General features: G+C 46.5%; 30 protein-coding genes. 14 read left to right on the top strand and 16 right to left on the bottom strand.

What is annotated here, in order from left to right; translation table 11 throughout:
- Positions 1-733 precede the first annotated feature (733 nt).
- Positions 734-952: a hypothetical protein gene (locus tag QUB33_RS20735; RefSeq protein ID WP_333151292.1), complete on the bottom strand. Its 219-nt coding sequence runs from the start codon at positions 950-952 to the stop codon at positions 734-736.
- A gap of 161 nt (positions 953-1,113) precedes the next feature.
- Here QUB33_RS20735 and egtC point away from each other — a divergent pair, with 161 nt between their 5' ends.
- The 3 genes from egtC (at position 1,114) to egtD (ending at position 4,572) form a co-directional block, all read left to right on the top strand.
- The gene (gene egtC / locus QUB33_RS20730; RefSeq protein WP_333353541.1) at positions 1,114-1,902 is read left to right on the top strand and encodes an ergothioneine biosynthesis protein EgtC; all 789 of its coding nucleotides are present in this window, start codon (positions 1,114-1,116) and stop codon (positions 1,900-1,902) included.
- Positions 1,874-3,145, top strand: coding sequence for an ergothioneine biosynthesis protein EgtB (gene egtB / locus QUB33_RS20725; RefSeq protein ID WP_333353537.1), 1,272 nt, complete (start codon positions 1,874-1,876; stop codon positions 3,143-3,145). Before egtC ends, egtB begins: the two co-directional genes overlap by 29 nt.
- A 380-nt stretch (positions 3,146-3,525) precedes the next feature.
- Positions 3,526-4,572, top strand: a complete 1,047-nt coding sequence (egtD, locus tag QUB33_RS20720; protein WP_333353533.1) for an L-histidine N(alpha)-methyltransferase — start codon at positions 3,526-3,528, stop codon at positions 4,570-4,572.
- 438 nt (positions 4,573-5,010) lie between these two features.
- On the opposite strand, the gene QUB33_RS20715 is transcribed toward egtD, so the two are convergent.
- The 3 genes from QUB33_RS20715 to QUB33_RS20705 form a co-directional block, all read right to left on the bottom strand.
- Entirely contained in the window at positions 5,011-6,210 is a 1,200-nt protein-coding gene (locus QUB33_RS20715; protein ID WP_333353530.1) for an SGNH/GDSL hydrolase family protein, read from the bottom strand.
- A gap of 298 nt (positions 6,211-6,508) precedes the next feature.
- Positions 6,509-7,120 (bottom strand): hypothetical protein, encoded by a 612-nt coding sequence (locus QUB33_RS20710; RefSeq protein WP_333066699.1) that lies wholly within the window; start codon positions 7,118-7,120, stop codon positions 6,509-6,511.
- A 409-nt stretch (positions 7,121-7,529) separates the two neighbouring features.
- Positions 7,530-7,853 carry an RNA-binding protein gene (locus tag QUB33_RS20705; protein WP_333353526.1) on the bottom strand — a complete coding sequence of 108 codons (324 nt, stop codon included), beginning with the start codon at positions 7,851-7,853 and terminating at the stop codon, positions 7,530-7,532.
- Between the two features lie 1,403 nt (positions 7,854-9,256).
- Here QUB33_RS20705 and QUB33_RS20700 point away from each other — a divergent pair.
- The 3 genes from QUB33_RS20700 (at position 9,257) to QUB33_RS20690 (ending at position 12,345) form a co-directional block, all read left to right on the top strand.
- The gene (locus QUB33_RS20700; protein WP_333353522.1) at positions 9,257-10,066 is read left to right on the top strand and encodes an SDR family NAD(P)-dependent oxidoreductase; all 810 of its coding nucleotides are present in this window, start codon (positions 9,257-9,259) and stop codon (positions 10,064-10,066) included.
- 219 nt (positions 10,067-10,285) lie between these two features.
- A complete protein-coding gene (locus tag QUB33_RS20695) occupies positions 10,286-11,122 on the top strand; it encodes an MBL fold metallo-hydrolase (RefSeq protein WP_333353519.1) in 837 nt (278 codons plus the stop codon).
- Positions 11,123-11,280: 158 nt separating this feature from the next.
- On the top strand, positions 11,281-12,345 hold the full coding sequence (locus QUB33_RS20690; protein ID WP_333353516.1) for an aldo/keto reductase: 1,065 nt from the start codon (positions 11,281-11,283) through the stop codon (positions 12,343-12,345).
- A gap of 232 nt (positions 12,346-12,577) precedes the next feature.
- On the opposite strand, the gene QUB33_RS20685 is transcribed toward QUB33_RS20690, so the two are convergent.
- Positions 12,578-14,260 (bottom strand): tetratricopeptide repeat protein, encoded by a 1,683-nt coding sequence (locus tag QUB33_RS20685; RefSeq protein WP_333353513.1) that lies wholly within the window; start codon positions 14,258-14,260, stop codon positions 12,578-12,580.
- Between the two features lie 248 nt (positions 14,261-14,508).
- On the opposite strand from QUB33_RS20685, the gene QUB33_RS20680 reads away from it, so the two are divergent.
- On the top strand, positions 14,509-16,245 hold the full coding sequence (locus QUB33_RS20680; RefSeq protein WP_333353510.1) for a pseudouridine synthase: 1,737 nt from the start codon (positions 14,509-14,511) through the stop codon (positions 16,243-16,245).
- 169 nt (positions 16,246-16,414) lie between these two features.
- Here QUB33_RS20680 and QUB33_RS20675 read toward each other — a convergent pair whose 3' ends face one another.
- The gene (locus QUB33_RS20675; protein WP_333353507.1) at positions 16,415-18,877 is read right to left on the bottom strand and encodes an ATP-dependent helicase; all 2,463 of its coding nucleotides are present in this window, start codon (positions 18,875-18,877) and stop codon (positions 16,415-16,417) included.
- A 457-nt stretch (positions 18,878-19,334) separates the two neighbouring features.
- Between QUB33_RS20675 and QUB33_RS20670 the strand changes: the two genes are divergently transcribed.
- Positions 19,335-20,345, top strand: a complete 1,011-nt coding sequence (locus tag QUB33_RS20670; protein ID WP_333353504.1) for a DUF4349 domain-containing protein — start codon at positions 19,335-19,337, stop codon at positions 20,343-20,345.
- 86 nt (positions 20,346-20,431) lie between these two features.
- Here the strand turns inward: QUB33_RS20670 and QUB33_RS20665 are convergent, their stop codons facing one another.
- The gene (locus QUB33_RS20665; protein ID WP_333353501.1) at positions 20,432-21,526 is read right to left on the bottom strand and encodes a RuBisCO accumulation factor 1; all 1,095 of its coding nucleotides are present in this window, start codon (positions 21,524-21,526) and stop codon (positions 20,432-20,434) included.
- Between the two features lie 156 nt (positions 21,527-21,682).
- On the opposite strand from QUB33_RS20665, the gene QUB33_RS20660 reads away from it, so the two are divergent.
- From QUB33_RS20660 to QUB33_RS20640, 5 genes are all read left to right on the top strand, one after another.
- Positions 21,683-22,627: a response regulator gene (locus tag QUB33_RS20660; RefSeq protein ID WP_333353498.1), complete on the top strand. Its 945-nt coding sequence runs from the start codon at positions 21,683-21,685 to the stop codon at positions 22,625-22,627.
- A 221-nt stretch (positions 22,628-22,848) separates the two neighbouring features.
- Positions 22,849-23,556 carry a bifunctional demethylmenaquinone methyltransferase/2-methoxy-6-polyprenyl-1,4-benzoquinol methylase UbiE gene (gene ubiE, locus QUB33_RS20655; protein ID WP_333353494.1) on the top strand — a complete coding sequence of 236 codons (708 nt, stop codon included), beginning with the start codon at positions 22,849-22,851 and terminating at the stop codon, positions 23,554-23,556.
- A gap of 85 nt (positions 23,557-23,641) precedes the next feature.
- Positions 23,642-24,874 (top strand): DUF445 family protein, encoded by a 1,233-nt coding sequence (locus QUB33_RS20650; protein WP_333353491.1) that lies wholly within the window; start codon positions 23,642-23,644, stop codon positions 24,872-24,874.
- Positions 24,875-25,043: 169 nt separating this feature from the next.
- On the top strand, positions 25,044-25,352 hold the full coding sequence (locus QUB33_RS20645; RefSeq protein WP_333217431.1) for a DUF3493 domain-containing protein: 309 nt from the start codon (positions 25,044-25,046) through the stop codon (positions 25,350-25,352).
- Between the two features lie 614 nt (positions 25,353-25,966).
- Positions 25,967-26,542 carry an alpha/beta hydrolase gene (locus QUB33_RS20640; RefSeq protein ID WP_333353488.1) on the top strand — a complete coding sequence of 192 codons (576 nt, stop codon included), beginning with the start codon at positions 25,967-25,969 and terminating at the stop codon, positions 26,540-26,542.
- Positions 26,543-27,174: 632 nt separating this feature from the next.
- Here the strand turns inward: QUB33_RS20640 and QUB33_RS20635 are convergent.
- The 9 genes from QUB33_RS20635 to QUB33_RS20595 form a co-directional block, all read right to left on the bottom strand.
- Positions 27,175-27,399: a hypothetical protein gene (locus tag QUB33_RS20635; RefSeq protein WP_333353484.1), complete on the bottom strand. Its 225-nt coding sequence runs from the start codon at positions 27,397-27,399 to the stop codon at positions 27,175-27,177.
- A 241-nt stretch (positions 27,400-27,640) separates the two neighbouring features.
- Positions 27,641-28,381 (bottom strand): low-complexity tail membrane protein, encoded by a 741-nt coding sequence (locus QUB33_RS20630; RefSeq protein ID WP_333353481.1) that lies wholly within the window; start codon positions 28,379-28,381, stop codon positions 27,641-27,643.
- Between the two features lie 405 nt (positions 28,382-28,786).
- The gene (gene infB, locus QUB33_RS20625; RefSeq protein WP_333353478.1) at positions 28,787-31,957 is read right to left on the bottom strand and encodes a translation initiation factor IF-2; all 3,171 of its coding nucleotides are present in this window, start codon (positions 31,955-31,957) and stop codon (positions 28,787-28,789) included.
- Between the two features lie 382 nt (positions 31,958-32,339).
- Complete coding sequence (locus QUB33_RS20620; protein ID WP_190738806.1) at positions 32,340-32,654, bottom strand: YlxR family protein; 315 nt, start codon at positions 32,652-32,654, stop codon at positions 32,340-32,342.
- Positions 32,655-32,748: 94 nt separating this feature from the next.
- Positions 32,749-34,035 (bottom strand): transcription termination factor NusA, encoded by a 1,287-nt coding sequence (gene nusA, locus QUB33_RS20615; RefSeq protein ID WP_333353475.1) that lies wholly within the window; start codon positions 34,033-34,035, stop codon positions 32,749-32,751.
- A 277-nt stretch (positions 34,036-34,312) separates the two neighbouring features.
- The gene (gene rimP, locus QUB33_RS20610; protein ID WP_333353472.1) at positions 34,313-34,780 is read right to left on the bottom strand and encodes a ribosome maturation factor RimP; all 468 of its coding nucleotides are present in this window, start codon (positions 34,778-34,780) and stop codon (positions 34,313-34,315) included.
- A 490-nt stretch (positions 34,781-35,270) separates the two neighbouring features.
- Complete coding sequence (locus QUB33_RS20605) at positions 35,271-35,420, bottom strand: thiamine S protein (RefSeq protein ID WP_333353469.1); 150 nt, start codon at positions 35,418-35,420, stop codon at positions 35,271-35,273.
- 71 nt (positions 35,421-35,491) lie between these two features.
- Entirely contained in the window at positions 35,492-36,883 is a 1,392-nt protein-coding gene (locus tag QUB33_RS20600) for a response regulator (protein ID WP_333353466.1), read from the bottom strand.
- Entirely contained in the window at positions 36,880-39,705 is a 2,826-nt protein-coding gene (locus QUB33_RS20595; protein WP_333353462.1) for an ATP-binding protein, read from the bottom strand. The genes QUB33_RS20600 and QUB33_RS20595 overlap by 4 nt, the downstream gene beginning before the upstream one ends.
- A 410-nt stretch (positions 39,706-40,115) precedes the next feature.
- Here QUB33_RS20595 and QUB33_RS20590 point away from each other — a divergent pair, with 410 nt between their 5' ends.
- A complete protein-coding gene (locus QUB33_RS20590) occupies positions 40,116-40,283 on the top strand; it encodes a hypothetical protein (RefSeq protein ID WP_333353459.1) in 168 nt (55 codons plus the stop codon).
- The last annotated feature ends 127 nt before the right edge of the window (positions 40,284-40,410 follow it).

The following is a 40,410-nucleotide window of genomic DNA, read 5'->3' as shown; positions in this document are numbered from 1 at the left end:
TTTTTCCTCTTCCATATTTTCTTTTAGTAACTCAGCCATAGCTGAGTCAATTTATGCTGCTTAGTCTAAACACCAGTCTTAACTATCTCAAGAAAAACTTCAATGGGTAAAAATAAAACGAACGAACCTGTGAAAATATTTTTCACAACGACTTTATCTAACAATAAATAAAGTTATAATATAAGTTAGTTTAATACGTAAAAGGATACAATTATATTTGAGGCTATTATGCTCCTCAAACCTACCATAACTAGGGAAAAATGCTTGGGTAGTGAGGGAGAATGGTCATAAAAATAGACAAAACAAGTAAAGAAAGTAATCAATAAAAAGGGCGAAACTAATATACTTCTCGCCCCCTTTGTCCGATTTATCACAAACCTGAGAATTGATGGTCAAAACTTAAATATATTTTCATTTTTATTTGCACAACAAATTATTAATAATTAGGAAAGGCAATAGAGTTTGCATTCCGTCAACTTTCTAAGGTCAACTTTCTAAGCAAGATATTTGGAACTGGTTTACACACTGCTGTTATTGTACTTTATCTATCTGAGAAAGGCTATACGGGAATCGAAAGTGTCTGTGCAGACTTTCTAGCGGGCACTGAGAAATTAAGTCTAGCCAAGTGGGGAAATCCCGTAAGGGAAAAACGCGAAAAGCCAAACTGTGAAGTTTGGAAGCCCACGCCATAACTGTAATCAGTTTGGCGTTGGGAGGGTGTTACTGCTTTTCCTTAGTCGATCGAGATTGACTGAGGCCCCGTGCTTTTACCGTTGGTGGGTTCGGCTGGGGGAGTAGTGTAGGAAGTTGAACCAGCTTGCTCGTCGATCCAGCTTTTAACGGGATCTTCGTGAAGGTTGAGTCGAAGCAGGCCAGATAAAAATCCGCCCGCGAAGGCGATCGGCTGTTCGATCAATTCTTTCGCCATTGGGATGAGTTCGTCGAAGAACATTCAAGAGTCTCCTTGTGTTGCAGGGGTTCTACCTTAACTGTATCGTTTGTACTGCGATGCTGGCAGCGGGCTACAAAAAACCTTCCAGCACTGAAGATGGGCGATCGGGCAATTTTTCGGCTAATGACTTACAATGCTAATCACATTGCTGCAAAAATTTTATGTGCCGTTTGCTTGGCTACCTCGGGGAGCCGATTTTACTCGATGCTATTCTGTACAAGCCGGAACATTCCCTAATTGTGCAGAGTTACGAGCCCCGCGAAATGACTTCTGGCGTACTCAATGCTGACGGTTTTGGTCTTGGTTGGTATCACCCGCACTTAGATACTGATCCGTTTACATATAAAAATGTACAGCCAATTTGGAGCGACATTAACCTTCCGAGTATCAGTCGATACGTTGAATCTGGATGCGCGATCGGATACGTTCGCAGTGCAACTTCAGGACAAGCTGTAGATTTGAGCAACTGTCAGCCGTTTCAGAACGATCGCCTGCTGTTCGTACACAACGGCTTCGTGAAGAATTTTCGGCAAACTCTTTACAGACCAATTCGCGATCGGCTTAGCGATACCATTTATCAATCAATTAACGGCACTACAGATTCAGAGCATATCTTCGGTTTGTTTGTCAATGAATTGACAGCCGCCAATGTGACTCTAGAAGCTGCTTTGCAAAACACGCTGAAAACTGTGGCAGAGCTAGCAAACTTTCACCAAGTAGAATTTTCAGCTAATATCATTATCAGTGACGGACACCAGCTTGTTGCCTCTCGCTTTGCTTCCCAAAAAACCCCTCCTTCCCTCTATTGGCTGCGGGACGATTTAAATTTCCCGGATTCTGTCATCATTGCTTCTGAACCTTTATTTGCAGGCAATTGGCACGAGTGCCCAGTCCAGAGCATTATCAGTACCGGAGTAGACCGTGATATCCAATTCTATCCAATCTTGTAGAGAGGCAATTTATCGCGATTTGCAGCAGTGTCGCCGCGGCACTTTCAAGCTATTTACAGACATCGACTACGATACTTTTTGCCGCCAAGCTCATCCTGATTTCAGTCCAGTTGGCTGGCACTTAGGTCACATTGCTTATACTGAGGATTTGTGGCTTTTGCAGCGGTGTGCGGGGTTGAAGCCAGTCTTTCCTGAGTATCACCAACTGTTTGCTGCTGATATTTTGCCGAAAAAACAACGGGTTTTTTTGCCGACGTTACCTGAAGTTGAATTATATCTGGACGCGGTGAGAAAAAAGGTGTTAGATTATTTGGAAGTAGCGCCGATCGACGAGCAAGAACGTCTCTGGCGGTTTATTATTCAGCACGAAAGCCAGCACTGCGAAACAGTTGCTTTCGTGTTGCAAATGCAAAAGAAGAAGGAAGAAGGAAGAGGGAATGAGGAAGGAAGATTAATTTCCAATTACCGATTACCAATTGCAGATTACCAATTACAAATTACGGAGTCCCAGGCGATTGAAATTCCAGGCGGAGAATTTTACATGGGAAGCGATGCTGCTGAGGCTTTGGATAACGAGCGATCGCGCCACCTGTGTTATTTAGAAGCATACTCGATCGATCGCTATCCCGTCACTTGCCGTCAATACCGAGATTTCATGGAATCCGGCGGCTATCAAAACCCTGATTGGTGGTCAGCGGACGGCTGGAAATGGCTGCAAGGCGAAGCCGTCTCTCAACCGCTTTATTGGTCCGAAAATCCAGCTTTCAACAACCATCCAGTCTGCGGCGTGAGTTGGTACGAAGCCGAAGCTTACTGCAACTTTGTTGGCAAGCGTTTGCCATCGGAAGCCGAATGGGAAAAAGCTGCGAGTTGGAATGCCACAAATCAAACATATCGCATCTATCCTTGGGGAGAAGAACCGCCAAACGGCAGCCTGTGCAATCACGGCAATAATATTGCCAATACCTCGCCAGTTGATGCCTTTCCCAAAGGAGCAAGTGCGATCGGCTGCTGCGATATGTTGGGCAATGTTTGGGAGTGGACTGCTTCAACCTTTGACGCCTATCCGGGATTTGAAAGTTATCCTTACAGGGGCTATTCTCAAGTTTATTTTGATGGAGAACACCGGGTTTTGAAAGGGGGGAGTTGGGCGACTTTTCCGCAAGCACTGCGATCGACATTTCGGAATTGGTACTATCCGGGCGTGCGGCAAATTATTGCTGGTTTTCGCTGCGCTAAGTAGTTCGCTAGGTAATTATAACTACTGTCAAATTTGTTCATATTAAGGAATTTAGTCATGCGACTTTTCAGATTAACAAATTCCTTAATACTTGCTTTACAAAGCTTATGTGACGAACCTCAGATAAATGGCTGGAGAGGGAATTGGCGAAAAAATTTGTTTGCGAAATGCCCAACTTTTTTCCATGTAACCAGCTCAAAGAAAACAAGTTTGGTTAAGTATTCAATAATTTTTGTGGAGAAATTTTAAGTTTTAATTGTGGATGCGATCGCCATCCGGTGAGACAATACAGAACCCACATCGGCAGGAAAAATCTGACTTGAGCGCGATATTTGGCAACGCAACTGCGTGCTATACCGATATGTGCATCTAAAAATTACTTTATGAAATCCCCAAGACTGTCCGACACAACAAACTCAGCCTTAACGAAGGAAAACCGGCTGCACTTAGAGCGACTGGTGAGCGCTGCAGCACTGACACCCGCAGAAATCAATGCTGGCAGCGATGTAGTTAGCGGGTTGACTCAAACCCCCAAATCCCTGCCTCCAAAGTATTTCTACGACGATCGCGGCTCGAAGCTGTTTGAGTTGATTTGCCAGTTGCCGGAATACTACTTGACACGCACTGAGACGGCTATTTTGCAGGGGTGCGCGGGGGCGATCGCAAATTTAACTGGCCCCTGCGAAATCGTCGAACTCGGCAGCGGCAGTTCCACAAAAACTCGGATTCTCCTTGATGCTTACAGTCAACTGGAGTATCCCCTGCATTATTTGCCGATCGACATCAGTCCTACTATCCTAGAAAGCAGCGCTTGTCAACTGTTGGCAGATTATCCGTCGCTCCAGATTCACGGACTTGTCAGCACATACGAATTAGCCTTAGCTAAAATTGCACCGTCGCCCTTGCCAACCCGAATGATTTGCTTTCTCGGCAGTACCCTCGGCAATCTCAACGCTCAAGAATGCGATTTGTTCTTTTCGCAAATTGTCGGTGCATTGCAGCCGGGAGAGTATTTTTTGCTGGGAATTGACTTGGACAAATCTAAGGATATTTTAGAGCCTGCATACGATGACAGTCAAGGAGTAACGGCAGCATTTAACTTGAATATGCTGCGGCATTTAAATCGCAAATATGAGGGAAATTTTGATTTAGCACAGTTCGAGCATTGGGCTTTTTACAATCAAGAGGAATGTCAAATAGAAATGCACTTAAAAAGTAAAAAAACGCAAACAGTGCAGTTGCGTTCTCTCAATTTAACGGTTGAATTTGCAGCGGGAGAAACTATCCGCAGCGAAATATCGCGCAAGTTTAATCTCAATACTGTACAAAAAGAACTGTCGCAGCGTGGTTTAATGCCAGTGCAGGTTTGGACAGATCCAAATCAGTGGTTTGGCTTGATGCTTTGCCAAATTTCTGATGTTAATAAATGAGTTCTTCAGATATTACCCACAGTCAGGACACGGCAGTACCCATTGGTGTCAACTTAAGACTGAAACCCTTGATAAATATCGGTTTTACGTGAGTCTAGATCCCCCTAAATCCCCCTTAAGAAGCTATGCTTTATAAACATCTTTCTTAACATTTGGAGAGCGATCACTCTTACGCTATCAAACCCCCATTCCTCCCTCACTAGTTCTCAATAAGCTTGACCTTTTATCAACAAACATAAGGGTCAAATTGTCAAGGCTGGTGGGAAAATGAATCAGAAAAGCCTTGTTACACAAGGCTTTCCTGATTGTTAAGAAAGATGTGGGTAACGCATAGCTTAAGAAGGGGGGGCTAGGGCGGCTCGAACCCTAATAGTCAAACAGCAGAGCGGTATTACGTTTGACGTTAAGTTGACAGGAATGGGGAGAATCATATTAATTTTACTTCACTAGGACGTTATTTTTTTTTGAACCCGAAGACTCTGCTTGGAACTTATCGCATAAGTGTTGTGCAATAAGTTGACCAACTTGCTCATGGCCTTGACGATTCCAATGACCTTCACAGGGTAGAGCATTGGGAAAGCCATGTACACAAGTTTTATTTTTTTCTGCATACTCTCGCAATCGCGGGACTGTATCCAATGTTGTAATATTGAGCCGATCACCCAGGGATTTGATTCTCTGATTAGGATAATACAAGTCCTTAATGCCAGATTGTTTCATATAGCCTTGACGAGCTATAGGATCGGGATGGACTTGAGCTCCCGTACTGACAACCAAAACCATAAAATCTGCCTTTTTTGCCTTAACTTCCTGATTCATTAGTGTAATTAATCCTTCTGTCACCTGCCAAGCCTCTTTCCATACTGGATCAATCGGTTCTTGAAAGTTCTTAGAAAATCGATTGTTTTCGGTGGCATCAAGCAGACGTTTCTTATTATCTAAATCCACTTGTCTGACTAACCGCAAAATGCGTGAATTATTGACAAACCAAGTGGGAAGATAATCTACTGCGGAAAAATTCACATATTCATGTTCTTCCGGTGACATTTTAACCCATGACATATCTGGGACTAATTCACCATTTTTATAGACGAAAAAGGGCCGACGTTTATAAAAATCAAGTTTTTTTGAATTATTAATAATATCGTTGCCCGGCAAAAAAGCTAAGAGGACTAAATCGGGAGAATATTTCCAGACTTTCTGGCGCAGAGTCATTAGTTCTTGAGCCGTCCCATAACCCTGAACCCCAAAATTAATTACTTCAACTTTGCGATCGCCTAAAGCAGTACATTTTTTATTGAGTTGCTTTCTCATTTTCCACCAAAAAGTATTTTCCATCGGCACTTGTAAAGCTTCGGCAAAGGAATCTCCCAGCACCGCGATCCGAAAAGTTTTTGGTGGTTTCTCCTTGGTATGTTCACGATCGCGTAAACCATCTTTATTCGCTTGGATGAAGGAGCGCTCCCCTTCACCGCGCCACTCGAAAGACGCGCCCGGATTCAATGACCAAGCTCCAGCGGGATCGTCTAATCTGTAAATCTCAAAAGAGACAGGCTCACGGGGCTTTTTCAGACCTTTAATTCCCCCCAGATGAAGAGCTAATTCTCCCAGGAAAACACCCGCCATAATTCCCCCCAAAATTAGGCTGAGTTGTTGCCCCCATAAACTTAGTTTTCTCATGTTAGTTTTCTCTTGGCTAGAAATCGGGTCTAAATCGCGGCAAATATCTCAAAAAGACAATCCCTACAATAATTGGTGTTTGGATCGCGCTCATAAAAAGCCCAAACCGCTTCCAACCATAATAAATCGGCTTCAGGGATAACAGCGCGATCGTGTCTCTGTTCAAAAACTGTCCGAAGTATTGCTAGGAGTAACTTTACCAAAGTATGTGGCGATTTAGTTTGACTCTTAGCAAATACCAATTTCCCATTCCCAATTAACAAATCGGCCGCTGTCCGGGTTTGACGGCGTGAATGTACTCGCTGCCCGAGGTCGGCCATCCCCGCTTATAATAAGCTTCCTCCGGCTTCCCCCAGCCCAACTGCAACAAAATTTCTAGAAAATCCAACTTTTCCCACTTCGAGAGACTGGCCCATTCTGTGCGCTGGGCTATAGCCTCTACATCAACCGGCTCGATCGAGCGAAAATCCTTCCCGCTGTTAATGCTTAAATACAAATCCATCCCGGCAGTTACCTGCTGCCAGAATTCCAACATAGCAATCTTAGCTGCCTTCAACGTGATCAAATCAACCGGTAGAGCTATTAATTCGTCATCCACTGCCGGATAGCGTAGAGTATTGCCTTTAACCGCGATTTCCCGCCAGACAATCCCAGAAACTTGATGTTCCCGCTGGTATTCGTGCACGGCAGCCTTAAAATTTTGATAAGCAGTGAACTTCTGAACTCCCTCAGATTTGAGAAAGCGGTCAATCACGGGGTTGCCTGTAGCAGGAGTTTCAGTCAAATTGAGGCGCCGCCCATGCAAGCAGGCTTGGCGCTCTTCTTCGAGGATTTTAATGAGTTCCGCCGTGCTGTAGACCTTGGACATCTTTATTGAGGCAAAATCAAGATATTGGCTGATATTCGGCTGGTTTTCTCGACTAATCTTCGGTAAAGATAGTTTTGCTGTTCTAGGCAATATTCAGTTTTGCCGTTATTCTAACTTTTCTTGCTGCTTAATTCTAGTTTGATAGTTTACAGGAGTCGAGCCGCGAAATCCCGACAGCCTCTTAAAAAAAGCAGTTAAGAGGGTATCGAATCACGAACTAGAGTGGGAACTGCACAGCCGACGTACCTCCCGGGATTTTTCGCCAAAAACAAAGCCCCCTCCAAGGAGGGGGCAAAACTGATTTAGAGGTTTGGGAGTTTTATTTCATGGGTCGATCGAACAACCCGAAAAAGAAGCAGCATTCGCACCTGCGCTCAACTACCACAACTCAAATTTTCAGTCTCAAAGCTTAGTAGCGTCCGCGTGAAGAGCGATCGCTGTCGCCCCAGCCACCGCCGCCGCCCGAGGGGCGTCTGTTGTTGTTGTTGTTTTCGCGAGGTTTGGCTTTGTTGACTTTCAAGTCGCGGCCCATCCATTCAGCACCGTCTAGAGCTGCGATGGCTGCTGCTTCTTCTGCCTCGCTTGCCATTTCCACAAAAGCAAAACCCCGCATCCTGCCTGTTTCCCGGTCCATTGGCACTTGGACGCGGCTTACAGTACCGTACTCGGCAAATACTTCGTTGAGGTCCTCTTGTGTTACCTCATATGAAAGATTACCCACGTAAATCGACATAAAATCTCCAGAATCATTAGGGTGCAGAGATTTAGATTCGGAGAGACGCTTGTAAATAAACACCAACAAACTACGCCACCGAATTTAATTCTTGGAAAACCACTATAACATGAAGCCACCAGAATCAGCAATTGGCTGTCATAATTTTCAATTTTCGGTGCCGTCGGGCAATCCCCAACAGAAAGTATTCGTGATAAGTGACATCTTACACTCTTGGCGTCATCCGCTTGGTTTCTTGCTGCGCGATCGGCCTGATATCAGAGATTTTTCGTCGCTGTTACCAGGTTGATTGAGTCTGATTGAGAACAGTGCCTGAGATTCAGTTATCACTGACATCACGCACTGTTCTCCCTGGACAAGCCTCCTGCCCGTTCCACCAGAGATAAATGTTTTTAGCCCAGGATTAATCTTCCGAGTCAATGTCCCATCTTCCATCTTCCGTCTCTCATCGCATCCAATTTAGCCCGCGATAATGGCGGTTCCCAAATAATTCTCAAAAGAGTTATTAGTCATATCTACGCGCATTTTATACATATAGACATCAAAGTTCACCCGAGATAGAGCGACTCGGCCAGAATTGCCCTTTTGAATTGCGGGTCTTCGTGCATACTGAGGAAAATAAATTGTAATTTTTATTCACAATAGATTCAGTTTTAGCTTATGAAATATCCCACTTGCGGCTCTCAATATATTGTAAAAACTTGTCGCACTTACAAAGACAAACAAAAATGAATTTTCGAGATTGGGGAAGACAATAGGTGAGGGCTTCGAGACACGAACTGATTTTTAATCAAACAAGATAGTTGATTATCGTGAGCGGCTTATAGAAATTATCTTTGGTTGTATCTGTAAGCTACTTAATTTTGTAGCGACGCAAGTTTTTTAATGACAACCCAATGTTTGAAATGTCCACCTGCCAAATTTATATATCCTAATTGTTGGGCGCTTGGATGATATTGTTTAACAATATTTCACTATATTTATATGTTCATCTCTTAGACTTTCTAGATTGTCTGGGTTTGCATCAAGGCACTAATAGGATCTTTGGTTGAACAAAAACTAAGAAATATTAGTTATTTTTTGCTTCATTCGGCAATAATAAAATCCTAGTTATTTATCTAAAAATTTCCTTTTATTCATTTTTTAAGGCTTTCTGTATTTTCTATATTTGCTATTTCTCATAGATGATTATATGCTGGCATTTTTACACTAATTGCATGAATTTGGTTGGCGATTATACCGTATTTAAATGTCTAACAGCTTATGTCCTAGGAAAGATGCGATCGCACTCCTACCTCCCTAGCATTATATAAAGTTGAAAGCCCACAGTCCACAAAGATTGTCTAGTACAGAGAGAAGCAAGCCTAGACAAACGAGCGTGAAGCAGTTACAGAGGATTTTAAATGGTTATAAACAGTTCGTTGACCCGGCCCTTGGCTGTCGTGACGGGTGCCTCTAACGGTATCGGCTACGAACTCGCCAAACAGTTCGCTCAAAACGGATTCGATCTCCTAGTCACCGCCACCGGAGCGAGCATCAATGAAGCGGCTCAAGCCTTTGAGGGACTCGGTGCCAAAGTCGAGACAGTGCAGGCAGACCTCGCTACCTACGACGGTGTTGAGACGCTCTACAACCAGATAAAAGCGACTAATCGGCCAGTGGATGCGATCGCAATTAATGCCGGTGTCGGCGTCGGGGGCGACTTTGCCCGCGAGACAGACTTGAAGGACGAACTAAATCTGATTAACCTCAACGTTGTCTCGTCTGTGCATTTGGCTAAACGGGTAGTTAAGGATATGGTCGATCGCGGCCAAGGACGGATTCTATTCACTTCCTCCATTGCCGCCCTAATGCCGGGGCCGTTCGAGGCAGTCTACGCGGCATCTAAAGCATTTATACACTCCTTCTCAGAAGGGCTGCGTAACGAGTTAAAGGACACAGGCGTCACCGTTACCGCGCTGATGCCAGGGCCGACGGATACCAACTTCTTCCATCGCGCGGGAATGGACGACACGAAGGTGGGCGCAGACAAGAAAGACGACGCGGCCGAAGTTGCCAAGCAGGGCTTCGAGGCGCTGATGGCGGGTAAGGACGACATTATCGCCGGTTCACTCAAGACAAAGATTCTGGCCAGCGCGAGTAAGGTTTTGCCTGATACCGTCAATGCCGAACTGCACCGCCAGCTTACTGAACCGGGTTCTGCTAACAAATAATTCGCGTCGGTCTTACTATTTTTATGTGCCGATTTAAAGAAAGTAAACATCGCAGATAATGGCAAGATTGCAGCCGATAAAAGCGTGTTTACTTCTCCCAGTAGTGACGATTTAGCGAAGTTTTCTCAGGCGTTCATCGATGCCATTATGCAGCATCGGCCTTGGATGGGGACTGAGGAATAAATAGTTATCGCCTAAGTAATTTAGTACAGCACATTTATGCAAATTCATCATCTCAATTGTGGCTGTATGTGTCCCATTGGAGGGGCACTTTTCGATGGCTTCAGTCGCGGCCTGACGGCTCACCTCGTCTGCCACTGTCTGCTCGTTGAAACGAATCAGGGACTGGTTCTGATTGATACCGGCTTCGGATTGCGGGATATCCAGTCCCCTTACTCTCGGCTCAGCCCGTTTTTCGTCCACTTTAATAATATCCAGTTCGATCGCAAGTACACGGCAATCCATCAAATTGAACAGCTCGGATTTTCACCAAGCGATGTGCGCCATATTGTACTCACCCACCTCGATTTTGATCATGCCGGTGGTCTAGAGGATTTCCCTGAAGCCACAGTACACGTTATGCAGGCTGAAATCGATGCGGCACAGGATCGGCACGGTTTCATCACAAAAAGGCGCTATCGTCCGGGGCAGTGGGATGAAGTCAAACGCTGGAAATACTATTCGGCGGGTGGCGAACCTTGGTTCGGTTTTGAAGCTGTCCGCGACCTCGACGGGTTGCCGCCGGAGATTTTGCTAATCCCGTTGGTGGGGCACACGCGCGGTCATGCTGGCATTGCCATTGATACACCCGATGGCTGGCTCCTGCACGCAGGCGATGCCTATTTCTACCGACACGAGATGGATGCCGCTAACCGACGCTGCACACCCGCTTTGCGCGCCTACCAATGGATGATGGAGGTCGATCGCAAGGCTCGGTTGCTCAATCAAGGCCGACTGCACTCCTTATCGGCGCAGCACAGTAAAGATGTGCGCGTGTTTTGCAGTCACGATGCTATTGAGTTAAAAGCCTTCGCTGGCCGGTCTAGGAACTCTTAAAACTAGAAATTTCATCATTACTATTGATTAGGCAAAGTAGGCAGTCGGGGAAGTTGCAGCCCGACTGCGCTCTGGATTTTGAGACATCTTAAATTCAAAACTCTTTAGTGCAACGAAGCGGTGAGTGAGTCCTAGTAGTTTCTTTGCAGGAGGCATTTATGAATATCAGCAGACGCAAGTTGTTAAAGGTAACTTCTGCTTCTGGTTTGGTTGCAGCAGGGCTGGCTGCTTCAGAAGGGTTGTTGAAACCCGTGTTAGCTCAAGATGAACAGACTCAAGTATACGCTGAAAGTGCAGTTGCCCAAGGTCAAACCCAAAGTGGCGAGATGAGTTACAGGACACTGGGACGCACAGGAGAGCGAGTGTCTGCAATTGGTTTGGGGGGACACCATATCGGACGGCTTCGAGAGGAGCAAGAAAGTATTAAGCTCATTCGCAGTGCGATCGACCGCGGCATCAATTTCATGGACAATTCCTGGGACTATCACAACGGACGCAGCCACCGCTGGATGGGTGCAGCGCTCAAGGATGGCTACCGGCAAAAGGTGTTTCTGATGACCAAGATTGACGGCCGCACCAAGGGCGCGGCGATGATGCAGATTGATGAATCGCTGAAGGCGTTGCAGACTGATCGCATTGACCTGATGCAGCATCACGAACTTATTCGGATGGAAGACCCCGATCGCATTTTTGCTCCCGGCGGGGCTATGGAGGCGGTAGTGGAAGCGCAGAAGGCGGGCAAGATTCGCTACATCGGGTTTACAGGACACAAAGACCCTTTGGTTCACCTGCGAGTGATGGAAATTGCCGCTCAAAACAATTTCCGTTTTGACGCGGTACAGATGCCGCTGAACGTGATGGACGCTCATTTTAGAAGTTTTGAGCAACAAGTTCTGCCGGTGCTGGTGAAGAACCAAATAGGTGTATTGGGGATGAAATCTATGGGCGACCCTTACGTTCTTAGAAGCAATACAGTAAGCCCGATCGAATGTCTCCACTATGCGATGAATCTGCCTACTTCAGTCGTGATTACTGGCATTGATAGTATGCAACTCCTCGATCAAGCGTTTGAGGCCGCTCGCACGTTTAAGCCGATGGATCAAGCACAAGTTGCAGCAATGCTGAATCGCACTCGCGAGGCGGCAGCAAAAGGGCAATACGAACTGTATAAAACTACCAACCAATTTGATAGTACCGCCATGAACCCATCCTGGCTAGGATAAGCCGTTTTGTATTATTCATAAGCAAATCTAAGATGAGGGCGAAATTATTTCTTTAGAGAACCCACAAAGGCTAGAGGAGAGGTTGTCTCCGGCTCTTTTGAATTGTTTCTAGGGAGCAGACAGAAGAGGGAAGTTTTTTTAGTTTTAAGTTAAATAGCTCAAACTTTACGCCAGCGCAGTATTACGAGGAACAAAGCAATTTCAAAAATTAAAACTATTTGTCAATTTCCCCTTACCACTTTCCTGACATCGCGCCCTTAAGCCTCAATTCTTCTCGACTGACTAGAGCTTCGTAGTAATCGGGTTTGATTTCGAGGGCGACTCCGTAAGAACTAATAGCATCTTGAGTTCGCTGCAATTTTTGCAAAACGTCGCCCCGTTGCGCCCAAGCTTCCCAGTTGTCTGGCTTGAGTTGAATCACTTGGTCAAAAGCGACGAGTGCTTGAGAATAATTTTGCATTTCCCCTAGGATCAGACCTCGCTGTACCCAGCCTTGATAGTTATCCGGCCAGACAGTAATTGCTCGCTCGTATGATGCTAGAGCTTGTTCGTACTGCTGCAATTTTGACAAAGCGTTGCCGCGTTGCAACCAAGCTTCAAAATTGTCTGGCACGATTTTTAGTACGCGGTTGTAAGCTGCGACGGCTTCTTCGTAACGCTGCAATTTTTCCAGCGCTGCGCCTTGCTGCAACCCTACTTTTGATGTAATTTCTGCTTCTGAAGTCAGAGAGATTACTTTATCAAAACAGGCGATCGCTTCTTCGTATTGCTGTAATTTTTCCAGAGCTTCGCCTCGCAAGTTCCAAGCTTCTAGAAAATTACCTTCAATTTGTAGGGCATTGCTGTAAGCGATAATTGCCTCTTTGTAGCGTTCCAATCCTGCCAGGGCGATGCCTCTACCCAGCCAAGCTTCGGGAAAATTCGGATTAATTTGAACGGCTTGGTCAAAAGCTGCGATCGCCCCTTCAAAATCTCTCGATTCTGACAGTGTTTGACCGCGCCCGATCCATGCTTCGGGATAAAAAGAATTAATTTGAATTGCCCGATCGAAACAAGCAATTGCTGCGTCTGCCCGCTGGTGTTTGAGGGCCATTCCTTTATAAAACCAAGCTTCGCAGTCGTTGGGCTGCATTTGCAGTACGCGATCGTAAGCTGTCACGGCTTCTGCATATTTGTGCAATTTTGCCGAAGCAATGCCCCGATTGAACCAAGCCAGACTATTTTGTGGTTGCAGTTGAATGGCGCGATCGTATGAAGTTACAGCTTCAGCGTAGCGTTCGGCTTTCATCAAAGCCAAACCTCGGTTCAGCCAAGCTTCCCAATTAGTGGGGACGAGTTTCAGCGCGCGCTCGAAAGCGGCCACGGCTTCAGGATAGCGCTCCGCTTGAACCAACACGTTGCCTTGCCGATACCACATGGCGGGCAAATTCGGATGAAGTTGGGTTGCTTTTTTGTAACAGGTTGCGGCTGCATCCCACTGCTGCAATTCCTCTAAAACTCGGCCTCGCTGATACCAAGCTTCGTGCTTTTCTGAATTGATTTGAATTGCGGTGTCGAAAGCCGCGAGCGCTTCTGAGTGATTTTGCAAACTTAACAGCCCTGTCCCGCGCAGCATCCAAGCCCAGTATTCTTCGGGATTAATTGCTGTAGCTCGATCGGCGCAGGCTACGGTTTCTGCGTAGGAGTGCAGTTGCTTGTAAGCTTTGCCCAGATTCAGCCACGCCCGGGCCCAGTCCGGCTTAATTTGAACCGCTTTTCCATAGCAAATGACTGCCGCTTCGTACCTTCCTGCGGCGTACAATCTATTGCCCCGATCGTAATCTGGAAATGCTGCAAAAATTCTTAAAATCGGCGGCAGCAGCGCTGGCTGGGGGTTTGAGGAGTTTTCTGTAGCCGAAGTCGAGAGGTCTGGCATACGCCTTTCACATAAAAAATTTAGTGGGATAACAAGCTTGCGGTCTTATATATTAACTTATGCTTTTCTTAATCTCGCTGCTGTTTGGAAACAAATTTAGCATATCAGGCTTGGTGCGACACATCATTTTTACTTAATTCCAGTAGGTATAAAATTATGCACCCTTCCCACTTTCGGTACACCGCTGTAACATACGGTCAGGACACAAGCACATAATGTCCTAATTCAGGTTTCAAACCAAATTTAAGATGCTAGAGTTGCACGCGCTTTTAGATTTCACGGACTGTCATTGGGAGTCGATCGACTCGCACCCCAATTATTGGTACGAAGGCCTTTGTCCTCAAAGTGGCGAGCTGCTGAGACTGCCGCGTACTCGAATGTCCGAGGATCTCGCCCGGGGTTTGATGCAGTACCTTGCTGCTGACGATTCCTACGATCGCGAAGGGAAGATGTACGGCATATTACTGGTGGAGATGCCTTCGGGGGAACAGGGGATACTCAAAGCATTTTCCGGGCTGCTGAACGGTTGCAGCATTCTTGAGGGCTGGGTGCCACCGATTCCGGGACGAGAGCGAGTTGCTTTTGAGGAAGCCCGCACGTTAACTCAATTGGAGGCGATGAAACAGGAACTTATTGCACTGAATCAACTCCCGCAGCGACAAGAGTATGAAGCCTTATTTCGGGAGTTTGAAGTGCAAATGCAAGTTTTGAGCGATCGGCACCGCAATTGCAAGCAGCAGCGAGATGAAAAACGCCAGTTACTGTGTCAAACTCTCGCAGCAGAAACACTAGAAATTGCCCTGGAACAACTGAATCAAGAAAGCCGTTTGGAGAAAATTGAACGCAGGCAATTAAAACGGCAGCGGGATGAAACATTGCAGCCGCTAAAACAATTAATTGAAGCTGCGGATCGGCGGATGCGGGCGCTGAAACAGCAGCGAAAAGAACTTTCCCGCGAACTTCAGACGCAAATGCACGCAGCTTACACTCTGGTGAACTTTTTGGGAAAATCGCGATCGCTCTCCTCATTGATGCCAACCAATTCTATTCCCACTGGCACCGGCGACTGTTGCGCGCCAAAATTGCTCCACTACGCGGCAGTACAAAATCTGAAACCGCTGGCAATGGCTGAGTTTTGGTGGGGGCCGCCATCGGGGGATAAGATACAGGGAGAATTTTATGGTGCTTGTGGCGATCGGTGTCAGCCGTTGATGGGTTTTTTGCTGTCAGGATTGGCTCAAAATCCGATTGTTTCTAATATAAATGAGGGTTTGACGGGCGGGCTAGAAGCCCAACCCCTACTCCCCACAAGCAATAATATTTCTTGTGGAACGGGCATCTTGCCCGTTACGCAAATGCTACCGATTATCTATGAAGACAAATGGTTGATTGCGGTCAATAAACCTTCTGGCTTGCTGTCAGTTCCAGGTCGTTATTTTGAAAATCAAGATAGTGTTTTCAGTCGTTTGCGTAACTTGTTACCGGATAGTTTAAATTTGATAGTTGTGCATCGTTTAGATGGGGAAACATCGGGGATTTTGCTATTGGCCCGGGACAAAGAAACTAGCAGTCAACTCAGGCAGCAATTTGCAAAAAAGCAGGTTCACAAAGTTTATGAAGCGGTGCTTTCGGGTACTGTAAAAATTGAGGCGGGGACGATCGATCTCCCACTTAGGGGCGATCCAGAAAATCGGCCTTACCAGCAAGTCAATTGGGAGTGCGGAAAACCCAGTGTTACTCGCTTTCAGGTAATGGCGAGGGAGGGAAATTGCGATCGGGTCGAGTTTTTGCCGCTGACGGGACGCACGCATCAATTGAGGGTTCATGCAGCGGATGTTCGAGGGTTAGGGATACCGATTTTGGGCGATCGACTTTACGGATGTCGGGCTGCCGCGAAGCGGCTACACTTGCACGCGCGGGAACTTTCCTTTAAGCATCCGCAGTTGGGAGAAAGGTTATACCTACAGGCAGAAACACCATTTTGAGCTAAGGGCGGCAACGAGAGATAGTCTAGCAGTAGGAATTACAGATAGAGGCAGCAAATATTTATTGTTGAGTAATCGGAGCAACAAAAGGAGTAACTTCAGCTTAAGTTATCACCCATAATTAGAGCCGGGGAACGAGCTACTTATTACTGATTACTTCTTATTTATTTTATAGAGCCTTACTCGGAAATCTCTGTTTCAAAACAGGCATTACCGGACAAGGTTTTTGCTCCTGCAAATTCTCCGGTTTGTTCCAAGTAAAAGGCCCTTTTTTCTCCGCCGCCATCCACAGCAAGCTTTTTGCTCTGGTCATCGCCACATACAGCAGTCGAAACTCTTCTGCTGTTTTCAAATAACCTGCTTGTTCCCAGGCTTCGCCTAGATTTGGTAAAGGATATTTTTCGTGCAAACTTGCTCGAATTTGTGCTCTCGCTACCTCTGCTAAAGTGAAATCTCCTAAAAATCGGGCTTGCGGCAAAACACGCAAATTTCCGGGGATGGTTTGTTCGTGCAGAAACGGCAAAAATACGCAATCCCAATCCAATCCTTTAGCTTTGTGCATGGTAATAATTGTGAGTTGACCTTTGCTGGTATAGCGTTCTTCTATTTTGTCGTCTGCATCCACAGGTTCAAATCTTTCGGAACTGACAATTTCGCTCAGTACATCCAAAATATTACGCATTGAATTGTTGCCGGCTGTTTGGATTGCTACTCGTTCTGCTAATTTGTCGGCGGTGGCTAATTCTGTTTGGTCGTATTGCAGCGCTAAGGCTAAGAATGAAATGATTTGGTAGGGTGGCAGTTCTAAACTAGCTTGCAGCAAACCGCAGCAAAAATAGCGGCATTTGCGAATGGGGTCTGACTGCTGCGGGTCTAGCGGGCCTGGGTAAAGGAATTGCTCGGGGCTAGTCGCAAAAGCATTGTAGTCTTGTTTGGGGATCAGTTGCCGATCGCTCAAAATCTTTAAGGCTGCTTTCAGGTAGTCTGGAGAGTGCGGGCGATCGAGGAATTGCAGCAGTGTTAAGATTTCCCAAGGTACTTGAGAATGTCTGTCCCGCTCTCCCACATCCTCAATTTTAATGCCGTATTTCCGCAAATCAAAGCTTAATCCGTGTTTTTGAGGATTTTCCAGCACTTCTTTGATAAACTTACCTTGTTTATTTTCCCGCACCAAAATAGCCATCGATTTCAGATTTTCTAACGGCAATTTGGCGCTATTTTCCCCCTCCCTCGCTTCCCCGCCTGAATCGATATCTTTGCCATCCCTGCCCCATTCAAAATCGGCAGGTAAAAATTCCTCTACCAACTCAATTACCCGCTTGCCAATTAACTCAATTGTATGGTAAATATCGCGGGGAGTATGCAATTCTAAGCCGCGACCAATGGGAGCCGGATTGGCATTCTGCTGCGGGTCATTGCTGGGTACTGGCTTAATAGTTTGGTCGCGAAAAGGCTGTTCTGTTCCCGCTAATTTCGAGCTATTTACCCATTGCAACATAAAGTTAGCTGCATCGATAATCACCTGGGTGCTGCGACCTGCGCCGTCCATTGTCGCTAACTTATTCTCTACTTCGCACCGATCGCAAAATTGGTTAAAATAAATCGGGTCGGCAGGAGTGAAAGTAGAATTAATCGCTTGATTTGGGTCGCCAACTCTGATAAAATTGGGAGGTAAAGTAGGATGATCGGGATCGATCGCCAATGTTTCCAAAAGCCGAGTCTGCAAAGGTGTAGAATCCTGCGCTTCGTCCTCAAAAACAGCAAATACTTGCTTTTGCTCGATCGCCCTCGCCCTCGGATTGTCCAACACCCGCAAAGCGGCTAAAATCATCTCGTCGTAATCGATGAATTCCCGACTCCTCAACAAAGCCTGATATTTTTGATATAAACCCCCAGCTACTGCTAAAATCTCATAACCGTCCCCAGTATCAAGAGCGTTCATTTCTAACAACTGTTCGGGAAATAAACCAGAAGATTTCGCCTCGTGAATCACAGTTTTCGCTACCTGGGGCAAAATTTCCGTCCGCAAAACCGATTGTCGCCGCAGCCTCTCCGTTTCCTCTCCGTCGAATTGCTGTCCTTCCAGCAAAACTTGGTATCGGCGGGAATTTTCGGCAATCCAAAGTTCTACACAGGTACGAATTAATCGGTGACTTTGAGTGGGAGTAACTAAAGTTGAATTTTCTAAATTTAAACCCGACAAATCGGGATGGCGCATCGCAATATTCAAAGCTAAACCGTGCAAAGTATGCACCGCAAAACCGCCTTGCGATAAAGACAATTCTGTCAATCTTTCCCGAATTTTAGCTTTAATATTAGCAGCAGCCGATCGCGTAAATGTCACGACAATTAACTGGCGGCGGCTGTGAAGCCCGTTGCGGGCGATCGCAATTGCCGACGCAGCAGCCATTCCCGTAGACTTCCCGGCCCCCGGAACCGCCGAAACAGCAAGGGGGCCGCCTTGCCAATCCGCCATGTCCTGCTGGCCCGCACGCAAGCTTTCGCGAATTTTAAGGCAAGCTTGTTCTCGCAAAACTGCGGCAAACCCAGATTCTGAAAGCGCTGAGGCTACATCCGGGCGATCGATCTGGGTTGTCGATCGCATAAAATCAGTATCAAATTCATCTGTCATGCGATTTTAGATTTTAGATTTTAGATTTTAGATTACAAAAATATTTGTGGGGTTCAGCCTTTTCAAACGGTATCAGAAACTGAGTTGTTTTAGTGGCGATCGCGTATGGCCAGAACCCAAACCGTCAATCGATTTTAGATCTTAGATTTTAGATTAAAGAATTGAATAAAACGACCCCGCGGAGAAATCCGGCGGCTGGCAATTGGGAGCGAGGAGCTTTTTTCTCGCTCCACGGATGAATCCGGGGACGTGTGACCAAATTGTTTTCGGTCATCACACCGATATTTATTGGCTTTCATCTGCGTTCATCTGCGTTTATCTGCGGTTAAAAATTCCCAAGTATTCAACCTCTACCGTTTCCATTTCGGTATCGGCTAAACTAACGCTATATATTGAAGCTTAAATTGAAACAAGCATAAAATTCAATACCCAAGCCTTTTTTAGAGGAGTCACCCCAATGAAAACTCACCTCAAAATCAATTCCCCCCCGCCCAAGCCAAACCCAAACCCAGCCAACAACAGCACAACTCGTTTTGCTGTGGCGATATTCTTAACTTTATCTTCAACAATTGCTTTGCCTAGCTGCGGAGGAGCTCAAACGTCCAGCAGCGCTCCAGGCGGCGCAGGTTCATCCAGCAGCCCTGAAAACCAAGTAGCGGCATCGGCTCCACAATCAGCACCAGCACCCGAGCCAGCAGCCCAAAGGTCACAAACTCCTGGTGCATCAAAAAAAGCAGCAGAAACTCCAGCAACTCGTCCCCAACTGATTAAAAAAGCCCAACTCAGCGTAGTTGTCAAATCTATGGACGCCAGCACTAAATCTGTTACTAATATTGTCGAAAAACAGCAAGGCGATATTTTGGGTTTCCAAAATCAAAAGCCGCCCGATTCCAGTGTCCGCCAAACCGCGTCTGTGGAAATTCGCGTGCCTCAAGAACGTTTAGAAACGACTTTAGACGCTTTGGCAAAACTCGGAACAGTAGAGAACCGTTCTCTGATGGCTGAGGATGTTACCGATCAATTAGTTGACAGCGAGGCTAGGCTGCGGAACCTTCGCAAATCGGAGGAAATGGTGTTAAAAATTATGGAGCGATCGGGTTCTGTCGGCGACGTGCTCAAAGCTGCTCAGGAGTTGAGCAATATTCGGGAGTCGATCGAACGCATTGACGCTCAGTTAAAAAGTTTGCGAAATCAAGTAGCCTATTCGACTATTAGCTTAACTCTAGAAGCAGCAGTATCGGCTCAACAGACTCCCGAACCTGCTCTAGGTTTGCGGGTGCAGGAAACTTGGGGGAAAGCGACTCATTCTGTGGGTGAATTGACGCTAGGTTTGTTTGGTTTGGGTATTTGGCTGTTGGCTTACAGTCCTTATTTTTTGTTAATTGCGGCTGCGGTTTACGGCTTTAATAGATTTAAGAAACAGCATTCTGTTGTTCCGCCAATTCAAGAACCGAAACCGCCTCAGTAGTGAGTAGTCAGTAGTAAGTTGTCAGTTGTCAGTTGTTAGTTGTTATTAGCTTTCCAGTCAACAGTCAACAGTCAACAGTCAACTGACTAATCATCAATTTGCCATCCATCTTTGGTATAGTCTTCATCCACAATCTTTTTGGGACGCATCACCAGAACAACTCGCCCCAAAATAGGAATATCTGGGGATTGTTCAAACCAGTACAATTCTAAATTGCCCCCGTTATCGGCGAGGAAATAACTCTCAGCATCCCACTGTCTTTGGGCTCGATCGGCAATAATCAAAACTTCTTCAACTTTGCCTTGCAGCGGTACCGGCAATTTATCGCTCATTTCCAAAACAGCCACCGGATCTTCAGCGTTCAAAATTACCTGCCATCCGGGAATCGCCACCCAAGCTCCGGCTCCGGAAAATTTTACCATTCGGAATGGCTCTATTTCCTCCGGCAAAGGCACTGCCAGCAAATCTCTGGTAGAAAGCGGCAATTTGCCCACAACGGGGACAATCCGGGGCAATTGTTCCTCGGTATCGAGCCTGTAGACGGGCAGGCGGGGCGCTTCCCGTCTCGGAACTACGGTAAAATCGACGAGCAACTGCTCGATTTGCGCCCTAGCGGTTTGGCTGCTAGCTAATTTTAAACCGCGAGCAATTAAGCGCGATCGCTCTTGCAAATCGCTTTTCTGTCTCGCCAATTGCCAGCATTGGTAAGCCATAGCATCGCCGGGAGTGTCTGTGAACCCTTGGGGGAGACTCCCGAAGTGCGAAAACTCCTTGATTGCTTTAGCAACTTGGCGAGCATCGTCAACATCCAAATTGTGGGTTAGCATCAAAGCTGCGGCCCCGGCTCGCTCTACTTGAGAGAGAATCCGAAACTCGTATAAGATATCGCTACCTTTTTTCAAGAAGTGCGATCGAACTTCCTCTGAAGCCCCAGCATTTACCATGCTGGTGTAGACTTGGGCTGCGACGCTCACTTGATTTTGCTGAATTGGCTCAAAACCAGTTTCTTCAAAAATCCTTTGAGAGTTGTACCCAGCTTTTAGCAGTGCAGTGCAGGCCTGTCCCCACTCTACCCAAGTGCCTTCTTTTCGGCGGAGCGCTCGAATTAACTTTTCGGCATCCACAGCAGTTGTGGAGGATGCAGATGCAGGAGGGGATGAATCTTGCGGTGTATCAGTCATAATTGAATCAAAAACTAGCGCTAAGTTATGTGTGGTTGGATACCGGCAAGGCTCGTGTCGCGGCAGAGCGATAGATTAATAGTAAGTGAGTTATGAGACTATTGTTACAGAATAGTTGCTCGCCTAAATTTACAAAGGGGAGTTTATCGTATTGTTATGGATAATGCCATTTCAGAGCTAGATCAAATTAAACGCCAGCTCATGACCCTACACAGACCGAAAAAGCCCAAAATGCTGGTAGTAGACGACGAACCAGACAATCTGGATTTACTCTACCGCACTTTCCGACGAGATTTTAACGTGCTCAAAGCTGAGAGCGGAATTCGCGCCTTGGAAGTCCTCGGCATCGAAGGCGAGGTCGCCGTCATCATTTCCGACCAGCGGATGCCCGAAATGAAGGGAACGGAGTTTTTGAGCAAAACCGTGCCCCAGTTTCCGAATACGGTCAGAATTATCTTGACTGGTTTTACGGACATTGAAGACTTGGTGGATGCGATTAACTCAGGACAGGTTTACAAGTATATCACTAAGCCTTGGGACCCGAACGAACTGAAAATGGTCGTGCAAAAAGCGGCCGAGACTTATGAAATTCTCAAGCAGCGGACTGAGGAATTGGATCGCGCCCAAAATCAAATACAACTGTTAGCAACAATCATGCAAACGGCTGTGGATTATCCGAGTTTGGAAGCAAGTTTAGATCCAATTGCTATTGCTATAAGCGATAATTTTTTGGCGGACTCTTGCATTTTGCAACTGGTGGAAGAAAATGTTTTAATACCAGTCCAAGGCACTCACACCACTGGTTCAACGGTGGAAAATTGGCTGGCAGATGACCCTCTGGTTCGAGAAGCAATTACCTCTCAAACTATTCAGGGTGCGGTGAATATTGGGAACGACACAGCCTTAGCGAGCCTGCCGCACTATCAGAAATCCGGCATTCAAGCTCACCTGACTATCCCGGTGATTCACAAAGGTCGATCGATCGCCCTGATTTCCATGCAGTGGAAGCAGCCTTGTTCCCTGCGCCCAGACGAACTCACAACAGTTCACCTCGCCGCTCAAGAAGTTGCTTTGGTATTGACGAGTTTTCAGGGTCATTAGTCATCAGTCATGAGTCATCAGTCATTAGTCCTTAGTCCTTAGTCGCATCTAAGTCTTGAGTTTAAAATGATAGCAAACCAATGAGTTTCGACAAAAGCTCAGCGCTCGCTAACAAATAAAAAAGCATTAATGACTGGCGACAGCATGACATGAATGCACGGATTAATTATTTTTTCCGGCTGACCAATTACCAATTATCAATCACCAATGACAAATGACCAATGAGTAATAACGCCGAACAAATTAAAACTATATTTAATCGAATTGCACCAGTTTACAACCAATTGAACGACTGGTTGAGCTTTGGGCAACACCGAATTTGGAAGCAAATGGCGGTGAAATGGAGCAGTGCAGGCCCCGGAAATACTTGTTTAGATTTGTGCTGCGGTAGCGGGGATCTAGCTTTGTTGCTGGCTAAGCAAGCAGGGCCGACCGGTTGCGTATTTGGAGTAGATTTTTCCGCCGAACAATTGGCCGTGGCTGCCAGGCGCGATCGACCTTTTCTCACCCCTGCCAGTCCCATTTCCTGGGTAGAAGCTGATGCCCTAGACTTGCCTTTTGCTGACAATTACTTCGACTGCGCCACAATGGGTTACGGCCTGCGTAACGTGACTGACATCCCCCGCAGTCTTCAGGAATTGCACCGCGTGCTCAAACCCGGTGCCAAAGCAGCTATTCTCGACCTCCACCGCCCCAGCAATTCCTTAATGCGGAGCTTTCAGCAGTTTTATCTAGAGAATCTCGTAGTGCCCATTGCTCAGCAATTTGGCATGACTCAAGAATATGCTTACATTAATCCTAGTTTAGAAAAATTCCCGATCGGCCAGGAGCAAGTCGCGATCGCCAATAAAGCCGGATTTGCCGCTGCCACCCACTACCCCATTGCCGGAGCTATGATGGGAGTATTGGTACTGGGCAAAGCAATTTAAAATTAAAAATGCTTGCAGTCTAGATCGGCTATCTAACTATAGGGTGCACCGATCCCTGTGCACCGATCCCTATTTTTAATCATTTATGAATCCGTCTGAAATTTGGCTGTTGTTGGCCCCACCTGTAGTGGGAGGAATTATTGGCTATTTCACTAACGATATAGCTATCAAAATGCTGTTCCGCCCCTATCGAGCTATTTACATCAAAGGGCGGCAGTTACCTTTCACTCCCGGTTTGATCCCCCGCAACCAAGAGCGTTTAGCAAAGCGAATTTCCGACACAATTATGGGTTCCCTGCTGACGCCGGAGGAACTGCAAAACTTGGCGCGCCGTCTCCTGCAAACCGAGCGGATGCAGTCGGTAATTCTCTGGTTGTTGCAGTTGGCGCTGGATCAGGTAAAAGCAGATGCCGAGCAAAAAACTGCTAAAATTCTCGCTAACATTTTGCGAGATTTGTTGGGGGAATCTATGCCGCGAATTCTCAAAGTTTTGGCGCGCCGGGAAGATTTTTTAGAAGTTCAGCTTAATCAAATTTTCGATCAAGTTTTGCTGGAGATTCAGCTAACTGAAGCTCAGGCGGCTCAGCTTGCTGAGTGGTTGTTGCAGGTAGTAATACCCCCGGAAGTGCTGCGGCAGGCTTTAATTGACTTTTTGACGGATCGCAATATTTCGATCATCGATGAAGGGTTTCGAGAAAAAACCAGCGGCACTTATTGGGTAGTAGCAAATTTGTTTGGTTTGCGGAACACTTTAACTCGGCTGCGGACTTTTTGTCTTGATGACAGAGAAGCGACAAATCAGCGCTTAGCAGAGTTAACTATTTCTTTGGGGATTCGCGGGCGAATTCAGGAATGGCTGCAAAATTTGTCGATGCAAAATTTACCGGTTTCGACTGTGAGACAGTTGCGAAAAACTATGCGCGACAGCGTTCGCAGCTACGTTCAACAGCGGGGTACAGACGTACTTGAGGGGTTGAGCAAATCTATTGACTGGGAAAATATTTCGCGGTTGCTTCTCAATCGATTGCAAACTTCAGCGGTGATGAGCGCTTCCCTCGGAATTGTCAGCCAAGAACTGGCTTTGGTTTTAGAGCGCTATTTAGAGCGGGATTTAGAAAATATTGTAGCTCAGGCTATCCCGATTTTAAATATCGACCAAGTGATTGTCGATCGAGTAAAAGGTACTTCTCCTGAAGAGTTGGAGTTAGCAATTCAGGGAATTGTCCAAAGCGAGTTGCAGGGAATTGTAAATTTAGGAGGGATTTTGGGTGTTTTTGTCGGCTGTTTGCAGACAGTTGTGGTTTGGATTCAGCGGTGATTTATTTCGGCAGTTGTGAGATATTTGTTGTAGTCTAATATTCACTCTCTCTGGCGCACCCAGTACCAAAAACCAGGTGTTTCGGCAGTAGTTGCCACCTCAGCCAGAAGGTTTTTGGTAGAAAGCGGGTTTTTGTGGCCCAATCCTAATTTACTTATTTCCTAAATCTATGCCAGCCCCAAATTCGGACGATCGCACAAACATCCCAAAAAACCCGCGCAACCTCAGCCGCCAACAATACGAGCGTTTAACTGCAGAAATGGCCACTCCCTACCGGCCTCTGCGACAGTTTGTTTACGTAGCTTGTGGCGCTTCGGGCTTTATCGGCGGCTTGGTTTTCCTGGCTAAAATTGCCTCTGGCCGGGAAATTAGTTCTGCTTTGCCTAATTTTGCCCTCCAAGTCGGAGTTGTGGCCCTGATGGTGTTCCTGTTTCGCTGGGAGCAGCGCGCCGAGGGTCGATCCCCGAAGTCGAAGTAACAAAAATTTACAAATCGAGACAAAAATCTATCTGAGGCAAGGAAAAGTTAGAAATATAAAGAAATTATTATGAAATCCCGGTTTGCCAGCGATCCCTGTAATACTAATAATGTGGCTTCAATTGGGGTCAGCAAATTTAAAGGCCCTAATCATAAACCGCTTGTAATTCGTTCAATTGGGGTCAGCTTTCATAAAGACCCTAAATATATAAAATAAATTTAAGCCCAGCGCCAGCCTTCACTGATAGAAGAGCTGGCGTTCGGCATTTTGCTAGTATCGGGAGATTGGGAGAGAGAATCAGTAGGGTGCACACCCCGCACAGGGAGGCCAGTACAAGCGCCCTGAACCGAGTTTTTTGCCTAGCATCCGATATAGGTAATACCAGTTCCCGAAATCATGCAACTGTAGACCCGTGTTCAAAACCACGATCGTCATCAGTCATTCGCAATTCTAAAATTTAAAATTTAAAATCTAAAATCTAAAATCTAAAACCTAAAATGGTATAAGTGTTGGGGCGATCGAATAATTTGGCATTTCCCGAAGACCTTAGCCTGTACAGTAACTAATGAGATGTGTCAAAGTCTAAGTAGAAAAAGATGTTGGGAGATTTTACTATGAGTCGCTCCTTTTTCAAAGGGCGGTGGACGTTATTTTTAGCAGCAGGCGCGGGAATTGTATTTTACAGCAATGCTGCGGCGGCTGCCGAAAAGGTAGTGCTCAAATACAGTGCGATCCGAATGACTTTACCCGTCAGCGAATTAGAAGTTTTTGCAGAAACTGGGCAAATGTCGCCCGCGTTAGAAATGCTGCTGGGAAATGCAAAAAAAGACCCGGAAGCGGTTCGCAACAGTCTGACGAGACCAGTAAAAGTCAGTCAAAGCTTTTTGGATCGGACGCTTAAGAGCAAGGTTGGGGAAATAATTCTCGATGAAGTGGGTCAAGTAATTCGCACTCCTTCTGGAAATGCAAATCGAGAAGCTTTGCGCGAGGCCTTGGTGCTGTCTGCAACTAATGATAACGAGATTACCCTGCTGGAAGCGATGAAGAATTATCCTACTCCAGAAGTTTATGTTGAGGGCGATCGCTTAGTTGAAGCTTACGGTCAACTGGTAGCTTTGTCAGAACAATTGGGCGGCGTTTCAGAACGGCTGCAAGACCTTTTGAACAAGATTCGTCTGCCTAGATTGTAGTGGATTTTGTCAAGGACGCTTGATTGCTTCGAGCGATCGCAGAATATTGCTGAACCTGCATCTACAGGGGAGTTACCTTTTTTTGTACAAAATTTGCCTAATTTTGACACGAGTTAAAAACCAAATCTAACTGCCGGCAAGCTTCAAACCAGACGGGAATCAGTCATTCCTAATTCTAAAATCTAAAATCTAAAATTAGATAACTTCGCTGTCAAATCTAGATCGGGATAGATGTTCGAGACTTTACGAAAAGTTGCTCCTGAAGTATAGCAATCCTAAATGATTTGTAAGAAACAACCATAGCTAAAAAGCTTGGGAAAGTCAAATATTTGGAGATGAGTGACTAATTTAAATAGGGCTTGCTGGGCGTTGCTTAATGAGGGTATGAAAAAAATAAGTTGAAAAGGCAGAAGCTTTGTGGATACTGGTTTCTATGACTTGCATATTTAGCCTTTCATACCGTAAATCAGCAACGCAGAGAAATACTGTCCCCTGCAATTTGATCTCCGAAGTTGCGATCGACACTCACTCTCGACACTCACTATCGGCACTCATATAGCATATTGGAGGGGATGCCAGCAGAATTGGGCTATAAAATTCACAAACCGTGACAATATTTAGTTTTAGGGTACTCAATAAGCCAAAGTTTCTAAAGTTTCCCGCAGATAGGAACGAACCTGCTGATCGATGGTGGCATTTTGCTGCTGACGCTCAAAATTGAGTTCTAGCTGCCAGCGTTGAAATCCTGAACTTGCGCCGATCGCGGATTTGAGACTGCCCCAGATTTCAGAATCTTGGCACAGCTCGATCGGCTCTGTGGCTTGAGGTTCTTCTGCGAGCGGTAGATAATTCGCCATATTGTTATACCTCTGTTTTAATCCCCTGTAAGGATTGAAAGCTGACCTTGACACTCTCTATTATAGATTCTTCTCTCTAGATAGCCAATATAAAATATCCACAACCTGCAATAAAAAGTTAAATATTAAGACTATTAATAATCTCTATCCGAAGAGGGGCCTTACCTATTTTTTTCACAGCATACATCTGTACAAATTAAAGTAACTTAAACTACAATTGTCCCCCTCTTAATTTTTTTTTTCACTTTTTTTCGCTCGACTCTTCGGGTAGAGATGTAACGCCATTGGTGTCTGCAGGTTTTGGGTTGACAAGACTGCCGACTGACGAATTCCCTATGCCGGATGCTAGCCCAATTGACTCTGCGGGTGCAGCCACAGCGGCAGTTGTCTCGGCTGCAAAAGCCGGCAAAAGTCGATCGACTTGCCAAGGCGCGATCGTAAAATCCTGCCGAATTTTTTCTAAAATATGAGGCTTTGTTGCTGCAAATTCTGATTCCGGCGTCAGCAAAACCGCCATAACACTAGCAGACACCTGCAAAAACAAATTGCTAGCTAAAAAAGCAGAAGCTGCCAACAACAATCCAGCCCACCGCCAGGAAGGAGGAAAGGGAGCCACCGAAGCCGCGAGGGGAGCCAATCGGTAGAGTTGCCACAAAATTACTGTCAGCAAAACAGCGACAAAAAGAGCGATTCCTTGATTTAACTTTGTTTTAAACCGAGTCAGAAGTCGGTGCTGCACAGAATTTAAATTCTGCGGTTTTACCGCCACAACTAAAATACTAAAAATGTAAAAAGGGCGGAACCACTGCATCCACAGTACAGGAACAATACCTGCTACAGCTACTAAAAATATTTCTAACCAGACAGGGAGCTGGGGAGAACCTACTCCGAGTCCCAGCAAGCACAGCCCCAGGAATATCGGCAGTGTAGCCGCCCCAGAAAGGTGAATCCACAAAAAAGGATCTGACCAAAAAGAACGCACTTTAAATAATTATGAGTTATGAGTTATGAGTTTTGAATTTAGAGAGTCTGGGACGCACTTTTGACCCAGAAACCCGGTGCGAAGAGTACATTTCTAGCGGTCAAACCGAGCATTTTGGGAGGACACTCGGTTGATTTGCGTAAGTCTTATTTTAGTTTTAAATTTTGAATTTTCAGCAACAGCCAAGACGATTAGGACGTTGTTAATTGCTAACATCTTTGCTTTTATTGCTTCTTCCTTCTCTCCTAGATAACTAAAACCTTCTTCCTTCTACTATAAGTTAAAAACCCAAGTTGCGAGTGATGAGTTTCGGAGTATTGAGTGAAGAGAAGAGTTCCGAGCGATCGGCAATTTGGTTGCGATCGCTCAAAAATTCTCTTCCCTCTCAACACTCACAACTCAAAACTATTGAGAGAGAGTCCGGCGTTTAGTAACCATCCGGTAGGCTTCAATAATATCGCCATCCGCCCAGTCGCTAAACCCGCTCAAGGAAATGCCGCATTCAAAGCCAGCATTGACTTCCTTGGCATCTTCCTTCATCCGTTTTAGGGAGTCGAGGACACCTTCGTAAACGACATTGTTGCCCCGGCGCACCCGCACCTTACAGTTACGGATGACTTTGCCAGAGAGTACCATACATCCAGCCACAGCCCCGCGACCGATCGCGAAGACAGCGCGCACTTCGACTTGACCCAAAGGTTCTTCCACCAATTCGGGTTCCAGCAGGCCTTCCATCGCCCCTTGAATGTCATCCAAGAGGTTGTAGATGATGCTGTATTCCCGCACGTCTACCCCCGCTTGGTCAGCGGCGAGGCGAGCGTCGGTGGCGAGAGTAGTATTGAACCCGATAATTACAGCATTACTGGCTGCAGCGAGGTCAATATCCGTTTCTGTAATTTCCCCAGGAGCAGATAGCAGCAGTCGGAGTTGAACTTCTTTTTGAGGAAGTTGAGTCAGAGCGCCGACAATTGCTTCGAGGGAGCCTTGGACATCTGCCTTCAAGATCAAGTTGAGTTCCTTGAGAACGCCTTCCTTAGCTTGTTGAGAGAAGCCGCTGAGGCTGATCCGGCCGCCTTGCAGCAGGCGGGAATCTCGTTGAGATGTAGCTCTTCCAGAGGCGATCGCCGCAGCTTCTTTTTCGTTTGCGAAGACATCAAACTCGTCTCCGGCGCGAGGAACTTCCCGCAGCCCCAGCACTTCCACCGCGAAGGATGGAGTTGCGTGCTCTACGCGCTCGCCCCGGTCATCGATCATTGCCCGCACCTTGCCCAAAGCCGAGCCTGCGACCACAATATCGCCCACTCGCAGAGTACCGTTCTGCACCAGCAGAGTTGCCACAGGCCCCCTTGCCTTGTCGAGGTGAGCTTCAATCACAGTACCCTTAGCCGGTCGATGCGGGTTGGCGTTGAGGTCTTCCATTTCCGCGACAGTCAGAATCATTTCCAACAGCGTATCCAGGTTTTCGCCTCGGATCGCGCTGACTGGAACCATCGTGATATCGCCGCCCCAGTCATCTGCGACCAAGCCGTACTCAGTAAGCTCTTGCTTCACCCGTTCCGGCTGAGCACCCTCCTTGTCAACTTTATTGATAGCCACGACAATTGGCACTTTCGCCGCTTTCGCGTGGCTGATCGCTTCAATTGTCTGGGGTCGCACGCCGTCGTCCGCCGCCACCACCAAGATGGCGATGTCCGTAACCCGTGTTCCCCGAGCCCGCATCGCTGTAAAGGCTTCGTGACCCGGCGTATCCAAAAATACCACCTGCTGGCTCTTGCCTTCGTGTACCACATCCACGTGGTAAGCACCGATGTGCTGGGTAATGCCCCCAGCTTCTCCCTGAGCCACCTTGGTTTTGCGGATCGAGTCGAGCAAGGTAGTTTTACCGTGATCCACGTGACCCATAATCGTTACGACTGGCGGACGGCGTTCGAGGTATTCCAAATCCGCTTCGTCCAGCATCTCGATCACTTTGATAGCTGGCGCTACTTTTTCTGGGGTTTCCACCTCTACGCCCATTTCTTCGGCTACCATCCTCACCGCTGGAATGTCCAGGGTTTCGGTAATATTGACCGCAATTCCTTTAGAGAACAGCCGCTTAATAATTTCGGTTTCGGGAACAGCCAGAGTAAGTGCTAGTTCTTGAACGGTCATCGGCCTGCTCAGCAGGAGCTTTTCTGGACGTTCTACCTTAGCTTCGGCTGTTTTGCCCCGGTTGCCGCGTCCCCCGCTGGAACCTGAAGAAGAACTTTTATCGTGAGAAGGGCCCGGTCTCTTATTTTTTCCGCTGCTGCCGGGTGCGCCCGGAGTTGGTGTTGACTTGGGTGCTGCTTGTCCCTTCGCTTTAGCTGGGCGGGCTAGGGACAGGCTGACCGTGACTGGTGCTGGCAGATCCAAGCCGTTTTCTAAGTCATCGTCATCCTCGTCTATGGGTTTGAGACGAGAACGTTTTGCCTTAACAGCCTTGGCAGCTTTGGCAGCATCTGAGTTTTCGTCATCATCTTCTTCCCAAATGACCGATGTCTTTTTGGCAGGACGAGGGAGGGAGGGCCTTTCGAGGAGAGGAATCTCCAGCAACGGCGTATTATCTTCTTCATTGTCATCAGTGTCATCCCCTAGGGCTCCGGTGCCACCGCCCCGGCTACGCAGCCCGGTAGCTGACGTTGCGGGGGCAAGGCTCCGGCGCGGGCCACCGGGCTGGGGTCGATCGGCAAGTTGAGTTTTGACTGGACCACCAGCGCCTTCGCGGCGCGGTCTTTGTGCGTCGCGAGATTCGGTAGGAGCTCCCGGTGCAGGTCTGCTGGGGCGGCTCGGTTTAGCCGGCGCTTCCAGAGTTTCTGACTGTTCTGATTGCTCTTGCTCGGTTCTTGCAAGTTTGAGTACCGGCTTGTTCCCCAAATTTTGTGGGGTACGGCTACCCGACTCGGACGCCCCTCTGACTGGCGGCGACGTGAGTTTGGCCGAAGGCGCGGGAGGGGCGATCGGCGGTTGCGGGGTGCGTTCCGGAGCCTTTTCCGAAGGCGGTTGAGGTGCCGTAGGTGCCTGCGCCTGGGCGGTTGTTTCCGGGGCGATCGCACCTACAGTTTCCGACACTACTTCTGACGGAGCCGCCGAGACAGCGACATTTGGCTTCGACAGTACAGGTCTATTGATATTCGGTTTAGCTGGAGGCTGGAGTTGTTGAGCTGCAGGCGACTTGGGAGGAGTTGCCACGGTTGCCGCAGGCTGGTTTTTGTTCTCCTCGTTGCCTGCAGGCTGGGAGTTTGCACCAGCCGGGCGTACTTTTGGACTGCGTATTTCTAAAATTTGCTGCTTTTTTTGTTGGTCGTTAGGGTGAGGGCCAGATTCTCTAGATGGCGCTGCTGCTCTTTCGGGTGGAGCTGGCTTGCCGGGGGAAGAGTGGCTACTGGCTACGTATTTTTCCGCCGTTTTGCGAATGCGCTCTGCTTCGGATTCTGTAATTGTGCTGCTGTGGCTCTTGACTGAAATATTGAGCCGCTCGCATACTGCCAAGATGTCTTTATTATCCAAATTTAGTTCCCGTGATAATTCGTAAATTCTTACTTTGCCGTTGTTCATCCACTCTGCCCTCTTTTGTGCCAACCAGTTTTTACATTGTGATTTTTTGTTCTAATGACGACATCATTCGCTGTGATTGATTCAGTGTCAGGAATCGGGGTTTTGGTACTCGCTCAGCAATTTTATCTAAAAGATGCAACTCGCTGAAGTCTGCGGTTGAAGAATTCTCAAGTCTGTTTGGGAACTTGGAACTCCGAAGTCTGAGTTTTGGCAAAACCCACTCTCTCAAGCTTCAAAGTTTGCCTTTCCACCTTGAGGATACCTCTGCTAGTACCCTACCCTTATCTAATCTGACACAAATCTTTCCAGACTGGTGGGCAGATCGGATTGGGGTTTTATAGCTGGCGCTACCGGTAATTACTGGTAGGGCTGCCAAGAGGGTTTATACAGTCGATACCGAACTACTGTCGGTTTTTCGTCCGGCCCGGCCAGAGTAAGATGTACAGTCAGATGTGGCTAAACGCTGCCAAAGTGTTTGGTACAGTTCGTCAGACACAGGCGCTTTGAGCGATCGCCCAAGCCGATTTTTTTTCTGAGCTGCTTTGAGGCATTCTGCTTCCCGACAAAGGTAAGCAGAACGGCCCATGCCACGATCTAATTGTACCTGATGAGAAGGATAGAGCCTGACTACTCGCCAAAAAGCTTCCTTAGGAGCTATTTTTCGACAACTTGCACAGCACCGGTAGTTCGGTTTCATTTCTTGTGAGAGGGGGAGTAGGGGGAGAGGAAGGAGTAGGGGACAAGTCCTCCCGGTCTCCCGAAGACAGAAAATCGTGTAAATGTCACAGATTTTAGACTGCAGCTTCGGTTTCCTCCGTGGTAGCTGCCTCCTCTTCCTCAAATTCTGCGGTTTCCTCGTCGTCGTAGTCCCCGCCTTCGTCTGCATCGTAGTCGCCTTCTAGTTCTTCGAGCCTAGTTGCTTCTGCTGCCAATTTGCTGTCTTCGGCGGCGCGATCGTACTTAGCAATATCTTTGATATCGATTTTCCAACCGGTTAGGCGGGCTGCGAGGCGGACGTTCTGACCTTCTTTGCCAATGGCAAGACTGAGTTGGTCTTCAGCGACCAAAATGTGAGCTCTCCTGCCTTCGGGAGCAACTAAACGCACTTCATCTACTCTAGCGGGACTCAGAGCGTTAGCAATATAAGTTGCCGGGTCGGGAGACCAGCGGATCACGTCGATTTTTTCGCCGCGCAATTCGTTGACTACTACCTGAATCCGCGATCCCCGCGCTCCGATGCAGGCTCCTACGGGGTCTACGTCGCGATCGAGAGTATCAACTGCTATTTTAGTCCGGGGGCCGACGTGTCGGGAGGGCGGATTTGCCTCCCTGGCCACGGCGACAATCCTCACCACCCCGTCTTCTATTTCTGGTACTTCGTTAGCAAACAGGTAAACCACCAAACCTGCGTCTGCTCTAGAAACAAGTAACTGCGGCCCTCTAGTAGAGCCTTCGCCTACTTTTTTGAGATAAACCTTGAATGTAGCGTTTGCCCGGTAATTGTCGTTGGGCAACTGTTCGCGCTTAGGGAGTTCGGCATCTACTTCTGGCTGACCGAAGCTGCTGGTAACTGCTAAAATCACCGACTGCCTCTCAAACCTGAGCACTCTTGCTTGAAGAACAGTTTCTTCTAAATCTTTAAACTCTTCCTGAATCATTTTGCGCTGTTGGTCGCGCAGTTTTTGAGCGAGAACTTGTTTGGTCTGGATCGCGGCCATGCGACCAAATTCTTTTTGATTTGGTGTTACGTCTACGAGCACGATGCTGCCCGGTTGAGCTTCCGTGGCTACTTCTTGCACTTCCGAAAGTGAGATTTCGTGATCGGGATTGATGACTTCTTCGACAATAGTTTTGTTGGCTAAAACGCGGAAACCTTCTTGTTCTGCGTCGAGTTCTACATCAAAGTTGTCGAAGTATTCTTCGCTGAAATGATCGAGTTTTTGGGTACGGCGGTAGCGTTCGTATCCTTTGAGCAGGGCTTCTCGCAAGGCTGCTTGGACGGCGTGTTTGGGTAAATTGCGTTCTTTGCTAATACCTTCGACCATTTCTTTTAGTCCGGGCAGGGGAACCATTGACATATAAAACACTCCTTTTTTGCTGTGGTAATAAGTAACTGGTAATCGGTAATTGGTACTGGAAAATTTTCAAGCAGAAGTGATGACAGAGGAGTGGTGAGTTACTGGATAGGATTAGGGGAAATCGGTGCTGTAACAATTTATTTGTTATTCCTATTCAACCCGCTGCTACAGATATGATTGTTAAAAATTAACTCGCAGCCAAGCGTTTTTAGCTTGCTGCGAGGCAATCTCAAAACTCAAAACTCAAAACTCAAAACTCAAAACTCAAAATTTCCCTTTACATCTTTTTTCCTTCGTCTAGTTCAACTTGGACAATCTGAGGGCGGGGAATTTTAACCTGTCGCCCTTTTTGATTGAGATAAACCGCTGTTTCATCCCGGCCCAGGAGTAGTCCTTTCCACTCTTTGATTCGCGAGTCCGGTTCGGTGGTTTTGGCTGTCACGGGGAAACCTTTAAAGGTAATGAATTCTCGATCGCTGCTGAGCAATCGGGATATTCCGGGACTGGAAATCTCTAGCACGTAGGCATCGGGTATGATGTCGGCTGCGTCTAACTCAGCATCGAGGGCTGTGCTCATGCGCTCGCAGTCGGCTAAACCAGTGTCTTGTTGGACGTTGCGGATGTCTACCCGCAAGACGGGAGGATTTTGGTTGGTGTGAAACACTGCTCCCACTACTTCCAATCCCAGTGTTTCCGCAACGGGGGTAGCTAAGTCTATGATTTGTGGGATTAGGGGATGAGTCATATCGAATACTTCAGTTAAAACTCCTAAACTCGGACACGGGCAAGGAAAAATTTGGTGTTGAGATTGCTTGGCTTTGAGGTGGTTTGATTAGGTGGCTGCGACTTTCGTCTTCAACTTTGGGACTTACCCAACATCCCAGCAGGGGATCTCAAGCGGGGGGGTACCCCTACTAAATCAGTCCTCAACTTGCAAGTCAGACGCCCTGAGCTCTTTTCCTGCGACTAATGCAACAAAAAAAGTGGGCTTGACCCACTCCTAGGTAAAACAATTTCTTCCAAGAAGTTTGAGGACTTCTTCTGATCGAAGGGAGGCCTCAGTTCTCAGTTTAGCTCGATCGCCCGCCTGGTGACAAACCGATCGCCCTCGGGAAAGTGTCCGAGGGGAGAGGGGGAGCGCTAACAGGGGGAATGAGGACGACTCGATCACCGTTTTGGACAGGGGTGGGGCGAGGGCAAATTCCTGGTTGATACCGAAGCCGGTGCGATCGTCCCTAAAACTGTTGGCAATGGTCACTCAGACCTTCTAGGACTTGCGATACGGGAGTTTCTTTGGGAAATTCTAATTTTAGTTCGGACAAGCCCTCTGCTTCTTGATAGGGGGTGAAGAGCTTGACAGTGATGGTGATGGGTAGATTCGACATGGGCGATCGCCAGATTAACGATATATTGACAAAACAGCCCAACTAAGATTCACCATAAAAAATCCCCATTACTAATGCTGAATAGGAAGCTCAATTACAAACTCTACCCCCCATTCGGGCGAGGAAATACAGGTCAGCTTACCACCATGTTTTCGTTCTACGATCTCACGGCTAATAGACAAACCTAAACCTGTCCCTTTACCTACTGATTTAGTAGTAAACATTGGTGTGAATAAATGCTGCATTACTTCCTGAGTTATGCCAACCCCATTATCAGCAATCCGAATCACCACTCTGTCATCCTGAAGCATTTCAGTGCAGATCCGAATCTGTGGAGTGTCATTGCTCTGTTTCTTTTCCCCGCACAGCGGACAACTGATCGTAGACTCTTCTAAAGCATCAATTCCATTCGCCAATATATTCATAAACACCTGATTAAGCTGCCCCGGATAACACTCTACTAGCGGCAATTCCCCATACTCTTTAATCACTGCAATTCCTGGGAAACTTCCTTTAGATTTCAGTCGATGCCCTAAAATTAATAAGGTACTATCTAGCCCATCGTGAATATTCACTGGCGTTAGTGCCGATGTATCCAACCGAGAGAAATTACGCAGTGACATAGAAAGATTGTAAAGTCGATCTGTTCCGACTGCCATTGAATCAAGAATTTTGGGCAAATCTTCAACAATAAAATCTAACTCAATCTCCTGGGACTTATCCTCAAATTCTGATTTCGAAGTAACGTTGTGCTGGCAAAGCCGAGTCATCCCGATCAAATCGGCAATATATTCCTTGGCAATAGGGATATTATTGGAGATAAAACTAACTGGATTGTTAATTTCGTGAGCCACCCCAGCTACAAGTTGACCAAGGCAAGCCATCTTTTCACTTTGAACGATTTGCACTTGAGCTTTTTTAAGATTATCCAAAGCTTGAGAAAGTTCAGCCGTTCGTTCTTCCACCCGTTTTTCTAACTCCTGCGCGAGCTGATGTAATGCTGCTTCTGCTGCGAGCCTGTCTTCAATTTCCCGTTTGAGAAGCAGATTTTGATCGGCAAGAGTTTTAGTCAAAGAACGCAGTTTTAAATGGAGGTTGACACGAGCTAACACCTCCTTTTGTTCAAAGGGCTTAGTAATGTAATCCACAGCGCCTAGATTAAAGCCTTTGACTTTATCTCCTATGTCAGACAGAGCCGTCATAAAAATTACCGAAATTTCGTTCGTCAACGGACTTGCCTTCAGGCGATGGCAGGTTTCAAACCCGTCAATTCCTGGCATCATCACATCTAAAAGAATCAAATCCGGCTGACTATATTCAGCCTGTTCGATGGCAGTTTCACCATCAGTTGCTACCAATATCTCCCATCCAAAACCCGCTAAAGCTTCAGAAAGCACGTCCAGATTGCTAGGATTATCATCGACGATTAAGATGCTACTTGTTTCCATATTTGGTGCCTTCATTCTTTTTCTATTCTGTGGGATGTAATAAACTCTTTAATTTTTTTGACTTGATAGCCTTGGGCTAACTGGCGCAGCTCAACAGCAAAGGACACAAATTTCTGATCCAATTTCTCTAGGTGCTCACTGCGCTTCACAATTCCTTTCACGTTGCCTCTCATCGCCAGTTCGAGTAGGAGTTCAATTTCTCCGGGCGGGGGGGCTACTACAGAGTTCGATTCAGAAAGTGATTGAGGCTCTGATGAAAAAGGAATAGTGCTGATTTTTTCATTCTTTCGTTCCTCATATATCCATTCAAGTTTTAAATACTTTTGCAATATCTCAAATAGCTCTTCTGCCTGTACTGGCTTACCGAGAAAATCGTTTGCTCCCCCCTCCAAACTTTTATGTTGATCGGTAGCAAATACACTGGCAGATGAAGCAAGGATTGCCACATCTTTATAGTGTGACAAATTTCGGATACGGCGCATCATCTCAAAGCCATCTAACACTGGCATCACCAAGTCAGTGATAATCAGATCAAACTTAAACTCTTCTACTTTTTCTAAACCTTCTTGACCGTTTTTAGCTTCGGTTACTTCAAAGCCGAGGGGTTCCAGGAGATTGACAATGACTGAGAGGTTTTCCCATTTGTCATCCACAACCAAAACTTTCTGCTTTCTACCTTCGTAGCCAACCAGCTTTCTTTGCTTGGCAATCGTGGCTGTATTTGCCCAGTCTGCTGCTTCCCGTAAATCCAAATCTAGCCAAAAAACACTGCCGACTCTTGACTGACTTTTTACTTGAATTGTACTACCCATCATTTCGACAATTTTCTGGCTAATTGTTAAACCGAGTCCGGTTCCTTCCGCCTGACGCTTGCTGTCTCCTACCTGTTCAAAAGGCAAAAATATTTTTTTTAATTGTTCTGGTGTCATACCAACGCCAGTATCTTCAATTTGAAACCGAATTTTGTGAATTGGTGAGGCTGGCTTTTGGTCATTGCTTTGTACCTTTTCACCTGTCCCCTTTTCCAGATGTTCTATCTTAAAAGTCACTCGTCCCGAGTCTGTAAACTTAATTGCATTGCTCAGTAAGTTAATTAGTACCTGTCGCAAGCGTTTCTCGTCAGCGTAGATGCCAGCAGGAATTTCCGAACTGGGTTGATAAACAAAAGCAATTCCTTTTTGTTCGGCTCGGATGCGGCAGATTTCCGCGACTCCCTGCAAAAACGAAGGAAAATGGAAATCTTTCGCGTACAGTTCCAATTTCTGAGCTTCAATTTTAGCCAGGTCTAAGATGTCATTGATCAGGGTTAACAGGTGGGAACCACACTGGTGAATAATACTGATGCCTTGGATATCTTTCGGAGCCATCGTTGTTGAGCGTTCTAGGATTTGAGCGTATCCTAAAATTCCATTGAGGGGCGTTCTCAATTCGTGACTCATATTCGCTAAAAATTCACTTTTAGCTTGGTTGGCAGTATCAGCGATTTGTTTGGCTTCCGTGAGTTCAGCCGTGCGTTCTTCTACTCGGATTTCTAGCTCGGAATTGGTCTTGGCTAGCGCCTCAAAGGATTCGCGCAACTGTTGTGCCATAAGGTTGAAAGACTGACCCAGAACTTCTAGTTCTTCTACCCCTTTTACCTGCACATTTTTCTCTAAGTCGCCACTGGCGATCGCCCTAGAAGCTGCGCTCAAACGGAGAATCGGGCTGGTAATCCAACGTGCGGTTAAGATTCCCAAAACGGTAGCCAGCGCCAAGGCTCCCAAACACAACAAAATGGTAGTCTGGGTATTGGCGTTAATTTGATCCATGAAATCGCTTTCAGGAACGACGACGACGATCAGCCAGTCCAATCCTCGGCTATCCTGAAAGGGCATAACTTGGAGGAATTGTCGCTTGCCGGCGATCGTAAAATCCAATTGCTGAGAGCTGCTAATTTTAGTGAGGTTGCCAAAGTGTTCTTTTAAATGCGCTGTTGTCAGCCGAATTAAATCATCTGTGCTGTCTAAAGCATTCAGGCGATCGAGTTTGCCATTGTTGGTGATAAATGCTTCTTTGAGAGTTGAACTGCCTACTAGGAGTCCAGAACGTTCCATAATGAATGTCTGTCCCGATCGACCGATTTTTATGCTTTGCAGAAAGTCGCTGAGGAAAGAGATCAATAAATTAGCAACGAATACTCCGCGCAGTTCGCCACTTTCGTCATAAACTGGATGTCCGGCAGGAAGCGAGAGGGTTTTCTGACCTACAATCGAAAAAATTTCGCTCCATGTGGGTTTGCCTAAGCGTACACTGTCTTTATACCATGAACGGCTGAGTATATTGTAGTTGCGGGAGACTTTTAAGAGCTTCGTTTGATTGCCTTTGCTATCAGATTCATAAATATGAAGTTCATTCCGATGCTCTTTGTCTGCTATTTTAAAAACTATTTGGCCATTCTCTTGGCGTTCAATGGCAATGAACTCTCCAGTTTTAGTAGCAAAACCCATCTGGGGCAGAGAAGGAAAGGCTTGAAGCTGCTCCCACAAATAGCGCTCCGTACTCTCCAATTCGTCGGGATTTAAGTATCCTAGTCGAATGGCATTGGCATTCAGTTGATTGACCCGAGGGGCTGTATCTAGGTATGTGTTGAGCTGCTGCTGGATGCGGGCCGTAATTTCACTCCGCAATTGGCTAGCAACTTCGTTGACTGCTTTTTGCCCGTTGCGTAAGGATAGCCAGCCTGTCAGCCCGACGGCGGCAAATATTTGCAGAACGAATGGGAATACTAAAATCAGGCGCAGGGACACCTTTTTTTTAGAACGGTTTGACAGGAAAGTGGTTGCAGAGGTCTGTGACATTGATTCGTGTTACTCCTGGGGTAACGAGTTGACGGAAAAATCTCAGTGGATTTAGTGAAATGAGGCTGAGAAAATATATATTGAAAAGCAATCTATAATAGTTAGTGAAAAGTTTGAGGCAGTAACTTGCTTAAACAAGCATGGCTACTTACGTGTTTTCTCTGAGAGTGGTATAATAAAAGCTGACTAAAAATACTGACGCGCCTTATTTTTTTCTAGCATTTGTAAATTTTTTTAGCCTTTAGGAAACCGGTTAGCAATCCTATCTAATAGATTACTTGGTTTAGAGATATTTGTAGTAATTTTTAACTTTACTTTACAGATTGACGCTAAAAAGTATAATCTCATCAAACTTACATATAAATTGATATAATATACCTCTAAAAAAATTGACCTTTCTCGCTAAAAACATGACACGCCAGGCCGCTGAGAACCCTAACGGCGGTCTAACTTACTACCGCGCTGAAGATTTGATGCACAACGCTGCAGATGACTCTCGTAGAGAATGCCGATCGCACATGAAACTTTACAATTCCAGCAAGTTTCATTTGCAGGAGTTACAGCAGGGTAATTGCTAATTGCTAATTGGGGAAGAAAAAAATAAGTAGAGCGGTTGAGCAGAGGGGATTAAGCTGATACGCACCTAGATTGTATAATGTAAATAACAAATAAGTGTTCAGTAGTTATAAATATATGCCAGCCAAA

Origin of the sequence: Microcoleus sp. B3-A4 (genome assembly GCF_036705385.1) — a bacterium.
In the GTDB taxonomy this organism is placed as follows: Bacteria; Cyanobacteriota; Cyanobacteriia; order Cyanobacteriales; family Microcoleaceae; genus Microcoleus.
The sequence above is the reverse complement of the archived record's forward strand: the minus strand, read 5'-3'. Positions and strand labels throughout refer to the sequence as shown.

Bases quoted from the DNA above. Each gene is read 5' to 3' on its own strand.
- QUB33_RS20735 (WP_333151292.1), bottom strand. From the start codon at position 952: ATGTTCTTCGACGAACTCATCCCAATGGCGAAAGAATTGATCGAACAG.
- egtC (WP_333353541.1), top strand. From the start codon at position 1,114: ATGTGCCGTTTGCTTGGCTACCTCGGGGAGCCGATTTTACTCGATGCT.
- egtD (WP_333353533.1), top strand. From the start codon at position 3,526: ATGAAATCCCCAAGACTGTCCGACACAACAAACTCAGCCTTAACGAAG.
- QUB33_RS20710 (WP_333066699.1), bottom strand. From the start codon at position 7,120: ATGTCCAAGGTCTACAGCACGGCGGAACTCATTAAAATCCTCGAAGAA.
- QUB33_RS20705 (WP_333353526.1), bottom strand. From the start codon at position 7,853: ATGTCGATTTACGTGGGTAATCTTTCATATGAGGTAACACAAGAGGAC.
- QUB33_RS20700 (WP_333353522.1), top strand. From the start codon at position 9,257: ATGGTTATAAACAGTTCGTTGACCCGGCCCTTGGCTGTCGTGACGGGT.
- QUB33_RS20695 (WP_333353519.1), top strand. From the start codon at position 10,286: ATGCAAATTCATCATCTCAATTGTGGCTGTATGTGTCCCATTGGAGGG.
- QUB33_RS20690 (WP_333353516.1), top strand. From the start codon at position 11,281: ATGAATATCAGCAGACGCAAGTTGTTAAAGGTAACTTCTGCTTCTGGT.
- QUB33_RS20685 (WP_333353513.1), bottom strand. From the start codon at position 14,260: ATGCCAGACCTCTCGACTTCGGCTACAGAAAACTCCTCAAACCCCCAG.
- QUB33_RS20680 (WP_333353510.1), top strand. From the start codon at position 14,509: ATGCTAGAGTTGCACGCGCTTTTAGATTTCACGGACTGTCATTGGGAG.
- QUB33_RS20675 (WP_333353507.1), bottom strand. From the start codon at position 18,877: ATGACAGATGAATTTGATACTGATTTTATGCGATCGACAACCCAGATC.
- QUB33_RS20670 (WP_333353504.1), top strand. From the start codon at position 19,335: ATGAAAACTCACCTCAAAATCAATTCCCCCCCGCCCAAGCCAAACCCA.
- QUB33_RS20665 (WP_333353501.1), bottom strand. From the start codon at position 21,526: ATGACTGATACACCGCAAGATTCATCCCCTCCTGCATCTGCATCCTCC.
- QUB33_RS20660 (WP_333353498.1), top strand. From the start codon at position 21,683: ATGGATAATGCCATTTCAGAGCTAGATCAAATTAAACGCCAGCTCATG.
- ubiE (WP_333353494.1), top strand. From the start codon at position 22,849: ATGAGTAATAACGCCGAACAAATTAAAACTATATTTAATCGAATTGCA.
- QUB33_RS20650 (WP_333353491.1), top strand. From the start codon at position 23,642: ATGAATCCGTCTGAAATTTGGCTGTTGTTGGCCCCACCTGTAGTGGGA.
- QUB33_RS20645 (WP_333217431.1), top strand. From the start codon at position 25,044: ATGCCAGCCCCAAATTCGGACGATCGCACAAACATCCCAAAAAACCCG.
- QUB33_RS20640 (WP_333353488.1), top strand. From the start codon at position 25,967: ATGAGTCGCTCCTTTTTCAAAGGGCGGTGGACGTTATTTTTAGCAGCA.
- QUB33_RS20635 (WP_333353484.1), bottom strand. From the start codon at position 27,399: ATGGCGAATTATCTACCGCTCGCAGAAGAACCTCAAGCCACAGAGCCG.
- infB (WP_333353478.1), bottom strand. From the start codon at position 31,957: ATGAACAACGGCAAAGTAAGAATTTACGAATTATCACGGGAACTAAAT.
- QUB33_RS20620 (WP_190738806.1), bottom strand. From the start codon at position 32,654: ATGAAACCGAACTACCGGTGCTGTGCAAGTTGTCGAAAAATAGCTCCT.
- nusA (WP_333353475.1), bottom strand. From the start codon at position 34,035: ATGTCAATGGTTCCCCTGCCCGGACTAAAAGAAATGGTCGAAGGTATT.
- rimP (WP_333353472.1), bottom strand. From the start codon at position 34,780: ATGACTCATCCCCTAATCCCACAAATCATAGACTTAGCTACCCCCGTT.
- QUB33_RS20605 (WP_333353469.1), bottom strand. From the start codon at position 35,420: ATGTCGAATCTACCCATCACCATCACTGTCAAGCTCTTCACCCCCTAT.
- QUB33_RS20600 (WP_333353466.1), bottom strand. From the start codon at position 36,883: ATGAAGGCACCAAATATGGAAACAAGTAGCATCTTAATCGTCGATGAT.
- QUB33_RS20595 (WP_333353462.1), bottom strand. From the start codon at position 39,705: ATGTCACAGACCTCTGCAACCACTTTCCTGTCAAACCGTTCTAAAAAA.
- QUB33_RS20590 (WP_333353459.1), top strand. From the start codon at position 40,116: ATGACACGCCAGGCCGCTGAGAACCCTAACGGCGGTCTAACTTACTAC.